Origin of the sequence: Pseudomonas sp. MCal1 (assembly GCF_026341415.1) — a bacterium.
Taxonomy (GTDB): domain Bacteria; phylum Pseudomonadota; class Gammaproteobacteria; order Pseudomonadales; family Pseudomonadaceae; genus Aquipseudomonas.
Genome location: NZ_JAKUMP010000012.1, coordinates 112,618 through 167,749 on the forward strand (window position 1 = coordinate 112,618; position 55,132 = coordinate 167,749).

Consider the following 55,132-nt stretch of genomic DNA (forward strand, 5'->3'; position numbering starts at 1 on the left):
TTTGTTACTTTCACGCAGGATGCGCGGTGATTTTGCGGCTAATGTTCTCATTCGTGACACAAAATAACGTTTTGATATCCGTTGTCGTTTGGTCATTGGTTGCCGCAACGGCATAATGCCCGCCGCCCACATCATTGCAGAGTCTAGGGAGTCAGCTTGACTACGCCTGTCGAACCCTTGCGTTTGCTGCTACTGGCCGAAGAGCCAGCGTGGACAGCGTTATTGCGCGAGTGTCTGGCTCCGTTGGGGAGTGCGGCGGTGCTGATCAGCGCGCCGAACTGGGAGTCGGTCAGCAGCCTGTTCGAAGACAACCGCCACGCGGTGTTGTTGACCGTTCCCGCGTTGCAGCCGGCGCCCGGCCGTTGCAGCCTGCCGACGGTATTGCTTTTGGAACAGGAGCCGGCGACCGCGCCCGATGGCGTCAGCGACTGGCTGGTGTTCGATGCCCTCGATGCCGGCATGCTCCGGCGTTGCCTGCGGCATGTGCGCGAACGCGGCGTGCTGGAAAACACCCTGCAACGCCTGGCCGAACAGGATCCGCTGACCGGCATCGCCAACCGCCAGGGCTTCCAGACCCTGCTCACGGCGCGCCTCGCCGAAAACGACGGTCGCGGCCTGGCCCTCGGCCACCTCGATCTCGACAACTTCCGCCACGCCAACGACGCCCTCGGCCATCAGGCCGGCGATCGCCTGATCCTGCAAGTCGTCGCACGGCTGAAAAGTCAGCTGGAAGTCGGCGATCAACTGGCACGCCTGGGCAGCGACGAATTCGCCCTGCTGATCGACACCCGCCGCGCCCCGCAACGGGCGGAATGGATGGCCGAACGCATCACCGAAGCCCTGGCCGAACCTTATTGGGTCGATGGCGAAAGCCTGTTGATCGGTTCCAGCCTCGGCATCGCTCATGCCCGGGCCCAGGCCGGTGCCGATCCGCTGATGTGGCACGCGCACATCGCCATGCAACAGGCCAAGAGCACCCAGGGCTGCACGTTTCACATCTTCAACGAACGGATCAACCGCAACGCGCGGAGCATGGCCGACCTCGAAAGCGAGCTGCGCCGGGCCTTGCGCCGCGATGAGCTGGAGCTGCATTACCAGCCGCGCCTGAATCTGCAGGATGGCCAGATCGTCGGCCTCGAAGCGCTGGTGCGCTGGCGTCACAGTGAGCGCGGCTTGCTTGCGCCGAGCGAATTTGTGCCGCTGGCCGAGCAGAGCGGCCTGATTGTGCCGCTGGGTTATTGGGTGATTTCCCGGGCCCTGCGTGACATGCAGGCGTTGCGCGAGCGCGGTCTGCCGGCGCTGCACATGGCGATCAACCTGTCGTTCCGCCAGTTTCAGGACAGCCAGTTGCTGCCGACGCTCAGCCGCTTGATCGCCGAGCGCGGTGTCGAGGCGCAATGGCTGGAATTCGAACTCACCGAAACCGCCGTGATGCGCCGCAGCGATCTGGTCAAGCAGACCATGGACGCGCTCGGTCGCCTCGGCGTGCGTTTTTCGCTGGATGACTTCGGCACCGGGTTCTCGTCGTTCGTGCACCTCAACAGCCTGCCGATCACCTTGCTGAAGATCGACAAGAGTTTCGTCGGCGGCATGGAGCAACGCGAAGAAAACCGCAAACTGGTGCACGCGATGATCAATCTCGCGCACAACCTGCACCTGGAAGTGGTGGCCGAAGGGGTGGAAACCCGCGAGCAACTGGATCTGTTGCGCGGTTTCGGTTGCGATCAGGTGCAGGGGTATCTGATCAGCAAGCCGCTGCCGTTGGCCGAGCTGGTTGAGTATCTGGTGGCTGATGCCAGTCAGCCGCCGCTGGGTATTGTGGTTTAGCCTCAAATACCTGAGGGAGCAAGCTTGCTCCCTCAGGGAAACTCACTCGGGCTGAGCGATCTTGAAGCCTTGAACTTGCGGCTCAAGGCGAATCATCCGCTTCATCTTCCATTCGAATGCCAGCGTCAGGCTCACTGCCGCGCAGGCCAGTCCCAGCGCCAGCCCCCACCAGACGCCGGTCGGCCCCCAGTGCAGATGGAACGCCATCAGCCATGCCGACGGCGCGCCGATCAGCCAGTAGCAGCCGAGCCCGACCAGAAACGTGGTCTTGGCATCCTTGAGCCCGCGAATGCAGCCCATGGCGATCGTCTGCGTACCGTCAAACAGCTCGAACCACGCCGCCACGGCCAGCAGGCTCACGGCCAGATGAATCACCTCGGCAAATGCCGGATCGTTATGGTCGAGGAACAAACCGACCAGCTGATTCGGCAGCAGCCAGAACACCATCGCAAACCCCAGCATCACCACTGCACCGAAGACGATACCGACCCGCCCGGACATCCGCGCATCGCTCAATTGCCCGGCGCCGTAATGCTGGCCGACGCGCATGGTGATCGCATACGACATCCCCGCCGGCACCATGAATGCCACCGAAACGATTTGTAGCGCAATCTGATGCGCCGCCAGTTGGGTGCTGCCCATGGTGCCCATGCACAGCGCCGCGAAGGCGAACAGCCCGACCTCTACCGCGTAGGTGCCGCCAATCGGCAGACCCAGGCGCCAGAGTTCTTTCAGGTACTGCCGGTTCGGCCGCGACAGGCCTTCACGCAGCGGGTAGGCGTTATAGGCCGGATGCCGGCGGATGTGCCAGGCCAGCGCCAGTGCCATGCAATTGGCAACAATTGCCGTGACCAGACCGATACCGGTCAGGCCCAGTTTCGGCAGGCCGAACATGCCAGTGATCAACGCGTAATTGAGCAGGAAGTTGGCCACGGTGCCGGCGAGGCTGATGACCATCACCGGTGTTGCCCGGCCGATGGCGCTGGTGAAACCGCGCAGGGCCATGAAGCTCAGGTAGCCGGGCAGGGCGAAGGGCAGGGCGATCAGGAACTGCCCGGCGGCGTTGACGTTGGTCTCGGTCTGGCCGAACAGCAACAGCACCGGTTTCAGATTCCATAACAGCAACCCGGCACCGAGTGCCATCAGCCACGCCAGCCATAGCCCGGCCTGAGTCAGGCGGGCGGCGCCGATGATGTCGCCGGCGCCCTGACGAATCGCCACCAGGGTACCGACCGCCGCGATTACGCCGATGCAGAAAATCGACACGAACGAATAGCTGGCTGCGCCCAGACCACCTCCGGCCAGCGCTTCGGGACTGAGGCGCGCCATCATCAGGGTGTCGGTCAGCACCATCAGCATGTGCGCCAACTGCGAAGCAATCAACGGCCCCGCCAGCCGCAGGATGGCCCAGAGTTCGGTACGCACAGGACGCTGCATGGTGTTCACATCCATATAAAAGAGGGAGCAGGAGACCGTCGATTCTCAGGGTTTGGTGCGGGTTGCACAAAGGGATAAAAAGGATGGGTGGCATGATTAAAACTCATCCTGCGACGATTCTGCTAAGTTGGCGCAATCCCGCCATTGGAGCGTTGTGCATGTCCCGTCGTCTTCCACCCTTGTATGCCCTGCGCGCATTCGAAGCGGCGGCCCGTCACAGTTCGTTCACGCGGGCCGCCGAAGAGTTGTCGATCACGCAAAGTGCGGTGAGCCGGCACATCCGCACGCTCGAAGAGCATTTCGCCTGCCGCTTGTTCCATCGCAGCGGTCGCAATCTGCAACTGACCGAGTCGGCGCGCCTGCTGCTGCCGGGCATCCGCGAGGGATTCGCCGCCCTGGAGCGAGCCTGCAATACCTTGCGCGCCGAGGATGACATCCTGCGCATGAAAGCCCCGTCGACCCTGACCATGCGCTGGTTGCTGGCGCGGCTCAGTCGCTTCCGCCATCTGCAGCCGGGCAACGAGGTACAACTGACCAGCGCCTGGATGGACGTGGATTCGGTGGACTTCAACAACGAGCCCTTCGATTGCGCGGTGTTGCTCAGTGACGGGCATTTCCCGCCGGACTGGGAAGCCAGCCTGCTGTTTCCAGAGGAACTGATTCCGGTCGGCGCGCCGAACCTGCTCAACGACCAGCCCTGGGACGTTGCACGGCTGGCCAGCGCCGAATTGCTGCACCCGACGCCAGATCGCCGGGACTGGCGCAGTTGGCTGGAACACATGGGGTTGTCGGATCAGGTGTCACTCAAGGGCGGGCAGGTGTTCGATACCCTGGAACTCGGGATGATTGCGGCGGCCCGGGGTTACGGTGTGTCCATGGGGGATTTGCTGATGGTGGCCGAGGATGTCGCGCAAGGACGCCTGAGTCTGCCGTGGCCGACGGCGGTCGCCAGCGGACTGAATTATTACCTGGTGTGGCCAAAAACCCGTCCGGGAGGTGAACGTTTGCGCCGCCTGAGCGACTTCCTGCAAGGCGAAGTCCGCGCCATGACGCTGCCGGCGGTCACACGCTTGAGCTGAAACGTTCGAGCCTGCACAATGCCGGCCTTTCGCCATAACCCTGCTATTCGCTCAAGTATTCGGTTTTACCGCCGAATACGTGCATGTGGAACCGTCGTGCCGGTATCCACGATTCACCCCCACTATTAGAAAAATTTCCGAGTCAGGATCAAGGAGGATCCCGTGGCTCGGCCAGGAGCTGTCCATGTCTCAACCTCGCGCTCGGATCGCCTCGCAGCTGGGCCTCGCGCTCGCCGTGATACTGGCGATTGTCATCAGCGGCAGTACGGTGTTCGCCCTGCGTTCGCTGGACACCGCCAACCTCGCCACTCGTGAAGAACACCTGGCCAGCGAGGCACGCCTGCTCGCCGATCAGTTGAGCACTTTCCACGGCACGCTGCGTGAAAGCACCCAGCGCCTGAGCGGATTGTTCGAGAAGCGCTTCAGCGCCGGCCTGAGCATTCATCCGGGCGAGCCGGTCAACGTCGCTGGCACCCAGACCCCAGGCCTGCATCTGGGCAGCGAAGTGCTGAACAACAACTTCAAGGAAGTCGACGAGTTCAAGCAGATGACGGCGGGTGTCGCCACGCTGTTCGTGCGCAGCGGCGAAGACTTCGTGCGGGTCAGCACCTCGCTGACCAAGCAGGATGGCAGTCGCGCCATCGGCACCTTGCTCGATCACGCTCACCCGGCCTACGCGAAGTTGATGGCGGGGCAGGGTTACGTTGGCCGCGCCTTGCTGTTCGATCGCTCCTACATGACTCAATACACCCCGGTGCGTGACAGCAGCGGCAAGGTGATTGCTGTGTTGTTCGTCGGCTTCGATTACACCGACGCGCAGAACGCCCAGTTCGAAAACCTCAAGCGCTTCCGCATCGGCCAGACCGGCTCGCTGGCACTGCTGGACGAAAAGAACCAATGGCTGGTGGCGCCGGCTGGCGTGCAGGCGCTGGATCAAGCGGTTCCTGTGATCAATGATCTGGCGAAAACGCCGGGTAAAGGTCGGTTCTGGAGCGACAAGTCCGAAGACTTCTACAGCATTGCCGTGCCGTTCGAAGGCGGCCCGTGGTCGGTGGTGGCGAGCATGCCGAAGGCCGAGATTCGCGCGGTGACCTGGAGCGTGGGTACCCAACTGGCCATCGGCAGTCTGCTGGCAATGTTGCTGGCGGTCGGCTCCGTGGTCTGGTTGCTGCGCAGCAAACTGGCGCCTTTGGGTGATCTGGTACGTCAGGCGGAAGCCCTGGGTGCCGGTGATCTGAGCGTGCGTCTGAGCGTGTCGAGCAATGACGAAATCGGCCAGTTGGCCCGCGCCTTCAACCAGATGAGCCAGGCACTGTCGACCATGGTCGAGCACATCCGCCGCGCCTCGGAAGAGGTCAACCGTCGGGCTCAAGCGCTGTCCGGCCTGTCTGGCGGCGCCTATGAAGGCATGGAGCAGCAGTCTGGCGAAATCACCAGCATGGCGGGTGCGGTTGAGGAATTCTCCGCCACGTCGCTGAACATTGCCGACAACATGGGCAACACCCAGCGTCTGGCCCAGGAAAACGCGCAGCAGACCCAGATCGGTCGCACGTCGATGGAAGAAGCGTCGTCCTCGCTGGAGCAGATTGCCGGCGCACTGAACACCACGGCGACCGTGATCAACACGCTGGGTCAGCGCTCCCAGGAAATCGGCGGCATCGTCAGCGTGATCACCTCGATTGCCGAACAAACCAACCTGCTGGCACTCAACGCCGCCATCGAAGCGGCCCGTGCCGGTGAACAGGGTCGGGGTTTTGCCGTGGTGGCCGACGAAGTGCGCAATCTGGCGTCGCGCACTCGTCAGGCGACCGATGAAATCTCCGGCATGATCCATAGCATCCAGCAGGAAACCGGCAACGCCATCAGCACCATGGAACAAGGCAACGTGCTGATGCAGGAAGGCCTGTCGCGCAACGCCAACGTCGCATCGGCGCTGGCGCGGATCGATGAGCAGAGCCGTTCGGCAGGCCAGCAATTTGCCGCGATCACCACCGCGACCCAGGAACAGAGCAGCACCGCGACGCTGTTGAGCAGCAACCTGCAGAGCATCGCGATGGCCAACAGCGAGCAGCGCGAGGTGGTGTCCAACCTGGCAATCACCGCCAAGGAACTGGAAGGCCTGGCAGCCGACCTGCGCCAGGAGGTCGACCGCTTCCGTTGAGGCCTCTTTGAAATAGCTATCGCGAGCAGGCTCGCTCCCCCAGGGTTCTTGTAGGACCTGTGAGAGCAAGCCTGCTCGCGTTTTGGCCCACCACCATCGCGGCACTTACTGAGTCGCCGGCCGGTATTGCAACGCTTCGGCCAGATGCTCGCGACTGATATCCGCGCACTTCTCCAGATCCGCCAATGTCCTCGCCACCTTGAGCAACCGGTGCGCCGAGCGCAACGACAAGATCAGTCTTTCGCACGCCGTCTCCAGCCAGGCTTCATCGGCTGTGGATAACTTGCAGTGCTTCTTCAGCCCCGGCAAATCGAGAAACGCATTGGCGCAGCCCTGGCGTTTTTGCTGACGCTCGCGGGCCTCGGCGACCAATGTGGCCGCGCTGGCGCTGTCTTCTCCCGGTTTCACGGCAGGGTTCAACGCTGTCGCCTCCCGCGCTACTGTCAGGTGCAAATCGATCCGGTCCAGCAACGGCCCCGACAGTTTGTTGCGATAGCGCTGCACCATGTCCGGTGTGCATGAGCATTTGCCGCTCGGTTCGCCGAGATATCCACAGGGGCAGGGATTCATCGCCGCCACCAGCTGGAATCTCGCGGGAAACCGCACCCGTTCCTTGGCACGGGCGATCACGATGCAGCCGGACTCCAGCGGTTCACGCAGAACCTCCAGCACCTTGCGATCAAACTCCGGCAGTTCATCGAGAAACAGTACACCGTGATGAGCGAGGGTGATTTCGCCGGGTTGCGGTTTTGAGCTGCCACCGACCAGTGCCGGCCCGGAGGCCGAGTGATGCGGCTGGCGAAACGGGCGCTGCGGCCAATGGGTCAGCGGCGCTCCACTGGCGACGGATTGAATCGCCGCCACCTCCAGCGCTTCACTCTCGGCCAGCGGTGGCAGCAACCCCGGCAATCGACTGGCCAGCAACGTCTTGCCCGTCCCGGGTGGCCCGCTGAACAGCAGGTTGTGTGCGCCAGCGGCGGCAATCAGCAGCGCCCGTTTGGCGGCCAGTTGGCCCTGTACTTCATTCAGGTCGGGATAGGGTTTGGCGGCATGGATCAGCCCGTCCGAGACATAGGGCTCGACCGGTGTATGCCCGTTGAAGTGCGCCACGGCCTCCAGCAGATGATCCACCGCAATCACCCTCAGTCCCGAAGCCAGACAAGCCTCCTCCGCATTCGCCCGTGGCACCACCAGCGTCCGCCCGGCCTTGCGCGCTGCCAGTGCCGCAGGCAACACCCCGCGCACCGCCCGCACAGCGCCGGATAACGCCAGCTCACCGAGGCATTCCACGTCATCGAGCGTCAACGTCGGCACCTGCACGCTCGCCGACAGAATCCCCAGCGCAATCGCCAGATCGAACCGCCCGCCATCCTTGGGCAGATCCGCCGGCGCCAGATTCAGCGTGATCCGCCGCGCCGGGAACTGCAGCCCGGAATTGATGATCGCACTGCGCACCCGGTCCTTGCTCTCTTTCACCGCCGCTTCGGGCAGGCCGACCATGGTCAGCGAGGGCAAGCCGTTGGCCAGGTGGACTTCGACGGTGACAGCGGGAGCATCCACGCCAATCTGGGCGCGACTGTGGACGATGGCGAGGGACATGGTCGTTCCTTGTGTTGAATCGGGGCCGCTTCCTGCGGGTTTTTTAAGGGTAGTTGAGCGGGGTTCTAGCGTTTGAGTAGAGGTTTACAAGACGTATCAGAAAGCGGTTGTGCGGGCCTATGCATTCATCTTCTGCCTGCTAACAGACCACTTGGCTCAAGCTCAGGTTCGCACGTAACGGCAACTTCAATAAACCTCCGTTGATTGGCTGACAAATTTCCAGCCAGTCGAAGTGCTTCGAGGTGTAGTTCAACAACCTGAAGTAGCTTTGTCTTCCTCTTTTTATCCTTCACTGAGACCTCCATCCTGATGGGTGCATTTTCGTTTGCCAATGTAATGACAGGTGTAAGGACTGCATAACCAGGCGTAGACGCCGATTTTTGTAGGGGCATGCCCTAATAGTTGTAGGACGCTAGTGAAAGCGACTCGACGGTCTTGTATTGCAAAGTCGGGTGCTCCAGTTTGGCCGCTCAATGCAGCCTCTGGAGGCGAAAAATGAACCGCAATGGTATGCGCTCGATTCACCCCGGCGAGGTTCTGAATAAGGAGTTCATGGAGCCGTTGGGCATGACAGTCATGGACTTGGCCATGCCCACGAACTGGCCTGAAACCGAGATCGAGAAGCTTGTGAAATGCCAGCTCAGGATCTGCGCCGATTTGGCAATCAGGCTGGCGATCCACCTCAATACCACACCTGAATTCTGGATGAATCTTCAGTCGACTTACGATTTACGCAGGGCCCAGCTCCGGCATGCGGGCCTATAGCGATTGCAGCATCCGCGAAGCCCTCTTCCACCAAGTGCCCGGTTCTGGGCGCTTTAGCATTTCCCGTTCTACCACCATCAACGGCACATCCTGCAACCGAATCCACGGCTGGTTATTCCAGTGCAGCAAACTCAACGACATCTCGGGCCAATTCAGCAGGCTTAGCTGTGGGCGTTCGCTTGTGGTGGGGTGCTGGGCGTCGCGCAGGGTGGGGATGACTTGATGGGTGAGCCATTCGCGCAGAGCACGGTATTCGGGGCAGTAGTGGTAGACGAGGAGGGCGTAGATGCCGGATTCGCTGATCAGGAGGGTGTTTTCGATCTGATTGTGGATCAGGGTTTTGCGGGTTTGGTATTGGTCGGGGTCGAGTTTTCGCAGGATGCGTTCGTTGAGGTAAATGTGCAGCAGGCGGCCCAGGTCGCGGGCGGAGAACCAGGGTTGGTTCTGGATGAGCAGGGCGTGGAGGGGGAGTTTGTAGCGGGTGAAAACCTGAGGAGTGAGATACGTCTCTTCGTTATTCATTGAACAGCTCCTTTTGCTTTAGGGCTGCCCTCAATTGTCGCCAAACAATTGGGTGGCAGTCGTACGCGGGTTGGCGAACCGGAGCAAAAGGAACCCGGCAGACCCGAAGGTCTCCCACGCACAACCGCCATGACTCGATGTGGCGGTAAACACAGCCGCCATCATGGTTGTCGTGCGCCTTAAGCTTTCCGGGTCGCCAAACCCAGTGCTGAACATTCAGCATTGGGTGAGCTTAGGAATCAGGGCTTCACGACGCAATCGGACGGCGGGGTTGCAAGCTGTAGGATTCTGCCGAGAGTCGATAGCGAATCCTGAATGGCGGGAAGGTCGTTCCGACCTTCATTCGCGGGCAAGCCCGCTCCCACAGGGGGCCGCATTCACAAAGACACGAGGTTTTACTCGGCCGGCGGCGTCAGCTTCGCTTCCAATTCAGCCACCTTCGCCTCAAGGCTTTCGAGCCGGGCGCGAGTGCGCGCCAGCACCACCATCTGACTGTCAAACTCTTCGCGGCTCACCAGGTCCAGTTTGCTGAAGGCACTTTGCAGCAGCATCTTGAACTGGCTTTCGATTTCGGCTTTTGGCAAGGGCGTATCGCCGCTGAACAGGCGGGAGGCGGTGCCGCTCAGGGCGTCGAGGAAGTCTTTGGGCGCGAGCATGGGATATGTCCTGGAAACAATGGCCGGCAGTGTATCACGCAGTGTCTATAGTCATTGACGCAGGCACGGATGCACGCTTTTCGCGCAACTGGATGCACGGCCGCGCACCGTTGTTGTGCGTATCCCGAGTGCCATTTGGGTGATGGCATCTGCGACAGCGGCCAAGGGATTGAAATCAGGGGTTTTTGGCGAGATGGCAAGCTTTCTGCTTAGTCACCTTCGACCCATGCACTGATGCAGTCGCTGTGACGAATGCAGTGCGGCAGACGGAGCGGGGAGTTTCGTCTGGAGCGGTTAGCTGGCGTCGACAACGAAGCGTTACAAAGCCAGGCACTGCGCTTAGACTTGAGTCGGGTTTGTTTTCCTGGGGCAAGTCCACCAATTCGGGAGAGAGTTTCATGAAGCTAGTCACTGCCATCATCAAGCCGTTCAAGTTGGACGACGTGCGCGAGTCGCTGTCCGAAATCGGCGTGCAGGGCATTACCGTTACTGAAGTCAAAGGCTTCGGTCGGCAGAAGGGTCACACCGAGCTGTATCGCGGCGCGGAGTATGTGGTCGATTTTCTGCCCAAGGTGAAAATCGACGTTGCCATCGACGACAAGGATCTGGATCGGGTTATCGAGGCGATAACCAAGGCTGCCAACACCGGCAAGATCGGTGACGGCAAGATCTTCGTGGTCAATCTGGAACAGGCGATCCGCATCCGTACCGGCGAAACCGATACCGACGCGATCTAAACGCCGCCACAAACCCAACGCCCCAGGAGAAAACAATATGACTCTGCGTAAATTCGCAGGGCTAGGAGCCCTGTTGTCTATCGTAATGCCCGGCCTGGCCATGGCGGCAGACGAAGTGGCAGCTCCAGTCCTGAACTCCGGCGATACCGCCTGGATGCTCACCTCCACAGCCCTCGTACTGTTCATGACCATTCCCGGCCTCGCGCTGTTCTACGGCGGTATGGTCCGGTCGAAAAACATTCTTTCCGTGATGATGCAGTGCTTCGCCATTACCGGCCTGATCAGCGTCCTGTGGGTCATTTATGGCTACAGCATCGCGTTCGACACCACCGGCATGGAGCAAGGCGTCGTCAACTTCAACTCGTTCGTGGGTGGATTCGGCAAGGCGTTCCTGGCCGGTGTCACGCCAGCGAGCCTGACCGGCCCGGCGGCGCTGTTCCCCGAGGCGGTCTTCATCACCTTCCAGATGACCTTCGCGATCATCACCCCGGCGCTGATCGTCGGTGCGTTCGCCGAGCGGATGAAGTTCTCCGCGATGCTGATCTTCATGGGCATCTGGTTCACCCTGGTCTATGCACCGATCGCGCACATGGTCTGGTCCGGCAACGGCGGCCTGATGTGGGACTGGGGCGTACTCGACTTTGCCGGTGGCACCGTGGTGCACATCAACGCCGGTGTGGCCGGTCTGATTGCCTGCCTGGTACTGGGTAAACGCAAAGGCTTCCCGACCACCCCGATGGCGCCACACAATCTGGGTTACACCCTGATGGGCGCGGCGATGCTGTGGGTTGGCTGGTTCGGCTTCAACGCCGGTTCCGCCGCAGCCGCCAACGGCACCGCCGGCATGGCGATGCTGGTGACTCAGATCGCGACCGCCGCTGCCGCACTGGGCTGGATGTTCGCCGAGTGGATCACCCACGGCAAACCAAGCGCACTGGGTATCGCATCCGGTGTGGTTGCAGGCCTGGTTGCGATCACTCCGGCCGCTGGCACCGTGGGCCCGATGGGCGCACTGGTGATCGGTCTGGCAGCGGGCGTGGTGTGCTTCTTCTGCGCCACCACCCTGAAACGCAAACTCGGTTATGACGACTCCCTGGATGCCTTCGGCGTGCACGGTATCGGCGGTATCCTCGGCGCGATCCTCACCGGTGTGTTCGCCGCACCGTCGCTGGGTGGCTTCGGCACCGTCACCGACATCGCCGCACAAGTCTGGATTCAGTGCAAAGGCGTCGGCTTCACCGTGATCTACACCGCGATCGTGACCTTCATCATCCTCAAGGTGCTGGATGCCGTGATGGGTCTGCGCGTGACCGAGGAAGAAGAATCGGTCGGCCTGGATCTGGCACAACACAACGAGCGCGGCTACAACCTGTAAGCACGCGCCGCAAAAAACTTGCCCGGCTTGCCGGGCATTTTTTTGTCTGGAATTTGTCTTCCCTGATATGGCTGAAAGGATTTTTCGTACGGCTTTGGTCGTGTTTACGACGTGTGTTTTTCTGCGGCCAAAGGCTTACATCATTGAAGGAACATCAGGGCCTTTGTTTTTTTCCAGAGCGCGCTAGAATGCGCCCCGAACGTGCGGAGAACTGTATGTGGCAACAGACTCTGATAACCCTGCGGGCGCGGCCCCGGGGCTTTCATCTGGTGACGGACGAGTTGCTCGCCGGCCTGCCCGAACTCAAGGCATGCCGGGTCGGTCTGTTGCATTTGTGGCTGCAGCATACCTCGGCGTCGTTGACCATCAACGAGAACGCCGATCCGGCGGTACGTCGCGACTTCGAACGATTTTTCAATCGTCTGATCCCACAAGGAGCAGACGGCTATGAGCATAACGACGAAGGCCTGGACGACCTCCCGGCGCACTTCAAGGCCAGCGTGCTGGGCTGTCAGATCAGTTTGCCGATAACGGCGGGCCGACTGGCACTGGGCACCTGGCAAGGCGTTTACCTGGGCGAGCACCGTGATCATGGCGGTGCCCGTAAAGTCCTCGCCACCTTGCACGGTGAAGAGGCATAAACCGTTGGTCACCAATGGTTACCGATTTTTTTCCGGCGACTTTCGACAGTCGCTAAAGCTGGTCTATAACTAATCTGCTTTTCGCAAGTCATGAGGTAGAACATGAGCGACGATGATCTGGAAAACGACGACCTCGAAGTAGGCGACGAAGACGAGGCCGAAGACGGTCTGGAAGCAGCAGCGGAAGACGTTGCTGAAGACGATGGCGGTGACGATACGCCGGCCCCGGCTGCCAAAGGCAAGGCCAAGGCTGCGGTATCGGTCGACGAGTTGCCGAGCATCGAAGCCAAGAACAAGGAGCGCGATGCCCTGGCCAAGGCCATGGAAGAGTTCCTTGCGCGCGGTGGCAAGGTTCAGGAAGTGGAGGCCAACGTGGTCGCCGATCCGCCCAAGAAGCCGGACAACAAGTACGGCAGCCGCCCTATCTGAGGCGTGCCGCTTGCTTGCTGAAAAAGCCCGCCGTCGCTGCGGGCTTTTTCATGGGCGAAAGAAATCTAGCGGCGGCTGTTCCAGCGGGCGAGCACCGCGGGCAGATCGGTCAGGCTGCGAATCTCGGCATCCGGCAGGCGTTCCGCTTCCCAGACCTTGCCGGCCGGGTTGAACCAGATCGCTCGCAGACCGGCCTGCTGCGCCCCGGCGATGTCATCCCCCGGATGATCGCCGATATGCACGGCGGCTTCGGCGCTCACGCCACCGCGTTGCAACGCTTCGTGGAACAGTCGCGCATCCGGCTTGGCGATGCCGATGTCTTCGGCGCACAACGCGAACTTGAAGTAGTCCGCCAGCCCGAGACGACGTACATCGGCGTTGCCGTTGGTGACCACGCCGAGGGCGTAGTGCCTGGCGAGGGTTTCCAGGATCGGCTCGACCTCCGGGAACACCTCGATCTGGTGCCGCGCATGCAGAAACACTTCAAAACTCTTGTCTGCCAGTTCCGACGCTTCGCCGTGGGCGTACCCGGCTTCCTCCAGCGCATGGAACAGCACTCGCCGGCGCAGCGCGCTGATGCGGTGCTTGAGTCCCGGTTCGTTGGCCAGCACCCGCTCGCGGATCGACCAAAGATGCTCCACCGGCACCGCGCCCAGATTCGGCGCATGTTCGCTCAGCCATTCGCGCAAAACCGCTTCGGCGCTGACGATCACCGGGGCGGTATCCCACAGGGTGTCGTCGAGGTCGAAGGTGATCAACTGGATACTCATGAATCGTCGCCTTTCATGCGTTTGGCCCGTGGATGGGCGCTGTCGTAGACCGCCGCCAGATGCTGGAAGTCCAGGTGGGTATAGATCTGGGTGGTCTTGATGTCCGAGTGGCCGAGCAGTTCCTGCACCGCGCGCAGGTCCTGGGAGGATTCGAGCAGGTGGCTGGCGAAGGAGTGCCGCAGCATGTGCGGGTGCAGGTTCTGTCCCAGTTCGCGCTCGCCCGCCAGTTTGACCCGCACCTGAATCGCGCGCGGGCCGAGACGTCGGCCTTGCTGGCTGACAAACACGGCATCGTCCGCCGGATTGGTCAGCGCCCGCAAAGGCAGCCATTGTTCCAGCGCTTCCCGGGCCTTTTTGCCGACCGGCAACAGGCGTGTCTTGCTGCCCTTGCCCAGCACCTGAACCATGCCGTCGGCCAGATCGAGCTGATCGAGATTGAGCCCGGTCAGCTCCGACAGGCGCAGGCCGGAGGAATAGAACAACTCCAGAATCGCCTGATCGCGCCGCGCGAGAAAATCGTCCTCCACAGCACCTTCAAGCAGTTGCAGGGCGCGGTCAGTGTCGAGGGTTTTCGGCAGGCGGCGCTCGCCTTTGGGCGGTGCCAGGCCGGTGGCCGGATCGTGATCGCAGAGGCCTTCGCGGTTCAGATAGTGATAGAGCCCGCGCACCGCCGAGAGCAGGCGCGCCAGGCTGCGCGAGGACTGGCCCTGGGCATGCAGGCGGGCGATCAGACTGCGCAAACGCTGGATATCCAGTGCCTGCCAGCTGCCGATGTTCTGTTTGTTGCACCAGTCGAGGACTTTATCGAGATCGCGGCGGTAGGCTGACAGCGTGTGCGGCGACACCTGCCGCTCACTGCGCAGGTGTTCGCAGTAAGCGTCCAGTTGTCGTTCCATGCTCAGCGTACCGAGCGCAGGGAGCTGTTGACCCGTGGCAGCACGCGACCCATGACTTCGGCGATGTAGCTGAGGAACAGCGTGCCGACCGAGCTCTTGTAGTGCTGCGGATCACGGCTGGCGATAGCCAGAATCCCGTGGATGCCTTGATGGCTGACGGCGACTACGGCGGTGGAGCCGATCTGCTTGCGTTGCTCTTCGCCGAACAGGAAGTCCAGCTCGTGTTCACGCAGGCTGCCGCTGACGCTCTTGCCTTCGGTGAGCAGGCCGCCGATGGCGGTTTGCGCATCGGCGTGGGTCACCCAGCGACCGACCGGGGCCGGGTTGTCGCCGAGCAGGATCAGGCTGACAAAGGGCACCTGGAAATCCTGGCGCAGGCTGTCTTCGACGCTGATCACCACGTCTTCCAGAGTGGCAGCGTCCATCAGGGCGAGGATCAGGCGACGGGTCTTGTCGAACAGGCGATCGTTGTCCCGGGCGACGTCCATCAGGTGCGAGAGGCGATGACGCATCTCGATGTTGCGGTCGCGCAGAATCGCCATCTGACGCTCCACCAGCGAGACGGTATCGCCGCGTTGATGGGGGATGCGAAGGGACGGCAGCAGTTCTTCATGCTCGACGAAGAAGTCCGGATGAGCCTCCAGGTACGCGGCAACCGCTGCCGCCTCCAGGCTCTCGGACGCTGATTCACCGGACTGTCGGGCGGGTACCTGAGGCTTATCGGTCATGGCTTCTGCTCACTCAAAGACGCACTTGTCCTTCGTATACGCGCACTGCCGGGCCGGTCATCAACACCGGTTGGCCGGGGCCTGCCCATTCAATGGACAGACGCCCGCCCGGCAGGTCGATCAGCAGTGGCGAATCCATCCACCCCTGACTGATCGCCGCTACAGCAGCAGCGCAGGCACCGGTGCCGCAGGCCTGGGTTTCCCCGGCGCCGCGTTCCCACACGCGCAGTTGCGCGCGATGGCGGTCGATGACCTGGAGAAAACCGACGTTGACCCGTGCCGGGAAGCGCGGATGGTGTTCGATTTTCGGCCCCAGTTCATGCACCGGTGCAGTGTTGATATCGCTGACCCGCAGCACCGCATGGGGGTTGCCCATGGACACCGCCGCCAGATCGACCGGCGTACCGTCGACATCGACCTGATAGCTCAGGGCCTGCTCCGGCGCCTGGAACGGAATGTCCGCCGGCACCAGACGCGGGGCGCCCATGTTCACGCCGATCTGGCCGTCGTTGCGCACGTCCAGTTCAATGATGCCGCCCTTGGTCTCGACGCGGATCTTCCGTTTGGCGGTCAGGCGCTTGTCGAGCACGAAGCGGGCGAAGCAGCGCGCACCGTTGCCGCACTGCTCCACTTCGGAGCCGTCGGAATTGAAGATCCGGTAACGGAAATCCACGTCCGGATTGCTCGGTGCCTCGACGATCAGCAACTGGTCGAAACCGATGCCGGTGTGCCGGTCGCCCCACATTTTTGCGTGCTTGGGCTGAATGTGCGCGTGCTGGCTGACCAGGTCGAGGACCATGAAATCGTTGCCCAGGCCGTGCATCTTGGTAAAACGCAGCAGCATGGGGTTACTCCGGCAGCAGGCTTTCGCCGGCAAACAGCTCGGCCACGGTCTCGCGGCGACGCACTTCAAAAGCCTGATCGCCATCCACCAGCACTTCGGCGGCACGGCCGCGAGTGTTGTAGTTGGAGCTCATCACGAAACCGTAGGCACCGGCCGAATGCACGGCCAGCAGATCGCCTTCTTCCAGCGCCAGTTCGCGTTCCTTGGCGAGGAAATCGCCGGTTTCGCAGATCGGGCCGACGACGTCGTAGGTACGCGCAGCGGTCTCGCGTGGCTTGACCGGGGTCACGTCCATCCAGGCCTGGTACAGCGCCGGACGGATCAGGTCGTTCATGGCCGCGTCAACGATGGCGAAGTCTTTGTGCTCGGTGTGCTTGAGGTACTCGACCTGGGTCAGCAGCACGCCGGCGTTGGCGACGATGAAGCGGCCCGGTTCGAACACCAGTGCCAGGTCGCGACCGACCAGACGCTCGCGCACGGCCTTGATGTAATCGGCGGCCAATGGCGGCTCTTCATCGCGATAACGCACACCCAGGCCGCCACCGAGATCGATGTGGCGCAGGTGGATGCCGCAATCGCCGAGGCGATCGACCAGATCCAGCAGGCGGTCGAGGGCATCGAGGAACGGTGGCAGGGAGGTCAGTTGCGAACCGATGTGGCAGTCAACGCCGACCACTTCCAGGTTCGGCAGGTGCGCGGCACGCACGTACACGTCTTCGGCGTCAGCGATGGCGATGCCGAACTTGTTCTCTTTGAGACCGGTGGAAATGTACGGGTGGGTGCCGGCATCGACGTCCGGGTTGACGCGCAGCGAGATCGGCGCGCGAACGCCCAGCTCGGCGGCGACCAGCTGCAGGCGCTCGAGCTCGTCGGTGGATTCGACGTTGAAGCAATGCACGCCGACTTCCAGCGCGCGGCGCATGTCGTCACGGGTCTTGCCGACGCCGGAGAACACGATCTTGTCCGGGCTGCCGCCGGCGGCCAGTACGCGTTCCAGTTCGCCACGGGAGACGATGTCGAAGCCGGCGCCAATGCGGGCCAGGACATTCAGGACACCGAGGTTGGAGTTGGCCTTGACCGCGAAGCAGACCAGGTGCGGCATGCCGGCCAGCGCATCGGCGTAGGCCAGGTACTGGGCCTCGATGTGGGCGCGGGAGTAGACGTAGGTCGGTGTGCCGAAGCGATCGGCGATGGCGGACAGCGCCACACCTTCCGCGAACAGTTCCCCGCCACGGTAGTTAAAAGCGTCCATGGCGATCCCTTAGTAAACGTCGTGCTTGTGTGCCTTGGAGACAGGCTGCTTTTGCGAAGACTGGGCTTGCTCGGCCGGGTCCTGATCTTCATCGGGCAGGTACAGCGGGCCTTTCTGACCGCAAGCCGAAACGAGGCAGGCAACCGCGACGATCGCAGCGATGGAAGAGATCAGGCGCTTCATGGCGAAATCCTTGAATATGCGTTAATTGCGCCGGAGTATACCGGCCACCCGGCAGCTTGCCTATGCGACGGAACTCCCGTCCGGCGGGGCTCGGGCTGCGGCGCGGAAACTTTTCCCGCGTGGCGGGTGGATATTTCGTCGCCGGGCAGGGCGCTTGGTCGTTATCCTTTGCAATCGGCCGGCAGCGTCCGTATCTTGCGGCGCTTGAGCCTGATCAGACATTTTTTGAGGTTGCCGCAATGAGTTTGTCCGAAGCCCGTTTCCACGATCTGGTCGATGAAACCCAGGAAAAACTGGAAGACATCTTCGACGACAGCGACATGGACATCGACATGGAGAACTCGGCCGGTGTGCTGACCGTCAAGTTCGAGAACGGCACCCAGCTGATCTTCAGTCGTCAGGAACCGCTGCGTCAGCTGTGGCTGGCCGCAGTGTCCGGTGGTTTCCACTTCGACTACGACGAAGAAAGCGAACGCTGGATGTGCGACAAGAGCGAAGAGCAGCTGGGCGAAATGCTGGAGCGCATCGTCAAGCAGCAGGCCGGCACCGAATTCGATTTCGAAGGCCTGTGATTTCGTGACTGATACCGCGCCCGTCCGTCCGCCGAAGCCGCTCTACAGCAACGTCAGCCCGGCCGTGCCTTCGCCGTGCACCGGCGTCTGTCGGCTGGATGAGCAGAAGGTCTGCCGCGGCTGCATGCGCCATGTCGAAGACATCCGCGAGTGGCGTTCGGCCGATGACGAGCGCCGTCGGGTGATTTGTGCGCAGGCGGCTCAGCGCCGGCAGCTCGCCGGAGCGTAGCTTGTATATTTTTTGAGCTGTGATAGTGTCCGGAAACGCCTCAACCCATCGAGGCCTGGTGAGAACCCCGTCTTTTTTGGCGGGGTTTTGCTTTTTTTGTGTGCAGAAGAAAGGAGTCTGCCCGGATCATGACCGCACCTTCCATCACCCTTACCCGTCTGGACGTGCAACGTCTGGAGCGCCTGATCGACAGCCTGGATGACTCGCTGCCGGGCGTGATCGCGCTGCAAACCGAACTGGACCGCGCCGATACCCTGGTCGGTCACGATGAAGTGCCTGCCGATGTCGTGACGATGAATTCCCGTGTGCACTGCCGTGAAGAAAGCAGTGGCAAGGACTACCACCTGACCCTGGTCTACCCGAAGCACGCCAACGCCGACGAAGGCAAAGTCTCGATCCTGGCCCCGGTCGGCAGTGCGCTGCTGGGCCTCAAAGTCGGTCAGCACATCGACTGGCCGGCACCGGGTGGCAAGACCTTGAAACTGACCTTGCTGGAAGTCGAGTCGCAGCCGACCAACGGCGGCGACTTCCCGGAATAACCCGCCTCAGACCTGCTCGAGCGCCTCGTTCAGAGAGCGTTCCAGGTCGGCCTTGTAACGCAGATACAGATTGCTTGAACTCTGCCCGTCACCGATCACACCCGACAGGTCGAGGTCGGTGATGTAGCAGCGGTAGCGCTCGGTTTCCCGGCGCTGCCCGACGATCTCCCGGGCGACCACGCTGAACAGCTGGTCGCCATGTTCCAGCTCGCTGAATTCCCGTTGATTGCAATACAGCGTGACCTGCACTTCGCCGGGTGCGGCTTTACCGACGATCGCCTGCACGTCGTAGAACGGTTTGTTGACCGGCGTCTGCGGCGCCGGGCGCATTTCGACCCGTCGCGCGCGTCCCGGCCCTGATGGCAATAACTGGTAATACAAGATTTCAAGGCTGACGGCGTGGCCCGAGTCCATCGGCAGCAGTGCTTCGCGGCGGAACTGGATCGATTGCAGGAATCGCTGCAACGGCACCAACAGGCTTTGCTCGTCGTGATAGGGCAAGTGCTGCTGCCACAGCGCGTTGAACTCGTCGAGTACGTACAGTTCGGCGGTTTGTTCGGTGAGCCGGTAGAACACCTGAATGCATTCGGGCTGGCCCATCGGAAGGATCAGCGCCAGGTCGTGGTCTTCCAGCGCCATCGGATCCAGGTGCAGCGGGCTGTAGCGCGGCTGTTCCTCACCAAGGTAATCAAGCAGCGCCGGCAGGGTGGCGAGGGCCACATGGCTGACCTGGCCCGGCACCAGTTCCAGCACGTGATAGTGCTGCTGCACCTGGATCAGGTAGCGGTGATTCAAATCGCTTAACAGCAGTGTCTGCGCGGTGTCGACGATTTCTTCCACCCGGCGGGCGATGAACTGCGCGCGGTTGTGACAGAAGCAACGCACTCGCAGCGATGGCTGTTGCGGCCCGCGCGGCAGGTTGTTGAGGTAATCGCGCAGGCAGTCCATCAAGGCATGCGGACCGTCAAAGCGGTTGACCAGTACCTCGTTCCAGCTGTTGAGCGTGACCTGATCCAGGGTCAGCACCAGGTTCTCGCGCACACCGGCGTAGCTCAGCGAATCGGTACGCTCGGTGGTCATCAGGATGTTCAGGTCGCGGTGATGCTTGAGCGGGTCGACCCCGACATTCACCAGCATCAGCACTTCGCTCGGCACGGCGGCGCGCAGCAGCGGTTCTTCGGCAACGGTCGACAAGGGCAGGGCGATGCTCTGTTGCAGGCTGCCGAGCAGGTTGAACAGTTCGAATTCGCTCAGGTCGCTGGTGCCGGGGTGCAGGGCCAGTCGGGTGCTGCTGTCGATCACGCCGTTGCGGTGGCACCAGGTCAGCAGTTCCAGCAACTCGCGGCTGCGCTTGATCGGCGCGAAATGTTCCCACTCCAGCGCCGTCAGGCTGCCGTTGTACAGGCCCCACTGGGTTTGGCCCGGTTCCTTTTTGTTCGGCGATTGCACCAGGGTCAGGGTGTCTTCGGCCAGATCCGGGGCGATGCCGGGATTGATGAACTCGACCTTGTCCGCCTTGCGCTCGAACGCGGCGTACAGGCGCCGGCCGAGAACGTTGAGGTCGCGCTTGTTGATCAGGCTGACGGTCTGTTCGGTGCGGGCGAACTGGGTCAGAAAGCGGTAGCTGTAATTCAGCTCGTTGACCAGGGCCCGGCGCTCGGCGCTGACCTGGCGGACTTTCCACTGGCTGCGGCTGTCGAGCAGTGCCAGTTGCCGCTGGTCCCAATGCCATTCGCTGGCCAGTCGTTCCAGCAGTGAACGCTGCCAGCTCTGGGTGCGGGTGTTGCCGGTGAGCTTGCGGTTGACCTTGAGGTACAGCGCCCGGCGCACCAGTTCCAGACGCTCCGGTTCGTTGCGCGCCGTGAGGTATTCCTCGATCCGCCGGTAAACCACCATGTACGGGTCCAGCTCGTCGAGGTCCAGCCGGTTGGCGAATACGGCCTGCTTGAAGCGCAGGCTCAGGCATTGCACCTGTGGATGCTCGCTGGCGTAAACCTCGGTCAGCAGCAGCTTGAGCACCGACTTGTAAGGCGACTCGATACCCTTGAACAGTTGCCACAGCCCGGCGCCGACAAACTCGCCCGGCGGAATGTGCGCCATCGGCCCCAGGTCGAGGGTTTCATCGTTGCGGATAAACCGCTTGGAAATCAGGGTGTGGGTGTACGCGTCATAGGCGCGTTCTTCGTAGACCGGCACCAGCCACCAGATCGGCGTGCGCCCGGCGAGCCAGATCGCGGTGCGATAGAACTCGTCCAGCAGCAGATAGTGCTGGGTGGTGCCGCAATCTTCAGAGCTGAGCTGGGTGTCGCGGTCGCCTTTGACGAAGCGCACCGGGTCGATCAGGAAGAAATGCGCTTCTGCCCCCTGGCTGGCAGCCCAGGTTTCGAGCAACTGGCATTTCTTGCGCAGCTCGGCCAGTTCACTGTCGCTCAGGTCGGGGGCATGGCAGACCCAAACGTCCATGTCGCTTTGATCGGCCTGGGCCAGCGTGCCGAGGCTGCCCATCAGGAACAGCCCATGAATCGGTCGAGGCGGGTTGCTGCCGTGACGCGGTTTGTAGGAGAACGAGCGGGTCAGGCGCTGGGCTTCGGCCAGCGCGTCGGCATCCGGTTCGTAATTCGACAGCCCGGCCGGCGTACCGCCCGAGACATAACCGGGCAACAGCGGATGATTGACGTGAAAAAACAGCGGCAGCAGCGTCAGCACACTTTGCTGGCGCGTCGACAGGCCTTCCAGTGCCCGGTTCAGGCGACCTTCATTGAGTTTCAGAAAACGTGCACGTAGCTGGCTGAGTACCTTGCGGTCGATGCCTTCGTCCAGGTCGGGGCGGATTTCATGGGTGCGGGTCATGTCGGCTCAAACCGGCGCGCAGGGCTCGGAGGCAAGGGGTCTCGGGTGTCCGGGAGTTTAGCGCCTGAGCAGCAGGAGTTTTAAGCTGAATTTGTTTTTTTGACGTCAGATTTCCAACGTTGGGCGATGGGCAACGTTCATGGCTGGCCCGCGGAAATCCCGTGGCAGGGGTTTCCGTGGGCAAAGTCGGGAGGATCAGGCGTTTTGCTGCTCTTTGAGAATCGTCAGTACGGTTTGCACGTTTTGTGCGGCATCGCGACCGAGGCTGGTCAGGTAACCGCCATCAGGCTGGTCTGTCAGTTCTTTTTCAAACAGGCGTTGTGCGGCGGCAATGTGCTTCGGGGCAGCGGTCTGATGAATTTTCAGACCTTCCTGGGAACTGTCCAGGTTGAAGAGTGCGAGGACTTCCAGTTCGGCAACCAACTCAGGGGTAAGCGACATAAGGACTCCAGACTTTCTAGGAATTGGACGACAGCGCCCCTAAGGTGAACCTGCCGGCGCGGCCTGTCCAGTGCGCGTGTCAGGGTTTTTGTCCCGGGGTGGATTCCAGTGTAGTCAGGGGTCAGCAGAAGGCCGTGGAGATGGATGACAAATTGTGTGGGAGCAGGCCTGCTCCCACAGGGCGAGACCGGTTACTGCTTTTCCGGTGGCAGTTCCGGCAATGCGCGCAGCGCGGTTTCGTACCATTCGGTATCGAACGCGCGGTCATCGTCGAGCATCGAATCGATTTCGTAGGCCAGCACATGGGCCATCAGGTTCAGGATGTCTTCGCGCTCGTAGCCGACCAGCGTCAGCTTGTTGAAGGTTGCCTTGGCCGCTGGCGGGTTGTCGCTTTCGATCTGGTTCTCGATCGCTTCGATCAGCGTCGATTCGGTGAACTCTTCTTCATCATTGTCGATGTCAGTCGGCTCGCTCATGGCAGGCTCCTCAAGGAAAGGCGCCAGTTTACCCGCATTCAGCGGCGTGATGCTGCTGGCGAGAATCCCCCGGGCGATCTATAAACAGGCACTGCCCACCCCGCACGGCCTGGAGGCCATGTAATGTTCAAGCTCTATGGATTCTCCGTCAGCAACTACTACAACATGGTCAAACTGGCGCTGCTGGAAAAAGGCCTGCCGTTCGAAGAGGTCACGTTCTACCCGACGCCGACGCCTGAATCTCTGGCCATCAGCCCGCGCGGCAAGGTACCGGTGCTGGGGGCCGAGGGCGGTTACATCAACGAAACGATGGTGATGCTCGAATACCTCGAAAGCAGTCAGCAGGGTGTCCCGTTGTTACCGACCGAGCCGTTCGCCCGTGCCCAGGTGCTGGCAGTGGCCAAGGAAATCGAGCTGTATATCGAGCTGCCGGCCCGTGCCTGTTATGGCGAAGCGTTTTTCGGTACGGCGCTGCCGGAGGCGATCAAAGAGAAAACCAAGGCTGAATTGCTGCTGGGTTTTGCGGCGCTGGGACGTCACGGCAAGTTCGACCCGTATGTGGCGGGCGACAGCCTGAGCATTGCGGATTTGTACTTCCTCTACAGCGTGCCGCTGGCGGCTGCGGTGGGGCACAAACTGTTCGGTCTGGATTTGCTGGCGGAAATGCCGAAGGCCAGGGCGCTGCTGGAGCGGCTTGAGCAGAATCCGCACGTGCAGAAGATCGAGGCGGACAAGGATGCGGAGATGCCGGCGTTTTTGGCGATGATCGCGGCCAAAAAGTAAGTTTACTGGTGCTTTCGAGATGGCTTTCGCGAGCAGGCCCGCTCTCGCATTCGATCTGCTGCGAACACCGGGCAGATGTCCAATCGAGATCAATTGTGGGAGCGGGCCTGCTCGCGAAGCTTTCAGCTTTTAGCGGCTGGCGATCAACGCCTGGCCGCGAATCACGGCAGCCTTGACCTGCGCCGGCGCTGTGCCGCCGATGTGGTCACGGGCATTCACCGAGCCTTCCAGGGTCAGCACGGCGAACACGTCCTGTTCGATCTGATCGCTGAACTGACGCAGTTCTTCCAGGCTCATCTCGGCCAGATCCTTGCCGGTGTCGACGCCGTACTTCACCGCGTGACCGACGATCTCGTGGCAATCACGGAACGGCAGGCCACGGCGCACCAGGTAGTCGGCCAGGTCAGTGGCAGTGGAGAAACCGCGCAGCGCCGCTTCACGCATGATGGCGTGTTTCGGTTTGATCGCCGGGATCATGTCGGCGAAGGCACGCAGCGAGTCGCGCAGGGTGTCGGCGGCGTCGAACAGCGGTTCCTTATCTTCCTGGTTGTCCTTGTTGTAGGCCAGTGGCTGGCCTTTCATCAGGGTCAGCAGGCCCATCAGGGCGCCGAACACACGGCCGGTCTTGCCGCGTACCAGTTCCGGCACGTCGGGGTTTTTCTTTTGCGGCATGATCGAGCTGCCGGTGCAGAAGCGGTCCGGCAGATCGATGAACTGGAACTGCGCGCTGGTCCACAGCACCAGCTCTTCGGAGAAGCGCGACAGGTGCATCATCGCGATGCTTGCGGCGGAGCAGAATTCAATGGCGAAGTCCCGGTCGGACACGTTGTCCAGCGAGTTGCCGCCGACGGCGTCGAAGCCCAACAGTTGCGCGGTGTATTCGCGGTCGATCGGGTAGGTGGTACCGGCCAGCGCGGCGCTGCCCAGCGGCATGCGGTTGGTGCGCTTGCGGCAGTCGACCAGACGCTCGTAGTCGCGGCTGAGCATTTCGAACCAGGCCAGCATGTGGTGCCCGAAGGTCACAGGCTGAGCGGTCTGCAGGTGGGTGAAACCCGGCATGATGCTCGCGGCTTCGCGCTCGGCCTGCTCCAGCAGGCCTTTTTGCAGGCGGGTGATTTCGCTCAGGATCAGGTCGATCTCGTCACGCAGCCACAGGCGGATGTCGGTGGCGACCTGGTCATTGCGGCTGCGGCCGGTGTGCAGCTTCTTGCCGGTGATGCCGATGCGGTCGGTCAGGCGTGCTTCGATGTTCATGTGCACGTCTTCGAGGTCGACGCGCCAGTCGAACTGGCCTTCCTCGATTTCGCCCTGGATGGTCTTCAGGCCATCGATGATGCTGTCGCGCTCGGCATCCGTCAGCACGCCGACCTTGGCCAGCATGGTGGCATGGGCGATCGAGCCCATGATGTCGTGGCGATACAGGCGCTGGTCGAAAGTGACGGAGGCGGTGAAGCGGGCGACGAAGGCGTCGACGGGTTCACTGAAGCGGCCGCCCCAGGACTGATTGGTCTTGTCAGTGCTCATGAATTCGCTCGTATCGGCTTGAAGAAAGAAGGCGTGAAACGCTGGCGCGGATAATAACAGGGTTGCCAATCCTGTCGCTGACACTGGTCGATACGTTTTTTTCTCATGTCCTCCTCCATAGTCGCCGGTGTCTGCGGGGGATTTGCGCAAGGATATTTTTCGATTGAGCAATATCGGCCTGACGAGCGTCTACAGTAGGACATAGGGGTCGACGTGGCGGCGGATCGCGCAAAGGTCCGGCCACCGACTATAAGAAGAGAGAGGGGTGGGTGTATTGGCCATTGGCATACCCTGCGTAAAACGCAGTCGGCGACGGGCGTCAGTCGGTACGTTGCTCGTGTCGGCAAATATTGCCGGCCGACGTACGGCACTTTTTGACGCTCGCGCTAGTCTTAGCGTGGATCGCGGTGACGGACGTCACTCCACTTGTCTACGCTATCCTTGTGCGAGACTCACGCAGGAATCCAGCGCAATATGAATGTCCTGATCGTTGATGACGAACCACTGGCCCGCGAGCGCCTCGCCCGAATGGTGAGCGAGCTCGAGGGCTACACAGTCCTGGAGCCTAGCGCCACCAATGGCGAAGAGGCGTTGGCGCTGATCGACAGCCACAAGCCGGATATCGTGCTGCTCGATATTCGCATGCCGGGCCTCGATGGCCTGCAGGTGGCTGCCCGTCTGTGCGAACGCGAGACCCCGCCAGCCGTGGTGTTTTGCGCAGGTCCCGATGAATTTGCCGTGGAAGCCCTTCAGGCCAGCGCCGTGGGCTATGTGGTGAAACCCGTGCGAACCGAACATCTGCATGACGCCCTGAAACGGGCTGAACGTCCCAACCGGGCCCAGCTCTCGGCCCTGACCCGTCCTGCCGCCGAAAGCGGTAACGGCCCGCGCAGCCACATCAGCGCCCGCACCCGTAAAGGCATCGAACTGATCCCGCTGGATCAGGTGGTGTATTTCATTGCCGACCACAAATACGTGACCTTGCGCCACGAAGCCGGCGAAGTTCTTCTGGATGAGCCGCTCAAGGCACTGGAAGACGAATTCGGCGAGCGCTTCGTGCGGATCCACCGCAACGCGCTGGTCGCCCGCGACCGCATCGAGCGACTGCAACGCACACCGCTGGGCCACTTCCAGTTGTTCCTCAAGGGTCTGAACGGTGACGCGCTGATCGTCAGCCGCCGGCATGTGGCGGGCGTGCGCAAAATGATGCAGGGGCTTTAGGCCGCAGGCTCCGGGCGGTTCTTCGTTCTTTTCACCAGGCATTGCAGGCCAGGGAGGCCACGCCGTTTCTGATTCAGGTCAAAGTGGATTTGGCTGAGCTGTTATTATCCGCCGTATCTATTCAGTACGGATTGATCCATGTCCTCTCGCGAAATCCGCATCGCCACCCGCAAAAGTGCTCTGGCCCTCTGGCAGGCCGAATACGTCAAAGCTCGTCTGGAAGCAGCCCACCCGGGCCTGCTGGTGACGCTGGTGCCCATGGTCAGTCGTGGCGACAAGCTGCTTGATTCGCCCCTGTCGAAAATCGGCGGCAAGGGCCTTTTCGTTAAAGAACTGGAAACCGCGCTGCTGGAAAACGAAGCCGACATCGCCGTGCACTCGATGAAAGACGTGCCGATGGATTTCCCCGAAGGCCTCGGTCTGTTCTGCATCTGCGAGCGCGAAGATCCGCGTGACGCGTTTGTCTCCAATGCATATTCCAGCCTCGATGTATTGCCTGCCGGCAGCATCGTCGGTACCTCCAGCCTGCGTCGTCAGGCGCAGTTGCTGACCCGTCGTCCGGATCTGGAAATCCGTTTCCTGCGCGGCAACGTCAACACCCGTCTGGCCAAGCTTGACGCCGGCGAGTACGACGCGATCATCCTCGCGGCAGCTGGTCTGATCCGTCTTGGTTTCGAAGACCGCATCACCTCGGCCATCAGCGTCGACGACAGCCTGCCGGCCGGTGGCCAGGGCGCCGTCGGTATCGAGTGCCGCAGTGCCGACACGGAAATCCATGCCCTGCTCGCACCCCTGCATCACGCCGACACCGCTGACCGTGTCACGGCCGAGCGTGCCCTCAACAAACATCTGAATGGCGGCTGCCAGGTGCCGATCGCCTGCTACGCCGTGCTCGAAGGCGATCAATTGTGGCTGCGCGGTCTGGTGGGGGAACCGAGCGGCGGCAAGCTGCTCAGCGCACAGGCCCGTGCGCCGCGTGCCGCAGCCCAGACGCTGGGCGTGCAGGTGGCCGAAGACCTGCTCAGCCAGGGCGCCGACGATATTCTCAAGGCAGTCTACGGCGAGGCAGGTCACGAGTGACCGCTTGGCGCCTGCTGCTGACGCGCCCGGCGGAGGACTGTTCGGCGCTCGCCGCCGTGCTGGCCGAACAAGGGTTTTTCAGCAGCTGTCTGCCGCTTTTGGAAATTGCGCCACTGCCGGTCTCTGACACAATGCGCCACACGATCACGCTACTGCCGCGTTATAGCGCCGTGATCGTGGTCAGTAAGCCGGCGGCGCGGATCGCGGTGGATCTGCTCGATTCTCTGGGTCTGTCGACTCCGACGATGCCATGGTTCAGCGTGGGTGCAGCGACCGCCGCGATCCTTCGGGATCGGGGGCTGGATGTGAGCTTCCCGGACGCGGGCGACGACAGCGAAGCCTTGCTGCAATTGCCGCGTCTTCTGGCGGCGGTGGCCGTACACGGTTCGCAGGTGTTGATCCTGCGCGGGGAGGGCGGACGCGAATTGCTGGCCGAGCGCCTGCGCGCGCTTGGTGCTAGTGTCGAATATCTGGAGTTGTACCGTCGCGACCTGCCGGACTATGCGCCGCAGGAGCTGCCTCGCAGGATTGCAGCGGAACGCCTGAACGGGCTGGTGGTCAGCAGTGGACAGGGTTTCGAGCACCTGCGCCAACTGGCCGGCGATACCTGGCCTGTGCTTGCGCAGTTGCCGTTGTTTGTTCCAAGCCCAAGGGTTGCCGAGCAGGCCAGTGCCGCCGGGGCCCGAACAGTTGTGGATTGTCGCGGCGCGAGTGCCGCGGCTTTGCTGACGGCGTTACGGGAGCATCCCGTGCCCGTTCTCTAATGCAAAGGATGGATACGTGAGCGAAACAACCTTGCCTAAAGATGACGTTCAACCTGTGATCGATGCACCGGTTGATGCACCGCCACCGGCCGCCGAACCGCGCCGAGGCAACGGATTGGCCATTCTCGCGCTGCTGCTCGGCGCCGCCGGTGTTGCGGTGGGTGGCTGGGGTGTCTGGCAGGTGCGACACCTGCAGGCCAACACTCAAAATCAATTGAGTCAGGTTCAAGCGTTGAACGATCAGGCACAGACCCTGAAGCTCAACGAGCAACGACTGACCGAGCGTCTCGGGCAATTGCCCGGCGCCGATGAACTTGCCGATCGCCAGCGTCTGGTGACCCAGCTTCAGGGCGATCAGCAGCGCCTCAATCAGCGTCTGGAAACCGTCCTCGGCGCCAGCCGCAAGGACTGGCGTCTGGCCGAGGCCGAACACTTGCTGCGTCTGGCCAGTCTGCGTCTTTCCGCCCTGCAGGACATCAGCAGCGCTCAGGCACTGGTGCAGGGTGCCGACGAAATCCTGCGTGAGCAGAATGATCCCGGTTCGTTCGCCGCCCGCGAGCAAGTGGCGAAAACCCTTGTGGCGCTGCGCAGTACCGAACAGCCGGATCGCACCGGGCTGTTTCTGCGCCTGGGCGCCTTGCGCGATCAGGTCGTCGGTCTCACCGAGCTGGCGCCGGAATACAAGGATCGCGGCGATTCGCTGCTGGGCCTGACTTCCGACGGCGACGGCGCCAGTCGCTGGGCGCAGTGGTGGGATCAGATCTCGCGTTACATCCGCATCGATTTCAACGCTGACAAAAACGTCCGGCCGCTGCTTGCTGGCCAGAGTCTGAGTCAGGTGCGTCTGGCCCTGAGCCTTTCGCTCGAGCAGGCGCAATGGGCTGCGCTCAACGGCCAGGCGCCGGTGTACACCCAGGCCCTGGCCGAAGCGCGTGACGTCCTCACCGGCAACTTCAATCCGGACAACCCGCAGAGCAAAATCATGCTCGAGCAGGTCGCGGAACTGAGCAAGCAACCGGTTACCGTCAACACGCCGGATCTGGCCGGAACGTTGAGCGCGGTGCAGGCGTATCTGGAGCGCCGTAACGTCAACGCCGAGGAATCAGTGAAACCCTTCGCCAAACCGGCCGCGAGCACCGCTCAGGAGGCGACACCATGAAGCGCCTGTATGTGATCGTGTTTCTGGTGATCGCGGCAACGGCGGCGCTGGGCCTGGCGATTGCCGAGCATTCCGGTTACGTGCTGGTCGCCTACAAAAGCTTTCGTTATGAGTCGAGCCTGTGGGCAACCCTGGCGGTGGTCGCGGTGCTGTGGCTGCTGGTCTGGGGCATAAAGGCGCTGGTCGAGTTGGTGCTGACCTCCGGCGGCGTGGTCAATCCATGGTCGCGACGCAACCGCAGTCGCCGTGTACAGGTGGCGATCGAGCATGGTCAGCTCGACCTGGCCGAAGGTCGCTGGGCCAGTGCCCAGCGCCACCTTTACCGGGCCGCTGAAGCCGAGCGTCAACCGTTGCTGTATTACCTGGGCGCCGCTCGCGCCGCCAACGAGCAAGGCCACTACGAGGAAAGCGATCGCCTGCTGGAGCGCGCCCTCGAGCGTCAGCCGCAGGCCGAGCTGGCGATCGCCCTCAGCCATGCGCAGTTGCAGACCGATCGTGGCGATACCGATGGCGCGCTGGTCACTTTGCAGGCGATGCACGAGCGCCATCCGCACAATGTCCAGACTTTGCGTCAGTTGCAGCGCCTGCATCAGCAGCGCGGTGACTGGTCGTCCGTGATCCGGCTGTTGCCGGAGCTGCGCAAGGACAAAGTCCTGCCACCGGCTGAGCTGACCGAGCTCGAGCGTCGCGCCTGGGGAGAAAATCTGTCCCTGGCGGCCCAGCGTGAAGAGGATGGCGCAGTCGGTTTGCAGTCGCTCAACCGAGCCTGGCAGCAGCTGACTTCTGCCCAGCGCCAGGAACCGGCGCTGGTGCTGGCCTACGCCGAGCAGTTGCGCCAACTGGGCGCCCAGGTCGAAGCGGAAGAAGTGCTGCGCACGGCGCTCAAGCGCAAGTACGACAGCCATCTGGCGCGCCTTTACGGTCTGGTGCGCGGCAGTGATCCGGCGCGTCAGTTGCAGGCGGCTGAAGGCTGGCTCAAGGATCATCCGGGCGACGCCAGCCTGCTGCTGACGTTGGGGCGTTTGTGCCTGCAAGCCAGTCTGTGGGGCAAGGCGCGGGATTATCTGGAAAGCAGCCTGCGAGTGCAGCGTAATCCGGAGGCCTGCGCCGAGTTGGCTCGCCTGCTGGCCCGGTTGGGTGACACCGAGCGCAGCAATCTGCTGTTCCAGGAAGGGCTCGGGATGCTGGATGAACGCCTGCTGGCTGCGCCATTACCCGTAGCTGTTCGAGCGTGATCAGAAAGGAGGAGCGATGCTCCTCCTTTTTCTTCCGGTGACTGAATAGTTACCCGTAAATCCCTTCCTGAGCAAAGTCCTACAGTGGACTGCACCGAATCCTTCTGTGCTTGTCGGGATTTCCCTACACTTCTGATGAAGTGTCGCCAGTGACCTGCCTTGAAAGCCCGAGGCGCTTTCCTCTACCGTAACTGCCTGTCTTTATTTTTACGGATAAGCCATGTCTTTGGCCTGCTCACGCTCCCTGTTCTTTATGGCTTTCACTGCGGGGATTCTGGCCCTGGGAGCTTCCTATTACCTCGAATACGCGGTCGGTCTGGTGCCTTGCAGCCTGTGTCTGGTCCAGCGTCTGTTCATGAGTGTCCTCACCCTTTGTTGTGGTATGGCTGCGATCCATGGGCCGCAACGTGTCGGTCTGTCGCTGTATTGGGTGATGGCATTGTTGACCAGTCTTGGCGGCATGACGGCGGCCTGGCGGCAAGTGCTGTTGCAAAGTGATTCCCTGCAAAGACTGGCGCATTGCGGGCCCGGGCCGGAAGAGATGTTCAGCAGCCTGCCGTGGTTGTGCGCACTGATGCGCATGTTCAACGACACCGCCGATTGCGCGGAATTGTCCTGGACGCTGTTCGATCTGAGCATTCCGGAGTGGAGTCTGCTGTTTTTTGTGGGGATGTCGATCCTGGCTTTTTATCAGTTGCTGCGACAGGTCTGGATGGCATTGCAGCGACCGCTGCGCGGCCAACCGTCGCACCCGGCGCTGGTCAGGGATTAAACACTTGTATGAACTTTCTCTCCTGCGTACCTTGAAGCCATAGTCGTGCGGGCATAATCTGGCCCGCACGTGTCATTGGAATTGTGTTGCTCGATGACGCTCTGCCTGGCCGCCTCTCAAAGCATTAGCCACAAGAAGGGGCGCGGGTGTAGAGCAGCATGACCCACAAGGGAAGAGAGATCGCCATGCTCGAAAGTTGTCAGAATGCTCAGGAACGCTGGGGTGGAGTTCATCTGCTGATCGACCGCTGGCTGCAGGAGCGTGAGGAGTTGATCGCTGCCTATGACAAGCTGGGCGCCAAGCCTCAGGCGCTGTCCGAGGATCGAAAGCCCTTGCAGGAGTTCTGCGGCGTGCTGGTCGATTACGTCTCGGCCGGCCACTTCGAGATCTACGAACAGCTGACGGGCGAGGCCAAGGCCTTCAACGACAAGCGCGGCCTGGAACTGGCCGAGACGATCTACCCACGGATCGATGTCATCACCGAAAAGCTGCTCGCATTCAACGACCTTTGCGATGAAGGCAAATGCGTTGCTGAGAAATTCAAGGAGCTGGGCGGCCTGCTCCACGAGCGCTTCGAACTGGAAGACTGCCTGATCGAAGTGCTGCATACCGCACATAAGGAAGAGGATTCGGTTCAGGCCTGAATCCGGCCTCGCAAGAACCAGAAACGGTGCGCCCCAGGCGCACCGTTTTTTATTGGGCGATCAACTGGTCGCGCCGCGCAATTCCACTTCGAACACCAACGGTGTAAACGGCGCGATCAGGTCGCCGGCACCGTCAGCGCCATAAGCCTGATCCGACGGAATCACCAGACGCCACTTCGCGCCCACGGGCATGTTCTGTAGCGCCGTGCGCCAGCCGGCGATCACGCTGTCGAGATTGAACCACTGTGGTTGTGTGTTTTGATCGAACACGGTGCCATCCGGCAGTCGGCCGATATACAGCACCTGCACTTTTCCATCCGGGCCGGCCTTCGTGCCGTTCCCCGGCGAAAGCTCGGTCAGCAGGATGCCGTCGGCCAGCTCCTTCACACCCGGTTTGGCTTTTTCGGCGGTGAGAAAACGTCGCTCGTTTTCCATCGCGGCTTCAGTCGAAGGCATCGCTGCCTGCTCGGCTGTCTGCGATTCGTGATCGGCGAGGATCTGCTCGATGCGTGCCTCGCTCAGTGCCAGCGGTTTGCCTTGATAGGCCTGTTGCAGACCTTCGATCAACGCCTGGATCTGTAGCTGCGGCACTTCCTGGCGCAGCCGTTCACCGAGGCTGGCACCCAGGCTGTAAGCCAGATCGTGGGCATCGTTTGCAGTGTTTTTTTCGTCGGCCTGCGCCAAGGAAAAAATCATGCAGAGGGATAAAAAAAGGTAGCGCGACATGGGCACTCTCCGTCCTGAATTGCGGTGGATTATGCCAGCGCGAACGTCTGCAACGGTGAACTGCTTTTGCCAATGCGCAGAAGTTTTTCGCAAGCCTGCAACCGAGTGCTTTCGATACTGTCAACATGCCCTAGCGGCGGTAGCAGCAGAGGTCTAGTATGAGCCGCACTCACGTCAGCCAGGAGGTAAACCATGTCGGCCACCAAGAAGCCTGTAAACACTCCGTTGCATTTACTCCAACAACTCTCGGGCAGCTTGCTCGAGCATCTGGAAAACGCTTGCTCCCAAGCCTTGGCTGATGCTGAAAAACTGCTCGCCAAACTGGAAAAGCAGCGCGGCAAGGCACAAGAAAAGCTGCACAAATCCCGCACCAAATTGCAGGACGCAGCAGCGGCCGGTAAAGCCAAGGCGCAGACCAAGGCCAAGGCTGCCGTGAAGGAACTCGAAGATCTGCTTGATGCCCTGAAGGAGCGTCAGTCCGATACCCGCAGCTACATTCTGCAACTCAAGCGCGATGCCCAGGAAAGCCTGAAACTGGCCCAGGGTGTCGGTCGTGTTCAAGAGGCCGTCGGCAAGGCGTTGTCCCTGCGTTCGGCCAAACCGGCAGCGGCGCCTGCGAAAAAAGCGGCTGCCAAACCTGCTGCAAAAGCACCGGTCAAAGCCCCGGCAAAAGCGCCAGTGAAAGCCGCTGCAAAACCAGCCGCGAAGAAACCTGCAGCCGCCAGCGCTGCTAAACCTGCGGCCAAAACCACAGCAGCCAAACCAGCGACTTCCAAACCAGCTGCTGCCAAGCCGGCTGCTGCAAAACCAGCTGCCAAACCTGCGGCGAAAACCGCTGCTGCGAAGGCCGCTCCGGCAAGCACTGCCGCTGCGAAACCTGCTGCCAAGCCAGCCACCAAAGTGGCTGCAAAGCCGGCAGCAAAACCAGCCGCTAAAGCCGCTGCCAAACCAGCCGCCAAAACTGCTGCTGCCAAGCCTGCGGCGAAAACCGCTGCCAAACCTGCGGCGAAACCTGCTGCCAAAGCGGCGGCGAAACCTGCGGCGAAACCTGCTGCCAAAGCGGCGGCGAAACCTGCGGCAAAAGCTGCTGCCAAACCAGCCGCCAAACCGGCTGCCGCCGCGAAGCCTGCAACCACCGCAGCCAAGCCAGCGACCGCTGCCAAACCGGCCGCCAAGCCAGCAGCGAAACCTGCTGCAAAACCTGCGGTGAAAAAACCTGCCGCTGCCAAGCCAGCTGCCGCCAAGCCAGCAGCAAAACCAGCTGCAGCAAAACCTGCCACTGCGCCTGCTGCCAAACCTGCCGCACCGACAACCCCGGCTCCGACTGCAGCACCGGCACCGGCCGCCACTACCTCGACCACCGCAACCACGCCATCCCCGGCGCCGGTGTCGAGCGTCACCAGCAATCCGTCCAGCGCTTCCTAAGCGCCGGTCGCCGCGACGCGCAGCACTTGCAGCGCGTCGCGGTTCAGGTTGGCCGCCGGGCCGGCCAGCACGTTCAGCCAGTCACTCGATTCCTTGGAGTCACGCTTCCAGCCTTGCGCGGCGCCTTCAAGTCGCGACAGCAGTGCACGCTCCGCCTCCAGCTCCAGTCCCTTGATCTGCTCGCGCATGCCCTTGAGCACCGGATCGGTGTCGGCCAGGGTTTTCCACTGCGTGCGCAATGCGCGTAACGGCTGGACCACTTCCCGGTCCCAGGGCTCTGTCAGTTCCACAAGCTGCCGGGCGCGCACCTCGTCACAGGTCACATCGCGTTGTTCCAGCCATAAGCCGCATAGCATCAGGCACACGTTGGCTCCCGCCGATTGCAGGCGCAGGCAGGCATCCTCCACGCCAGGACGGGCGTAGACGGCAAGGGCAAAGCTCCACAGGTCAGAGGACATCGTGCTACTCGCGCCAGTTGCGGGGGAAGCTGGTAGACTCCGCCGCCATTATGATCCGACTTCAGAACCTGACTTTACAGCGTGGCCCGCAACGTCTGCTAGAAGACGCCGAGCTGACCCTGCACGCCGGCCAGAAAGCCGGCCTCATCGGTGCCAACGGCGCCGGCAAATCCAGCCTGTTCGCCTTGCTCCGCGGTGAGTTGCACCCGGACTCGGGCGACTGTCTGCTGCCGGCCGACTGGCGTATCGCCCACATGCGCCAGGAGGTCGATACGCTCGAACGCCTGGCGGTCGACTATGTGCTCGACGGTGACCTGCGTCTGCGCCAAGTGCAGCGCGAGCTCGCGGCAGCCGAAGAGGCCCACGACGGCACCGCGCTGGCGCGCCTGCACGCCGAACTCGACAGCGCCAATGGTTACACCGCCGATGCGCGAGCGCGCAAGTTGCTCGCCGGGCTCGGTTTCACCAACGAGCAGATGGATCGTCAGGTAGGAGATTTCTCCGGTGGCTGGCGGATGCGTCTGAACCTTGCGCAGGCTTTGATGTGCCCATCAGACCTGCTGCTGCTCGACGAACCGACCAACCACTTGGATCTCGACGCCATCATCTGGCTCGAAGAGTGGCTGAAAAGTTACCCCGGCACCTTGCTGCTGATTTCCCACGACCGGGATTTCCTCGATGAAGTGGTCGATCATGTGGCCCACGTCGATCAGCGCAAGCTGACGCTCTACCGTGGCGGCTACACCGCGTTCGAGCGCGCCCGTGCCGAACGTCTGGCCCAGCAACAACAGGCCTACGAGAAGCAGCAGGCGCAACGTGCGCACATGGAAAGCTACATCGCCCGCTTCAAGGCCCAGGCCACCAAGGCCCGTCAGGCTCAGAGCCGGATCAAGGCGCTGGAACGCATGGAAGAGCTGTCGGCGGCCCACGTCGATTCGCCGTTCGACTTCGTGTTTCGCGAGTCGACCAAGATCTCCAGCCCGCTGATCGACCTGTCTGATGCGCGCCTGGGTTATGGCGAGAAAACCGTGCTGGAGAAGGTCAAGCTGCAACTGACCCCCGGCGCGCGAATCGGCTTGCTCGGCCCCAACGGTGCAGGCAAGTCCACGCTGATCAAAAACCTCGCCGGTGAACTCGAACCACTGGCCGGGCGCCTGACTCGCGGTGAGAACACTGTGGTCGGCTACTTCGCCCAGCATCAGCTCGACTCTCTGGATGCCAAGGCCAGCCCGTTGCTGCACTTGCAGCGTCTGGCGCCAACCGAGCGCGAGCAGACCCTGCGCGACTTCCTCGGTGGTTTCGACTTCCGCGGTGCGCGGATCGACGAGCCGGTGCTGAATTTCTCCGGTGGCGAAAAGGCCCGTTTGGCCCTGGCGCTGATCGCCTGGGAGCGGCCGAACCTGTTGCTGCTCGACGAACCGACCAACCACCTGGATCTGGAAATGCGCCTGGCGCTGACCATGGCGTTGCAGGAGTTCAGTGGTGCGGTGCTGGTGGTTTCCCACGATCGGCATCTGCTCAAGAGCACCACCGACAACTTCTTCCTGGTCGCGGACGGCGAGGTCGAAGAGTTCGACGGCGATCTTGAGGATTACGCTCGTTGGCTGGTCGAATACCGCCAGCGCAACGCCCCGGTCAGCAACACGCCGGTCAATCCGGACAAGACTGACAAGAAGGCCCAGCGGCAGGCCGCCGCTGCGTTGCGTCAGCAACTGGCGCCGCACAAGCGCGAGGCTGACAAACTCGAAGCCGAGCTCGGCAAGCTGCACGAGAAGCTGGCGAAGGTCGATGCCAGCCTTGGCGACAGCGACATCTACGAGCCGGCGCGCAAGAGCGAATTGCGTGATCTGCTGGCCGAGCAGGCCAAGCTGAAAGTCCGCGAAGGCGAACTTGAAGAAGCGTGGATGCAAGCCCTGGAAACGCTGGAAAGCATGCAGGCGGAGCTGGAGGCGTTGTCCTGATGGAAGCCTTCAAACTTCCATTGCCGGCCATGTGGGTCGAGCCGATCTGGCTCGGCGTGCAGATTCTGCTGATCCTGCTGGCCGGCTACTTCGCCCAGCGTGTCGTCGCCCGATTCCTGACCCGCCTGGGCGAGAAGTATCCGTTCCCGCCGCAGCTGCTGATGCCGCTGCGCGGCGGTCTGCGCTGGCTGATCATGGGCAGTGCGCTGATCTTCGTGCTGGAACGCCTTGGAGTCTCGGCCACGGTGCTCTGGACTGCGTTGTCGGGCTTCGTCGCGGTGGCGGCGGTGGCCTTTTTCGCGATGTGGAGCGTGCTGTCGAACCTGCTCTGCGCAATTCTGATCTTCACCGTCGGTCCGTTTCGTCTCGGCGACGTTGTCGAACTGGTGGACACCACCGACAAGCCCGGCGTCAAAGGTCGGGTGGTAGCGATCAATCTGCTCTACACCACCTTGATCGAAGCCGAAGAACTCGGCACCGGCAGCGCCATGGTGCAAGTGCCCAACAGCCTGTTCTTCCAGCGTTCGGTGCGACGCTGGCGCGGCACGGATGTGTTCCCTTCCAGCGGTTTCGAAAAGTGATCGCGCGCCGGCCGCGTTGGTCGGCGGCCGCAACATCCTGCAAAAAATCGGTAGTCATCCAGCCAAATCCGCATTAGCTTTGAGGATTGTCACGAGTCCGAAGTCGAGGTGTGCGATGGAGCTTCAAACATGGCTGGCGTTTTTTGCCGCCTGCTGGGTGATCAGCCTTTCTCCGGGTGCCGGCGCCATTGCGTCGATGTCCAGCGGCCTGCAATACGGTTTCTGGCGCGGCTACTGGAATGCCCTGGGCCTGCAGATCGGCCTGGCTGTGCAGATCGCCATCGTCGGCGCCGGTGTCGGCGCGATTCTCACCGCTTCGGCCACCGCATTCCACGCGATCAAATGGTTCGGTGTCGCCTACCTGGTTTATCTCGCGATCAAGCAGTGGCGCGCACTGCCGATGGACATGAGTGACGACGCGGCGGTCCGGCCGATCGGCAAACCGCTGGCCCTGGTGTTCCGTGGCTTTCTGGTGAACATCAGCAACCCCAAGGCCCTGGTGTTCATGCTGGCGGTGCTGCCGCAGTTCATCAATCCGCATGCGCCGCTGTTGATCCAGTACGTGGTGATCGGCGTGACCATGATTGCGGTCGACCTGATCGTCATGGCCGGCTACACCGGTCTGGCTTCGAAGGTGCTGCGCCTGTTGCGCACACCGACTCAGCAGAGACGCATGAACCGCACGTTTGCCGGGCTGTTCATTGGCGCCGCGGCGTTCATGGCGACGTTGCGCAAAGCTGCTGCGTAAAGCGTACAGGCACAAAAAAGGCGACCTTTGCAGGTCGCCTTTTTCGTTTCCGACTGTTAATCAGCGCAGAATCACTGGCGCCGTATCACGCGGCAGATTGTTACGTTGCTGCGGCTCACGCGGCTGCTCGTAACCGCCACCGCCGAGCTGCATGCTCAGTTGCCCGGCCACGTCTTCGCCCAGCGCCTTCGACACGTCACGCACCACCCGCGGGCGGTTGAGCGAGATCTTGATGTCGCGGTGGTTCACCAGTTTGGTGTCCTGCGCTTCACCCATCGCCGTGAAGGCCGAGGTGATTTCGTAGGTCTTGGTGTTGATCAGGCTGAAGTCAGCCACCAGCGTCAGGCCCAGCACGGCGGAGTAGCTGTCGGTGTTCGCCAGCTCGTTCACGTCCTGGGTGAAGTCGATGTCCGATACAGTGCCGAACAGCACGTAATCGGCACCCTTGAAGTTGCCGGCCTTGATCCGCTTGATCACGTCGTAGACGTCACCTTTGGAGGACGCGGTGTACGGCGTGCCCTGCACCAGCTGGAACATGCCGGTACGCAGGATTTCACCCTTGATGTCACCGGTGAATTTACGCAGTTCGGTCTGTTCGATGTAGCTGGTGGTGGCTTCGAGCTCGTTGTAGCTCGAAGACCCACTGGCGCTGTAATAACCTTCGCGGTAATTGTTCTGTGCCGAAACGATGTGGATGTATTGCTCCACACGTTCCTGGTACGCCAGATCCGTCACCGCGACTTTCGGGGCCGCCTGCACGCTGAACGCGCAAGCCAGGGCCATCATGCCAATCCATGCGCGCATCGATTAACGCTCCGTGGTTTTGCGGATCTCTTTTTCGTCCATCCACTCGGCCAGACCGCTTTCAACGTCGATCAGTTGCAGGCTGAATTTGTAGAAGACGTCTTTGTAGTCGCTGCTGCGCTTGACGATCGAACTGATCGAACCTTCAAGACGGTATTTGGCGGCGATCATGTTGCCAGTCTTGGCCACGGTGCTCTTCTTGTACAGGCCGCTCTGATTTTGCAGCTTGAGCTGGTCGACCTGGCTCTGCATCGCATTGTTGTCGCTGGCGAAGCGGGCGGTGCCGGACTTCATCAGCTGGGTCTTGATGCTGGTGGTGATTTCGCGGGTGTCGATGTATTCGCTGGTCTTGTTCTTCACGTCGTAGACCTGCACCACAGGGCGACCCTGCAGGATGCCTGACTGGGCCAGCGAACGGGTCATCGATTCGGCGATCATCTGCAGGTCGGTGGAGCCGAACTCGTTGGTCACGGTTTCAACGGCCTTGGTGTCGCCGTAGCTGATGTTCTTGCTGCCCAGGGTCGGCGAAGTGTTGGCGCAACCGGAGGCCAGCAGGGCGAGGACGGCGATGAAGGAAAAGCGTGCAAACATGGGAATGATCTCTGAATCGGAAATAGGGTGTCGGGCTTAAGGCGTCTTGAGTTCCAGACGGAAGTCCACGGCTTTCGGCGTCGGGGCAATGCCCTGGATGAAGCTGGTCTGGGCGCCGTACATCATCTGGCTCTTCCAGACTTCTTCTTCGGCGATCGGGAACCCTTCCGGCCCGAGCCAGGCGAAGCGGTAGTAGAACGTCTTGTTGCTGTTGAGGGTGTTGCTCAACTGCACGTTGACGGTCATGAAACCGTTTTCGCGGGCCACGCGCATCGCGCCGACCACGATGTGTTTCTGCGGGCCCATGGCCACGACCTTGCTCGCGGCGCTGCCCGGCTCCGGCGGTGGCGGGGTGGCGCAGCCGCTCGCCAGAAGGGCGAAGGCGGCGACGGCGATGAGTTTGAGGCGCATGCAAAGACTCCGTTCTTAAGGTTGTTTGAGGCTGGCCACGGCGGTGGCGCCAGCGCTCGGGGTGACGTGGGCGGCGAGGCCGGCGGCGAACACCTGATTGCCGACGGCGCGCAGGGTGATCACCTGGTAACGCTGATCGACGGTCACCTTGACCTGAGAGCCCCCGACGGCGCTCGGCAGAGTAACCTGGTGCTCACCCTTTTTCAGGCGCAGACGGACCACTTGTGTGGTGTCCGGCAGGGTGCGCCACGTACGGGTATCGGCACCTTCGAGCACAGCTGAAGAAATACCGACCGCCAGACCGGCCAGCGGGTTGGTTTCGTTGATCTTCTTCTGCGCCACACCTTTGGTGATCGCGCGCACGGTGGTGCGCAGGATGATCCCCGGCATGTCATCGCGCAGCGCGCGGCGGGACATGGCGGTGGTGCTGTTCAGTGCGGTCAGGTCGACCTGCTGGCCATCGACGCCGATCTGCGCGAAGGTCGCGGTGGAGGTGTCAGGTTTGATGATCGGGAACGACAGCGGGGTGATCACTACGTTGTTGGAGATTGGCAGCGGCAACGGCACGCGGATCGAATCGCGGGCCGGCGCCAGACCGCTTTGCACCACGATCAGGATGTCGCTGTCGTCGCTCTTGACCGGCTTGTCGAGGTTGACCAGCGCCTGCTCCAGCAGCGGGGTGTTCGGGCGCAGCTCGGCAGCCTTGCGATAGCCCGGCGCAGCCAGGTCTTTCTCGCCCAGGGCTTCATAGACGAAACCGGCCAGGTAGTGGCTGAACGCACTCTGGTAGCTGTTTTTCAGGCCGACCACTTCCGGCGCGTCGAGGCTGGCGACCGGATAGCCCTGCAAGTCCTTGTATTCGGTCTTGATGCCTTCTTTTTCGGCTTCCTCTTCGCTCTTGAGGTATTCCTTGTCGCGCAGGTCGGCGATCACCGCTTCACGTTCGTGCGTCTTCTTGATTGCGGTACGGGCGCCGTCGAAATCATTGACCGCCAGCAGGTTCAGGGCCATCTGCGTGGTCAGCATGACTTTTTCGTAGTCGTAGCCTTCGTAGCGGCGCACCTTGTCGTTGACCAGGAAGCTGCCGAACTGGGCCAGGTACTTGTCGGTGTCGAGCTTGACCGAGTCTTCCCACTTGCCCACCACCTGGTCGGCGCTGGTCCAGGCATTCTGGCTGCCGGACAGATCGCCCTTGGCGCGCAGCAGTTCACCCTTTTCGAAGTAATAGAGCAGGTCCTTGTCCGGGCCGGTGTTGTTCTTTTCCAGCAGGGTCAGGGCGGCGTCGACGTTGCCGGTAGCCAGTTGCTGGTTGGTCTGGGCCAGTTCGGAATCGTAGTTGCGAAACGCCGAACAGCCGGACAGCAGGGTGACGGCGCTGAGCGCGATCAGAGTGGGAGCGCGGAATGCCATGGGGTACTTCTTCCATGAGTAGCGACAGCCTCGGGTGCGGGTCGGGCTGCTGGGACCGATCGACAGTGGCATTGGCCTCCTGCCAATTCCTCATAAAAAGAGGAGCTTTAATGCCGCATCGCGATAGCGGGGGCGCGGCATTATAAGCGGGCGATGCTGGCTATGTAATAGCTTTTTAATTGCACCGGTTAGTTAGGTGCCATTACTTGTCCGGCAATCTGGCATTGCCGATTACGTTGGCGACATCTCTCAGAACTCGCAGGTTGACCAACTGGTGATCGCGGTCGATGCGCAGGATGACCGATGACGCTCCGGGCGCATTGGGCGCATTGAATCGATGATCGCCTTTCTTCAGTCGAATGCGTGCCACCAGTGTCTTGTCGGGGAGCGTGCGCCACGTTCGGGTATCGGCCTCCTCAAAGGGATCGTGCTCGGTGACGACCAGCGAGGCCTTGGCCGGATTGCGCTCGTTTTCCTGCGCCTGGGAAATGGCGGCCATGTTGGCGCGAAACATCGCCCGGGAAATGATCGCCGGCATGTCGTCGCGCAACGTACGGAATGCCATGTCGGTAACGCTGTTGATCATGGTCAGCCGCCGCTTGCGGCCATCCACCAGGATGTGGTCGAACGCCGGTGTGACGGTGTCCGGCACCAGAATGGGAAACGAGATCGGCGCGGTAATGACCAGATTTTCATTGAGCCGCACCGGGATCGGCACTGTTACCGAGCTGCGGGCCGGCGCCAGACCGCTCTGGACGACGATCAGAACATCGCTTTCATCATCCTTGGCCGGCGGTTTGTCGAGATTGCGCAGCGCCTGTTCGAGGAAGGGCGTGTTCGGGCGCAACTCGATCGCTTGGCGATAACCCGGTGCGGCCAGATCCCGTTCACCCAGCGCTTCATAGGTGAACCCGGCCAGGTAATGGCTGAAAGCACTCTGGTAGCCGTTCTTCAGTTCAATCACCGCCGGCGCATCCAGGGTGGTGACGGGATAGCCCTGCAGATCCTTGTATTGCACGACGATGCCTTGAGCTTTGGCCTGTTCCTCGAGCTCTTCATACTGGCGCTCCCGCTGGCGGGCGATCAGTGCTTCACGTTCGTGGGTCTTCTTGATATCTGCCCGGGCGCCGTCGAAATCACTTTCACCCAATTGGTTGAGGGCCATCTGTGTGGTCAGCATGACTTTTTCGTAGTCATAGCCTTCGTAGCGACTGAGCTTGTCGTTGACCAGCATGGTGCCCATTTCATAGGCAAACCGGTTGAGCAGCTTCATGGGGGCGGAAGGCACGGCTTCTTCGCGCTGGAACACCATCCGGTCGGCGCTGCGCCAGGCTTTCTGGCTCTGCGGGCGTGCGTTGGCGAAGCTGAGAATCGAACCCTTCTCGAAGTAGTAGAGCAGGTCCTTGTCTTCCCAGGGGTTGTGCCACTCCAGCACATCCAGTGCGCCCTGATAGTCGCCGAGCATCAGCCGGTCGTTGGTTTGCTGCATTTCCAGGTCGTAATTGCGGTAAGCGGCGCATCCGCTAAGTAGCAGGAGCGTGCCGATTAACATCGGGAACAGCAGGCATTGGCGCATGGAGTGCAGCTCTTCCTTGAACAGTAAGGCGGGAGGTGTCGGATTATATGGGCGGGCGATGGCCAAGTGCCGGCGATTGGAGAGAAAGCTTGAGTCAGGCTCCCTCGACGTGAACAATATGTAACTTCGCATTTCCACTTGAGACTCATTCATGACTGCCGCGTCCCGATTCCTGGCCTGGCTGGTGTTCCCGTTGTGCGCGCTGAGCAGCTTCAATCTGCTGGCCGACACCGTGGAAGGCGCACCGCAAGCGCTGCACCTGCTCGATTACATCAGCGCCGATTACCCGCCGACGGTGCAGGCTGGCAAGGTCATCGACGACGGTGAATACCGCGAGCAGCTGGAATTCACCCAAGTGCTGCAAGGGCTGATCGCCGGCCTGCCGGCCAAACCTGAGAAGGCGGCGCTGGAACAGGGTGTCACTGCCTTGCACGCCGCCATCACGGCGAAACAGGACGGCGCGGACGTGGCCCGTCAGGCCCGGCAACTGGGGGCGAAACTGGCGGTGGCTTATGAAGTCAGCCAGGCCCCGATCATCACGCCTGATCCGATCCGTGGCGCGCCGCTCTACGCGCAAAACTGCTCGGTGTGCCACGGCGACACGGGTGCCGGTGACGGCCCGGCGGGCCTTGGCATGACGCCGGCGCCGGCCAATCTGCGCGACGCCGCGCGGATGGATCACCTGAGTCTGTATGCGATCTACAGCACCCTCGGTCAGGGCGTCGAAGGCACTGACATGCCAGCCTTCGCCGATCAACTGGATGATCGTCAGCGCTGGGACCTGGCGACCTATATCGCACAGTTCAGCGCCGATCCGGCCACGGCCAAATCCGACAAGACCTACAACATCGCCGACCTTGCCCGTCAGACTCCGGCCGAAGTGCAGGCTGCCGAGGGCGCTGAAGCCGCTGCGATCTTCCGCGTGCAACGGGCGCAGCCGCCACAAGTCAAGCGCGGCCCGGCGCAGTTGCTCGACTACACCGCCGCGACGCTGGACAACAGCCTGGCGGCGTACCGTGCCGGTGAGCACGATCAAGCCTATGACCTGTCGGTGGCGGCGTATCTGGAAGGCTTCGAACTGGTCGAAAGCTCGCTGGACAACGTCGATGCCAACGTGCGTAAAGACACCGAAAAATCCCTGATGGCCTATCGGCAATCGCTGCAGGACGGTTTGCCGGTGGCGCAGGCCGAGCAGCGTCTGGACGCGGCCAAGGCCAAACTCAAGGAATCTGCCGGTCTGCTGGGCAGCGACGGTCTGAGCTGGTCGCTGAGCTACATTTCCGGCCTGCTGATTCTGCTGCGCGAAGGTCTGGAAGCGATTCTGGTGCTGGCGGCGATCCTCGCGTTCCTGCGCAACACCGGCCAGCAATCGGCGGTGCGCAGCGTCAACATCGGCTGGGGTCTGGCGCTGCTGGCGGGCCTTGGCACCTGGGCGCTGGCGGCGTACGTGATCGATGTCAGCGGCTCCCAGCGTGAACTGCTCGAAGGCGCCACGGCGCTGTTCGCCAGTGTCATGGTGTTGTGGCTTGGCGTGTGGATGCACGACCGTCGCCACGCGGCGGCCTGGCAGGATTACATCAAACAGAGCCTGGTCGGTGGCGGCGGGCGTTTCGGCTTCGCGATCCTGGCGTTCTTCTCGGTGTACCGCGAGCTGTTCGAAGTGATCCTGTTCTACGAAACCCTGTGGTTGCAGGCCGGTCCCGCCGGGCATAACGCGGTACTCGCCGGCGGCGCGACGGCGCTGGTGCTGCTGTTCGGTCTGGCATGGGTGATCCTGCGCGGTTCGGCAAAACTGCCACTGACGCTGTTCTTCAGCATCAACGCGGCGCTGCTCTGCGCGTTGTCGGTGGTATTCGCCGGCCACGGCGTGAAGGCGTTGCAGGAAGCCGGGATCTTCGGCACCCGGCCGGTGGCGTTCTTCGATTTCGACTGGCTGGGGATTCACGCCGATGCCTATTCGCTGACGGCGCAGGCCGTGGCGATTGCGGCGATCATCGTGCTCTACGGTCGCAGCCGGGTGGCGGAAAAGCGCCGGGTGGCGGCCTGAGATGATGCGCGTATGGATCGATGCCGACGCCTGCCCGAAGATGGCTAAAGAGCTGGTGGTGAAGTTTGCCCTCAAGCGCCGCTTCGAGGTGGTGCTGGTGGCGGGGCAGCCGCAGAGCAAACCGGCGCTGGCGATCGTCAAGCTGATCGTGGTGCCGAGTGGCCCGGATGCGGCGGATGATTATCTGGTGGAACACGCGGTGCCGGGCGAACTGGTGATCTGCAGCGACATCCCGCTGGCCGACCGGCTGGTGAAGAAGGGTGTGGCGGCGCTGGACCCGCGAGGCAAGGAGTTCGACGCGCAGAACATGGCTGAGCGGCTGGCGACGCGCAACCTGTTCACCGACTTGCGTGAACAGGGCCAGGTCAGCGGCGGCCCGGCACCGTTCGGTGACCGGGAGAAGCAGGCGTTTGCCAACGCGCTGGATCGGATCCTCACCAGGCTCACCCGCAAAACCTGAACATTGATCGTTCCCACGCTCTGCGTGGTAATGCCTCTCGGGACGCTCCGCGTCCCAGCCTCACCGCCGATGCAATGCAGACGCGGAGCGTCCAAGGCTGCATTCCCACGCGGAGCGTGGGAACGATCGCTATCGCCGGTCAGGCGTCGTTTTCGTGGGTCAGCTCAAGCACCCGATCCACCAGCTTGTTGATCCCCGAAGCCGCCTCGCTGATCGTCTGCGCCAGCATGTACGCCGGGGTCGTCACCAGTTTGCGCGCCTTGTCTTCGATGATGTCGGTCACCGCGCAGTCTTCGTGGGTGGCGCCCATCTTGTTCATGGCGGCGGCCGTGTCGGCATCGTTGCCGATGGTGCAGGTCACGCCCGGGCCATAGATTTTCGCGGCCAGCGCGGGCGAGATGCAGATCAGGCCGACAGGCTTGCCCGCTTCGGCAAAGGCTTCGGCCAGCGCCAGCACTTCCGGCTGTACGGTGCAGCCGGCGCCTTCGCTGGCGAAGTTCGACAGGTTCTTCGCTGCACCAAAACCGCCGGGCACGATCAGCGCATCGAAGTCCTCGACATCGGCCTCGCCCAGGTCCTTGACGTTGCCCCGGGCGATGCGTGCCGATTCCACCAGCACGTTGCGCGACTCGGGCATTTCTTCACCGGTCAGGTGGTTGATCACATGCAATTGCGCGATGTTCGGGGCGAAGCACTGCACCTGAGCGCCGCGCTGGTCGAGGCGCAGCAGGGTGATGACGCTCTCTTGGATCTCGGCGCCGTCGTACACGCCGCAACCGGACAAGATCACTGCAACTTTTTTGCTCATGGGTTTCTCTCCAGATTCATGGCGTTAAATGTCCACTAATTTGTCGCTCGTTGCCATAGGGTGCAGCCGCGGCTACACCTAGGATCTGTGCTACAGATTTCGACCAGGGCACGTCATGAACTTCATTCTGTATGCGGTGCCGTTTTTCTTCGTATTGATGGCGGCCGAACTCATCGCCGACCGCTGGCGCGGGGTGAGCAACTATCGCCTGGCCGATGCGGTGAACAGCATCAGCACCGGCGTGTTGTCGACCACCACCGGCCTGCTGACCAAGGGTGTTGGCCTGGTGACCTATGCGTTTGCCCTTGAGCATCTGGCGCTGGTCAGGTTGCCTGCGGACAGCGTCTGGGTGTGGGTGTTGGCCTTTGTTCTCTATGACTTCTGCTATTACTGGCTGCATCGCATGGGCCATGAACGCAACATCCTCTGGGCCGCGCATTCGGTGCATCACCAGAGCGAGGACTACAACCTTTCTACCGCCTTGCGCCAGACCAGCACCGGGTTTCTGCTGAGCTGGATTTTCTACCTGCCGATGGCGGTACTCGGTGTGCCGCTGCTGGTGTTCGTCAGTGTTGCGGCGCTGAATCTGCTGTATCAGTTCTGGGTCCACACCCGGCATATTCCCAAGCTCGGCTGGTTCGAGTGGTGCTTCGTCACGCCGTCCAATCATCGGGCCCACCATGCACAGAACGCTCTCTACATGGATCGCAACTACGGCGGGGTGTTCATTATTTGGGACCGTCTGTTCGGCTCGTTCCAGGAAGAGGACGACAATGAACCGGTGATTTTTGGCGTGACCACGCCGTTGGCGAGCTGGAATCCGTTGTGGGCCAACCTGCAGTTCTACGCGCAGCTGTGGGAGGACGCGCGTCGGGCCGAGCGCACGTGGGACAAAATTAGGATCTGGTTCATGCGCACCGGCTGGCGTCCGGCGGACGTCGCGGCGAAGTACCCGATGAGCAAGCCGGACCTGCGTCAGTTCCGCAAATTCGAGGTGGCGCTGGACAGCCGTCGGCAGTGGTACGTGGGGTTGCAGTTCGGCGTGTACGTGGCGCTGGGCAGTTACCTGATGAATCTGGAACACAGTCTGTCCACCGCTGCATTGCTGCTTGGCTGGAGCGCGGTGGCGTTCGGTCTGTTCGTGTTGGGCGTGGCCCTGGAGAATCGCCCGTGGGCGGGAAGGCTGGAAGCGCTGCGGCTGGCATCGAACCTGCCGCTGGTGTGGCTGGCGCCGCTGGTCGGGCTGTGGCCGGCCAGCCCGGGGATATGGGTCGGCCTGCTCAGTTACAGCCTGCTCAGCGGCATCGGGCTGTATTGCTGCCGCCAGCGACTTACTCGGCTGGCGTCTTAGGGTCGGCAGCCTTGGCCATGTCGGCTTTGTGCTGTTCGGCCTTGGCCAGTTGCTCGGCCTGTTCTTCCTCGTAGACCTTTTTCGCCAGCCGGGCATTCTTGAACCGGCGGCGCAGCCACAGGCCCAGGCCGAGCACCAGCAGTGCGCCCAGTACCCACAACTCATACTTCTTGATGCTGCCGAGCATGCCTTCGAGCACAGCGCCGAAGTGGTAGGCGGCAGCGGCCAGGGCGGTTGCCCAGATCGCGGCGCCGATACCGTTGAGCAGCAGATAACGTCCCGGCGGATAGCCCGACAGGCCGATCGCTACTGGCATCACCGTGCGCAGGCCGTATACGAAGCGAAAGCTCAGGACCCAGATGTCCGGGTGCTTGCGGATGTGTTCCAGCGCGCGGTCGCCCATCATCTGCCAGCGCGGTTTGCGCGCCAGCAATTTGCGTCCGTGTTTGCGGCCCAGGAAGTACCACAGCTGATCCCCGGCATAGCTGCCGAAGAACGCCACGACCACCACCAGTTTGATGTCCATGTATTCACGGAACGCGAGGAAGCCCGCGAGCACCAGGATGGTTTCGCCTTCGAAAAACGTCCCGAGAAACAGGGCAAAGTAGCCGAAGTCATGCAGAAATTGTTGGAGCATTGTCTGGGTGCTGGCGAAATGAACGCGCAGCCTAACCCTTCGGACACATTCAGGAAAGTGTCGAAATGTGTCTCGACGTGAACATTTCCTACACGGACAATGGAAAGCGACTACCTGTCGCAGGGGTGCACATAACTGTCATACGACCGTCATAATGGCCATCTATAACTGTCACGCTCGCCGGTTTGCGCGGGCTCAGGAGTCTGCCGTGAGCTTTACCCCAGCCAACCGTCTGTTCCCTGCCACCCGTCTGCGTCGCAATCGCCGTGACGATTTTTCCCGGCGACTGGTGCGTGAGAACGTGTTGACGGTCGATGACCTGATCCTGCCGGTGTTCGTGCTCGACGGTGAAAACCGCCGCGAAGCCGTGGCCTCGATGCCCGGTGTCGAGCGCCTGACCATCGACCTGCTGCTGGAAGAGGCCGCCAAATGGGTCGAACTGGGGATTCCGGCGCTGGCGCTGTTCCCGGTCACCCCGCCGGAGCTCAAATCCCTCGACGCCGCCGAAGCCTGGAATCCGCAAGGTATCGCCCAGCGCGCTACCCGCGCCCTGCGTGACCGATTCCCCGAGCTGGGCGTGATTACCGACGTTGCCCTCGACCCGTTCACCACTCACGGTCAGGACGGCATTCTCGATGAAGAAGGCTATGTGCAGAACGACATCACTGTCGATGCGCTGGTCAAGCAAGCCTTGTCTCATGCCGCTGCAGGCGCCCAGGTGGTTGCCCCGTCGGACATGATGGACGGCCGCATCCAGGCAATCCGCGAAGCGCTGGAGCTGGCCGGTCACGTCAATGTGCGGATCATGGCCTACTCGGCCAAGTACGCCAGCGCCTATTACGGCCCGTTCCGCGATGCGGTAGGTTCGGCCGCGAACCTGGGCAAGGCGAACAAGGCCTCCTATCAGATGGACCCGGCCAACAGCGACGAAGCGCTGCACGAAGTGGGCGCGGATTTGTCTGAAGGCGCGGACATGGTCATGGTCAAGCCCGGCATGCCGTACCTGGACATTTTGTTCCGGGTAAAAGATGCCTTCAAAGTGCCGACCTTCGTCTATCAGGTCAGCGGTGAATACGCCATGCACATGGCGGCGATCCAGAATGGCTGGTTGAGTGAAGGCGTGATCCTCGAATCCCTGACCGCCTTTAAACGTGCCGGCGCTGATGGCATCCTCACTTACTTTGCTGTCCGTGCCGCTCAATTGTTACGAGAGCAGAAATAGCCCTCCCAGGAACATTCGATGAATACCGAAGGACTCACTGAAGTTGCCGTAAAAGAAGCTCAACCCGTGGTCGAGCAGATTACCGAAACCCCGCCGGAACTGGAGCCTGCGCCACCCGCGCCGGCAACCGAGCCTGCCGCGGCGGCACCGGCGATCGCGATTCCCGGCCTGGATGACAGCAGCCTGTACATCCACCGTGAATTGTCGCAACTGCAGTTCAACATCCGCGTGCTGGAACAGGCGCTGGACGAGTCCTACCCGTTGCTGGAGCGGCTGAAGTTCCTGCTGATCTTCTCCAGCAACCTCGACGAATTCTTCGAGATCCGCGTCGCCGGCCTCAAGAAACAGATTACCTTCGCCCGTGAACAGGCCGGCGCTGACGGCCTGCAACCGCATCAGGCCCTGGCCCGCATCAGCGAGCTGGTGCACGGTCACGTGGACCGCCAGTACGCGATTCTCAACGACATTCTGTTGCCCGAGCTGGAAAAGCATCAGGTGCGCTTCATCCGTCGGCGCAACTGGACAACCAAGCTCAAGACCTGGGTCCGCCGCTATTTCCGCGACGAGATCGCGCCGATCATCACCCCGATCGGTCTCGACCCGACGCACCCGTTCCCGTTGCTGGTGAACAAGAGCCTGAACTTTATCGTCGAGCTCGAAGGTATCGACGCCTTCGGGCGCGATTCCGGTCTGGCGATCATCCCGGCGCCGCGCCTGCTGCCGCGGATCATCAAGGTGCCGGAAGAAGTCGGCGGCCCTGGTGACAACTATGTGTTCCTGTCGTCGATGATCCACGCTCACGCCGATGACCTGTTCCAGGGCATGAAGGTAAAAGGCTGCTACCAGTTCCGTCTGACTCGAAACGCCGACCTTGCGCTCGATTCCGAAGACGTCGAAGACCTGGCCCGCGCCCTGCGTGGCGAGTTGTTCTCCCGTCGTTACGGTGACGCCGTGCGCCTGGAGGTCGCCGACACTTGCCCGAAACACCTGTCGGACTACCTGCTCAAGCAGTTCAACCTGAGCGAGACCGAGCTGTACCAGGTCAACGGTCCGGTGAACCTGACGCGTCTGTTCAGCATCACCGGGCTGGACAGCCATCCGGAACTGCAATACACGCCGTTCACGCCGCAGATCCCGAAACTGCTGCAAAACAGCGAGAACATTTTCAGCGTGATCAGCAAGCAGGACATCCTGCTGCTGCACCCGTTCGAATCGTTCACCCCGGTGGTCGACCTGCTGCGCCAGGCTGCCAAGGATCCGCATGTTCTGGCGGTGCGCCAGACCCTGTACCGTTCCGGCGCCAACTCGGAAATCGTCGATGCGCTGGTGGACGCCGCGCGTAACGGCAAGGAAGTGACGGCGGTCATCGAGCTGCGGGCGCGTTTCGACGAAGAATCCAACCTGCAACTGGCCAGCCGTCTGCAAGCGGCCGGTGCGGTGGTGATCTACGGCGTGGTCGGCTTCAAGACCCACGCCAAGATGATGCTGATCCTGCGTCGCGAGGCCGGCGAGATCGTGCGTTACGCGCACCTCGGCACCGGTAACTATCACGCCGGCAACGCCCGTCTGTACACCGACTACAGCCTGCTGACCTCGGACGATGCCTTGTGCGAAGACGTCGGCAAGCTGTTCAGCCAGTTGATCGGCATGGGCAAGACGCTGCGCATGAAGAAGCTGCTGCATGCGCCGTTCACCCTGAAGAAGGGCATGCTCGACATGATTACCCGCGAGACGCAATTTGCGCTCGACGGCAAACCGGCGCACATCATCGCCAAGTTCAACTCGCTGACCGATCCGAAGATCATCCGCGCGCTGTACAAGGCCAGCCAGTCCGGCGTGCGCATCGATCTGGTGGTGCGCGGCATGTGCTGCCTGCGTCCGGGCATCGCCGGGGTATCGCACAACATTCACGTGCGCTCGATCATCGGCCGCTTCCTGGAGCACACCCGGGTGTTCTACTTCCTCAACGGTGGCGAGGAGCAGATGTTCCTCTCCAGCGCCGACTGGATGGAGCGCAACCTCGACAAGCGCGTCGAGACTTGCTTCCCGGTTGAGGGCAAGAAGCTGCTGACCCGGGTCAAGAAAGAGCTGGAGCTGTACCTGACCGACAACACCCACAGCTGGAGTCTGCAATCGGACGGCCGCTACATCCGCAACACGCCGACCGGCAACCAGAACCCGCGCAGTGCGCAGGCGACGTTGCTGGAGCGGTTGGGCAGCCCGATTCTGCCGGTGAGCAGCTGACCGCAGGTTTCAAAGAAATAAAAAAGGCGATCCATCCGGATCGCCTTTTTTGCGCCTGACTTGCCACTCAGTGAACGGTCAGAACAATCCCCACCCGCGTCAGCCATTCGGCTTCAAGCCCGAAATCGGCCTGGGTCAGCTGGTTTTCATCCAGCCAGTTTTCCGGGAATTCCACGTCGAGGTGGTTGCCGTTGGCATGCAGCGCAACCTGCGGCATCGCCTGGGTGCCACGAATGTGGTGGAACAGGATGGCGAAACGCAATAGCACGCACAGACGGATCAGCTTGTCGCCGTCGTCGCCGAACTCGGCGAACTTGTCCTTGGGGATGTTGCGGCGGTGGCCGCGCACCAGCAGGGCGAGCATTTGCTGGTCTTCGCGGGAGAAGCCGGCGAGGTCCGAGTGCTCGATCAGGTAGGCACCGTGCTTGTGGTAGTGATAGTGAGCGATGTCGAGCCCGACTTCGTGCACTTTCGCCGCCCAGCCCAGCAGTTCGCGCCAGATGCCGTCGTCCAGCTCCCAATCCACGGCCACTTGATCGAAGGCGTGCAGGGCTTTGCGCTCGACCCGCGCGGCCTGTTCCAGGTCGACGTGGTAGCGCTCCATCAGCGAGGTCAGGGTGCGTTCGCGCACGTCTTCGTGGTGATGGCGGCCCAGCAGGTCGTACAGCACGCCTTCACGCAGTGCGCCTTCGCAGTGATCCATGCGTTGCAGTTCAAGAGCATCGAAGATCGCCTCAAGAATCGCCAGGCCCGCCGGGAAGATCGCGCGGCGGTCAGGCTTGATGCCTTCGAAATCGATCTTGTCGACATCGCCAAGCTTGAACAGGCGACGCTTGAGCCACGCCAGGCCTTCGGCGTTCACTTCGCCGGTGCCATGGCCGCCGGCCTTCAGCGCCAGGCCGATGGCGCGGATGGTGCCCGAGGAGCCGATGGCCTCATCCCAGGTCAGGCGGTGCAGGGCGTGTTCGATGCTCATGATTTCCAGGCGCGCCGCCGTGTACGCCTGGGCGTAGCGGGCCGGGGTGATCTTGCCGTCCTTGAAATAGCGCTGGGTGAAGCTCACGCAGCCCATTTGCAGGCTTTCGCGCAGCAGCGGTTCGAAACGCTGGCCAATGATGAATTCGGTGCTGCCGCCGCCGATGTCGGCGACCAGACGCTTGCCCGGTGTGTCGGCGAGGGTGTGGGACACGCCCAGGTAGATCAGGCGCGCCTCTTCACGACCGGAGATGACTTCCACCGGATGGCCGAGGATTTCTTCGGCGCGGCGGATGAATTCGCCACGGTTGCGCGCCTCACGCAGGGCGTTGGTGCCAACGATCCGCACGGCGCCCAGGGGCATGCCGTTGATCAGTTGGGCAAAGCGCTTGAGGCAGTCGAGCCCGCGCTGCATGGACTCTTCGTTGAGCTGACGCTCATCGTTGATGCCGGCGGCCAGTTGAACCTTTTCTCCGAGCCGCTCGAGAATGCGGATTTCACCGTTCTGGGCCTTGGCCACGACCATATGGAAGCTGTTGGAGCCCAGGTCGATCGCGGCGATCAGGGACAGATTCTTGGCTTGGGATTGGGGCATGGTCAGGGGGTCTCGGTCGATAACCCCGCCATCGTGCCACGATCAAACGCTGCCGCCAACGCGCAGGGTTCAAACCCTTGATTCAGCGCATAAAGTCAGTGACCGCTGCGCGGTCAATGACGCTGATCGTTCCCACGCTCTGCGTGGGAATGCCTCAATGGACGCTCTGCGTCCGCTTTTGGGACGCGGAGCGTCCCGGGCTGCATTCCCACGCAAAGCGTGGGAATGATCGGGTAGCAGGCCGTTTCAGGCAGTTGCTTCCACAGTGCCAATGAAATTCGCCAGTTCCGGCGTCTGCGGATCGGCAAACAGCACTTTCGGATCGCCCACCTCGTGCACCTTGCCCTGATGCATGAACACCAGTTTGTCCCCGACCTCCCGGGCGAAGCGCATTTCGTGGGTGACCATGATCAGCGTCATGCCTTCCTTGGCGAGCTGGCGGACCACGTTGAGCACTTCGTTGACCAGCTCCGGGTCCAGCGCCGAGGTGATCTCGTCGCACAGCAGCACCTTCGGCGACATCGCCAGCGCCCGGGCAATCGCCACGCGCTGTTGCTGGCCGCCGGAGAGACGCTCCGGGAAGGCATCGAACTTCTCGCCCAGACCCACACGTTCCAGCATCCGCCGCGCGAGTTCTTGCGCCTTGGCCTTGGGCACTTTCTGCACCACTTGCGGCGCGAGCATCACGTTTTCGCCCACCGTCAGGTGCGGGAACAGGTTGAACTGCTGAAACACCATGCCGACTTTCTGCCGCAGACTGCGCAGGTCGGCGCGGGCAGCGTCGAGGTATTCGCCGTCGACTTCGATCACGCCGTCGTTGATCGATTCCAGGCCATTGAGGGTGCGCAGCAGGGTGGATTTGCCCGAGCCGCTGCGACCGATGATCGCCACCACCTGGCCTTCCTCGACGCTCAGGTCGATGCCTTTGAGCACATGGTGATCGCCGTAGTATTTATGCAGAGCGGAAATTCTAAGCAGGGGCATGCAGTCTCCTTTCCAGGTAGCGCGCACTGAGGGACAAGGGGTAGCAGAGCAGGAAGTAGCCCAGGGCGACGAGGCCGTAGACCATGAACGGTTCGAAGGTGGCGTTGGCGAGCATGCCGCCGGTCTTGGTCAGTTCGGTGAAGCCGATGATTGAGGTCACGGCGGTGCCCTTGACCACTTGCACCGAGAAGCCCACGGTCGGCGCCACGGCGATGCGCAGCGCCTGCGGCAGGATCACGTAGCGCAGTTGCTCCAGCGGATTGAGCGCCAGGCTCGACGACGCTTCCCACTGACCGTTGGGAATCGCCTCGACGCAGCCGCGCCAGATCTCCGCCAGATAGGCGCTGGTGAACAGCGTCAGGGCAATCGCCGCCGCCATCCACGGCGAAATCTCGACCCCGGCCAGTGCCACGCCGAAGAACACCAGAAACAGCTGCATCAACAGCGGCGTGCCCTGGAACAGTTCGATCCAGGTGCGGGCGATGCTGCTGGGCAGCGGGTTTTTCGAGATGCGCATGATCAGGATCAGCAACCCGACGACCCCGCCGCCGATGAACGCCACCAGCGACAACGCCAGCGTCCATTGCAGGCCGGTGAGCAGGTTGCGCAGGATGTCCCAGAACGTGAAGTCGCTCATTGGCTGCTCCTTGCGCTACTTTTGGACAGGTAGCGCCGGCCGAGCCAATTCAGTAACTGACGGATCAACAGCGCCATGCACAGATAAATGAGGGTGGTGAGGGCGTAGGTTTCAAAGGCGCGGAAGTTGCGCGACTGAATGAAGTTGGCGGCGAAGCTCAACTCCTCGGTGGCAATCTGCGAACACACCGCCGAACCGAGCATGACGATAATGATCTGGCTGCTCAGCGCCGGCCAGACCTTGCCCAGCGCCGGCAGCAGCACCACGTGACGGAACGCTTCGAAGCGGCTC

The 55,132-nt window shown here is 61.9% G+C and carries 55 protein-coding genes (1 of these 55 cut by a window edge); 28 read left to right on the forward strand and 27 right to left on the reverse strand.

Translation table 11 applies throughout. The annotated features are described in order from the left end of the window. The first annotated feature begins 156 nt into the window (after positions 1-156). Complete coding sequence (locus MKZ87_RS20425; RefSeq protein WP_227233893.1) at positions 157-1,827, forward strand: putative bifunctional diguanylate cyclase/phosphodiesterase; 1,671 nt, start codon at positions 157-159, stop codon at positions 1,825-1,827. Positions 1,828-1,869: 42 nt separating this feature from the next. On the opposite strand, the gene MKZ87_RS20430 is transcribed toward MKZ87_RS20425, so the two are convergent. Then, a complete protein-coding gene (locus MKZ87_RS20430) occupies positions 1,870-3,264 on the reverse strand; it encodes a NorM family multidrug efflux MATE transporter (protein WP_227233892.1) in 1,395 nt (464 codons plus the stop codon). Positions 3,265-3,422: 158 nt separating this feature from the next. Here MKZ87_RS20430 and MKZ87_RS20435 point away from each other — a divergent pair, with 158 nt between their 5' ends. Then, positions 3,423-4,343 carry a LysR substrate-binding domain-containing protein gene (locus MKZ87_RS20435; protein WP_085685856.1) on the forward strand — a complete coding sequence of 307 codons (921 nt, stop codon included), beginning with the start codon at positions 3,423-3,425 and terminating at the stop codon, positions 4,341-4,343. A gap of 184 nt (positions 4,344-4,527) precedes the next feature. Then, the gene (locus tag MKZ87_RS20440; RefSeq protein ID WP_085696849.1) at positions 4,528-6,504 is read left to right on the forward strand and encodes a methyl-accepting chemotaxis protein; all 1,977 of its coding nucleotides are present in this window, start codon (positions 4,528-4,530) and stop codon (positions 6,502-6,504) included. A 105-nt stretch (positions 6,505-6,609) separates the two neighbouring features. On the opposite strand, the gene MKZ87_RS20445 is transcribed toward MKZ87_RS20440, so the two are convergent. After that, positions 6,610-8,103: a YifB family Mg chelatase-like AAA ATPase gene (locus MKZ87_RS20445; RefSeq protein WP_234206145.1), complete on the reverse strand. Its 1,494-nt coding sequence runs from the start codon at positions 8,101-8,103 to the stop codon at positions 6,610-6,612. Between the two features lie 495 nt (positions 8,104-8,598). Between MKZ87_RS20445 and MKZ87_RS20450 the strand changes: the two genes are divergently transcribed. After that, entirely contained in the window at positions 8,599-8,868 is a 270-nt protein-coding gene (locus MKZ87_RS20450) for a HigA family addiction module antitoxin (protein ID WP_227233887.1), read from the forward strand. Here the strand turns inward: MKZ87_RS20450 and MKZ87_RS20455 are convergent. Both MKZ87_RS20455 and MKZ87_RS20460 read right to left on the reverse strand, forming a co-directional pair. Then, the gene (locus MKZ87_RS20455; RefSeq protein WP_266201904.1) at positions 8,863-9,390 is read right to left on the reverse strand and encodes a Bro-N domain-containing protein; all 528 of its coding nucleotides are present in this window, start codon (positions 9,388-9,390) and stop codon (positions 8,863-8,865) included. The two genes, MKZ87_RS20450 and MKZ87_RS20455, sit on opposite strands and share 6 nt — an antisense overlap. 395 nt (positions 9,391-9,785) lie before the next feature. Beyond that, positions 9,786-10,046: an accessory factor UbiK family protein gene (locus tag MKZ87_RS20460; RefSeq protein ID WP_011336527.1), complete on the reverse strand. Its 261-nt coding sequence runs from the start codon at positions 10,044-10,046 to the stop codon at positions 9,786-9,788. A 398-nt stretch (positions 10,047-10,444) separates the two neighbouring features. On the opposite strand from MKZ87_RS20460, the gene glnK reads away from it, so the two are divergent. The 4 genes from glnK (at position 10,445) to sutA (ending at position 13,228) form a co-directional block, all read left to right on the forward strand. Further along, complete coding sequence (glnK, locus tag MKZ87_RS20465; protein ID WP_002555808.1) at positions 10,445-10,783, forward strand: P-II family nitrogen regulator; 339 nt, start codon at positions 10,445-10,447, stop codon at positions 10,781-10,783. 37 nt (positions 10,784-10,820) lie between these two features. Further along, positions 10,821-12,158, forward strand: a complete 1,338-nt coding sequence (locus tag MKZ87_RS20470) for an ammonium transporter (protein ID WP_007951904.1) — start codon at positions 10,821-10,823, stop codon at positions 12,156-12,158. 215 nt (positions 12,159-12,373) lie between these two features. Next, positions 12,374-12,799 (forward strand): secondary thiamine-phosphate synthase enzyme YjbQ, encoded by a 426-nt coding sequence (locus tag MKZ87_RS20475; RefSeq protein WP_085696853.1) that lies wholly within the window; start codon positions 12,374-12,376, stop codon positions 12,797-12,799. Between the two features lie 102 nt (positions 12,800-12,901). Continuing rightward, positions 12,902-13,228, forward strand: coding sequence for a transcriptional regulator SutA (sutA, locus tag MKZ87_RS20480; protein ID WP_007951900.1), 327 nt, complete (start codon positions 12,902-12,904; stop codon positions 13,226-13,228). 65 nt (positions 13,229-13,293) lie between these two features. Here the strand turns inward: sutA and MKZ87_RS20485 are convergent, their stop codons facing one another. From MKZ87_RS20485 to lptM, 6 genes are read right to left on the reverse strand one after another with little or no spacing between them, the layout of a single operon-like run. After that, positions 13,294-13,998 (reverse strand): HAD family hydrolase, encoded by a 705-nt coding sequence (locus tag MKZ87_RS20485; protein ID WP_266201905.1) that lies wholly within the window; start codon positions 13,996-13,998, stop codon positions 13,294-13,296. Then, on the reverse strand, positions 13,995-14,894 hold the full coding sequence (gene xerC, locus MKZ87_RS20490) for a tyrosine recombinase XerC (RefSeq protein WP_085702334.1): 900 nt from the start codon (positions 14,892-14,894) through the stop codon (positions 13,995-13,997). Before xerC ends, MKZ87_RS20485 begins: the two co-directional genes overlap by 4 nt. Positions 14,895-14,896: 2 nt before the next feature. After that, positions 14,897-15,622: a DUF484 family protein gene (locus MKZ87_RS20495; protein ID WP_007951894.1), complete on the reverse strand. Its 726-nt coding sequence runs from the start codon at positions 15,620-15,622 to the stop codon at positions 14,897-14,899. Between the two features lie 13 nt (positions 15,623-15,635). After that, positions 15,636-16,466, reverse strand: a complete 831-nt coding sequence (dapF, locus tag MKZ87_RS20500; RefSeq protein ID WP_085696856.1) for a diaminopimelate epimerase — start codon at positions 16,464-16,466, stop codon at positions 15,636-15,638. Positions 16,467-16,470: 4 nt separating this feature from the next. Then, positions 16,471-17,718: a diaminopimelate decarboxylase gene (gene lysA, locus MKZ87_RS20505; RefSeq protein WP_085702335.1), complete on the reverse strand. Its 1,248-nt coding sequence runs from the start codon at positions 17,716-17,718 to the stop codon at positions 16,471-16,473. A gap of 9 nt (positions 17,719-17,727) precedes the next feature. Then, complete coding sequence (gene lptM, locus MKZ87_RS20510; RefSeq protein WP_085696945.1) at positions 17,728-17,901, reverse strand: LPS translocon maturation chaperone LptM; 174 nt, start codon at positions 17,899-17,901, stop codon at positions 17,728-17,730. 239 nt (positions 17,902-18,140) lie between these two features. On the opposite strand from lptM, the gene cyaY reads away from it, so the two are divergent. The 3 genes from cyaY to rnk all read left to right on the forward strand — a co-directional run bounded on the left by cyaY (position 18,141) and on the right by rnk (position 19,241). Further along, on the forward strand, positions 18,141-18,473 hold the full coding sequence (cyaY, locus tag MKZ87_RS20515; protein WP_085696944.1) for an iron donor protein CyaY: 333 nt from the start codon (positions 18,141-18,143) through the stop codon (positions 18,471-18,473). A 4-nt stretch (positions 18,474-18,477) separates the two neighbouring features. Continuing rightward, positions 18,478-18,702, forward strand: a complete 225-nt coding sequence (locus MKZ87_RS20520) for a DUF1289 domain-containing protein (protein WP_085696858.1) — start codon at positions 18,478-18,480, stop codon at positions 18,700-18,702. 128 nt (positions 18,703-18,830) lie between these two features. Then, complete coding sequence (gene rnk / locus MKZ87_RS20525) at positions 18,831-19,241, forward strand: nucleoside diphosphate kinase regulator (protein WP_266201906.1); 411 nt, start codon at positions 18,831-18,833, stop codon at positions 19,239-19,241. A gap of 6 nt (positions 19,242-19,247) precedes the next feature. Here rnk and MKZ87_RS20530 read toward each other — a convergent pair whose 3' ends face one another. From MKZ87_RS20530 to MKZ87_RS20540, 3 genes are all read right to left on the reverse strand, one after another. Continuing rightward, on the reverse strand, positions 19,248-22,091 hold the full coding sequence (locus MKZ87_RS20530) for a class I adenylate cyclase (protein ID WP_234206136.1): 2,844 nt from the start codon (positions 22,089-22,091) through the stop codon (positions 19,248-19,250). A gap of 195 nt (positions 22,092-22,286) precedes the next feature. Further along, entirely contained in the window at positions 22,287-22,532 is a 246-nt protein-coding gene (locus tag MKZ87_RS20535; protein WP_085696861.1) for a TIGR02647 family protein, read from the reverse strand. 191 nt (positions 22,533-22,723) lie between these two features. Next, entirely contained in the window at positions 22,724-23,008 is a 285-nt protein-coding gene (locus tag MKZ87_RS20540) for a hypothetical protein (protein ID WP_085702337.1), read from the reverse strand. A gap of 123 nt (positions 23,009-23,131) precedes the next feature. On the opposite strand from MKZ87_RS20540, the gene MKZ87_RS20545 reads away from it, so the two are divergent. Further along, entirely contained in the window at positions 23,132-23,791 is a 660-nt protein-coding gene (locus tag MKZ87_RS20545; protein ID WP_085702338.1) for a glutathione S-transferase family protein, read from the forward strand. Positions 23,792-23,920: 129 nt separating this feature from the next. Here the strand turns inward: MKZ87_RS20545 and argH are convergent, their stop codons facing one another. Continuing rightward, a complete protein-coding gene (gene argH / locus MKZ87_RS20550; protein ID WP_266201907.1) occupies positions 23,921-25,315 on the reverse strand; it encodes an argininosuccinate lyase in 1,395 nt (464 codons plus the stop codon). Positions 25,316-25,789: 474 nt separating this feature from the next. On the opposite strand from argH, the gene MKZ87_RS20560 reads away from it, so the two are divergent. The 7 genes from MKZ87_RS20560 (at position 25,790) to MKZ87_RS20590 (ending at position 32,190) form a co-directional block, all read left to right on the forward strand. Beyond that, positions 25,790-26,536 carry a LytR/AlgR family response regulator transcription factor gene (locus MKZ87_RS20560; RefSeq protein WP_085696865.1) on the forward strand — a complete coding sequence of 249 codons (747 nt, stop codon included), beginning with the start codon at positions 25,790-25,792 and terminating at the stop codon, positions 26,534-26,536. 138 nt (positions 26,537-26,674) lie between these two features. Next, positions 26,675-27,616, forward strand: coding sequence for a hydroxymethylbilane synthase (gene hemC / locus MKZ87_RS20565; protein ID WP_227233879.1), 942 nt, complete (start codon positions 26,675-26,677; stop codon positions 27,614-27,616). After that, positions 27,613-28,380 (forward strand): uroporphyrinogen-III synthase, encoded by a 768-nt coding sequence (locus MKZ87_RS20570; RefSeq protein ID WP_266201908.1) that lies wholly within the window; start codon positions 27,613-27,615, stop codon positions 28,378-28,380. Before hemC ends, MKZ87_RS20570 begins: the two co-directional genes overlap by 4 nt. A 16-nt stretch (positions 28,381-28,396) precedes the next feature. Next, the gene (locus tag MKZ87_RS20575; protein WP_085696868.1) at positions 28,397-29,539 is read left to right on the forward strand and encodes a uroporphyrinogen-III C-methyltransferase; all 1,143 of its coding nucleotides are present in this window, start codon (positions 28,397-28,399) and stop codon (positions 29,537-29,539) included. Next, a complete protein-coding gene (locus tag MKZ87_RS20580) occupies positions 29,536-30,774 on the forward strand; it encodes a heme biosynthesis protein HemY (RefSeq protein ID WP_085696869.1) in 1,239 nt (412 codons plus the stop codon). Before MKZ87_RS20575 ends, MKZ87_RS20580 begins: the two co-directional genes overlap by 4 nt. A 220-nt stretch (positions 30,775-30,994) precedes the next feature. Next, entirely contained in the window at positions 30,995-31,546 is a 552-nt protein-coding gene (locus tag MKZ87_RS20585; RefSeq protein WP_085696870.1) for a disulfide bond formation protein B, read from the forward strand. 185 nt (positions 31,547-31,731) lie between these two features. Then, a complete protein-coding gene (locus MKZ87_RS20590) occupies positions 31,732-32,190 on the forward strand; it encodes an Rsd/AlgQ family anti-sigma factor (protein ID WP_007951863.1) in 459 nt (152 codons plus the stop codon). A 60-nt stretch (positions 32,191-32,250) separates the two neighbouring features. Here MKZ87_RS20590 and MKZ87_RS20595 read toward each other — a convergent pair whose 3' ends face one another. Further along, complete coding sequence (locus MKZ87_RS20595; RefSeq protein ID WP_085696871.1) at positions 32,251-32,916, reverse strand: FKBP-type peptidyl-prolyl cis-trans isomerase; 666 nt, start codon at positions 32,914-32,916, stop codon at positions 32,251-32,253. Positions 32,917-33,108: 192 nt separating this feature from the next. Between MKZ87_RS20595 and MKZ87_RS20600 the strand changes: the two genes are divergently transcribed. Next, positions 33,109-34,341, forward strand: coding sequence for an AlgP family protein (locus MKZ87_RS20600; RefSeq protein ID WP_266201909.1), 1,233 nt, complete (start codon positions 33,109-33,111; stop codon positions 34,339-34,341). On the opposite strand, the gene MKZ87_RS20605 is transcribed toward MKZ87_RS20600, so the two are convergent. After that, positions 34,338-34,799 (reverse strand): TIGR02444 family protein, encoded by a 462-nt coding sequence (locus MKZ87_RS20605; RefSeq protein ID WP_085696873.1) that lies wholly within the window; start codon positions 34,797-34,799, stop codon positions 34,338-34,340. The genes MKZ87_RS20600 and MKZ87_RS20605 overlap by 4 nt on opposite strands. 50 nt (positions 34,800-34,849) lie before the next feature. Here MKZ87_RS20605 and MKZ87_RS20610 point away from each other — a divergent pair, with 50 nt between their 5' ends. From MKZ87_RS20610 to MKZ87_RS20620, 3 genes are all read left to right on the forward strand, one after another. Continuing rightward, the gene (locus tag MKZ87_RS20610; protein WP_266201910.1) at positions 34,850-36,760 is read left to right on the forward strand and encodes an ATP-binding cassette domain-containing protein; all 1,911 of its coding nucleotides are present in this window, start codon (positions 34,850-34,852) and stop codon (positions 36,758-36,760) included. Then, on the forward strand, positions 36,760-37,341 hold the full coding sequence (locus MKZ87_RS20615) for a mechanosensitive ion channel family protein (protein WP_011336505.1): 582 nt from the start codon (positions 36,760-36,762) through the stop codon (positions 37,339-37,341). The genes MKZ87_RS20610 and MKZ87_RS20615 overlap by 1 nt, the downstream gene beginning before the upstream one ends. A 115-nt stretch (positions 37,342-37,456) precedes the next feature. After that, positions 37,457-38,089 carry a LysE family transporter gene (locus MKZ87_RS20620; RefSeq protein ID WP_064600316.1) on the forward strand — a complete coding sequence of 211 codons (633 nt, stop codon included), beginning with the start codon at positions 37,457-37,459 and terminating at the stop codon, positions 38,087-38,089. Positions 38,090-38,149: 60 nt separating this feature from the next. On the opposite strand, the gene MKZ87_RS20625 is transcribed toward MKZ87_RS20620, so the two are convergent. The 5 genes from MKZ87_RS20625 to MKZ87_RS20645 all read right to left on the reverse strand — a co-directional run bounded on the left by MKZ87_RS20625 (position 38,150) and on the right by MKZ87_RS20645 (position 42,881). Beyond that, positions 38,150-38,893 carry a penicillin-binding protein activator LpoB gene (locus MKZ87_RS20625; RefSeq protein WP_085696875.1) on the reverse strand — a complete coding sequence of 248 codons (744 nt, stop codon included), beginning with the start codon at positions 38,891-38,893 and terminating at the stop codon, positions 38,150-38,152. A 3-nt stretch (positions 38,894-38,896) separates the two neighbouring features. Continuing rightward, the gene (gene lpoB / locus MKZ87_RS20630) at positions 38,897-39,484 is read right to left on the reverse strand and encodes a penicillin-binding protein activator LpoB (protein WP_085696876.1); all 588 of its coding nucleotides are present in this window, start codon (positions 39,482-39,484) and stop codon (positions 38,897-38,899) included. A gap of 36 nt (positions 39,485-39,520) precedes the next feature. After that, complete coding sequence (locus MKZ87_RS20635) at positions 39,521-39,895, reverse strand: YcfL family protein (protein ID WP_085696877.1); 375 nt, start codon at positions 39,893-39,895, stop codon at positions 39,521-39,523. A 15-nt stretch (positions 39,896-39,910) separates the two neighbouring features. Further along, positions 39,911-41,305, reverse strand: a complete 1,395-nt coding sequence (locus MKZ87_RS20640) for a COG3014 family protein (protein ID WP_085606055.1) — start codon at positions 41,303-41,305, stop codon at positions 39,911-39,913. 202 nt (positions 41,306-41,507) lie between these two features. Then, the gene (locus MKZ87_RS20645) at positions 41,508-42,881 is read right to left on the reverse strand and encodes a COG3014 family protein (protein ID WP_085696878.1); all 1,374 of its coding nucleotides are present in this window, start codon (positions 42,879-42,881) and stop codon (positions 41,508-41,510) included. Positions 42,882-43,032: 151 nt separating this feature from the next. Here MKZ87_RS20645 and MKZ87_RS20650 point away from each other — a divergent pair, with 151 nt between their 5' ends. After that, positions 43,033-44,928, forward strand: a complete 1,896-nt coding sequence (locus tag MKZ87_RS20650; RefSeq protein ID WP_085702343.1) for an FTR1 family protein — start codon at positions 43,033-43,035, stop codon at positions 44,926-44,928. Between the two features lie 4 nt (positions 44,929-44,932). Next, positions 44,933-45,388 (forward strand): YaiI/YqxD family protein, encoded by a 456-nt coding sequence (locus tag MKZ87_RS20655; RefSeq protein ID WP_085696946.1) that lies wholly within the window; start codon positions 44,933-44,935, stop codon positions 45,386-45,388. Positions 45,389-45,527: 139 nt separating this feature from the next. On the opposite strand, the gene elbB is transcribed toward MKZ87_RS20655, so the two are convergent. Continuing rightward, positions 45,528-46,196 carry an isoprenoid biosynthesis glyoxalase ElbB gene (gene elbB, locus MKZ87_RS20660; RefSeq protein ID WP_085702344.1) on the reverse strand — a complete coding sequence of 223 codons (669 nt, stop codon included), beginning with the start codon at positions 46,194-46,196 and terminating at the stop codon, positions 45,528-45,530. A gap of 115 nt (positions 46,197-46,311) precedes the next feature. On the opposite strand from elbB, the gene MKZ87_RS20665 reads away from it, so the two are divergent. After that, on the forward strand, positions 46,312-47,547 hold the full coding sequence (locus MKZ87_RS20665) for a sterol desaturase family protein (protein ID WP_085696881.1): 1,236 nt from the start codon (positions 46,312-46,314) through the stop codon (positions 47,545-47,547). Here the strand turns inward: MKZ87_RS20665 and MKZ87_RS20670 are convergent. After that, positions 47,528-48,184, reverse strand: coding sequence for a DedA family protein (locus tag MKZ87_RS20670; RefSeq protein WP_085702345.1), 657 nt, complete (start codon positions 48,182-48,184; stop codon positions 47,528-47,530). The genes MKZ87_RS20665 and MKZ87_RS20670 overlap by 20 nt on opposite strands. Positions 48,185-48,392: 208 nt before the next feature. On the opposite strand from MKZ87_RS20670, the gene hemB reads away from it, so the two are divergent. Then, the gene (gene hemB / locus MKZ87_RS20675; protein ID WP_085696883.1) at positions 48,393-49,406 is read left to right on the forward strand and encodes a porphobilinogen synthase; all 1,014 of its coding nucleotides are present in this window, start codon (positions 48,393-48,395) and stop codon (positions 49,404-49,406) included. 18 nt (positions 49,407-49,424) lie between these two features. Further along, positions 49,425-51,650: a polyphosphate kinase 1 gene (gene ppk1 / locus MKZ87_RS20680; protein ID WP_085696884.1), complete on the forward strand. Its 2,226-nt coding sequence runs from the start codon at positions 49,425-49,427 to the stop codon at positions 51,648-51,650. A 67-nt stretch (positions 51,651-51,717) separates the two neighbouring features. Here the strand turns inward: ppk1 and ppx are convergent, their stop codons facing one another. The 4 genes from ppx to MKZ87_RS20700 form a co-directional block, all read right to left on the reverse strand. Continuing rightward, positions 51,718-53,220, reverse strand: a complete 1,503-nt coding sequence (gene ppx / locus MKZ87_RS20685; RefSeq protein ID WP_085696885.1) for an exopolyphosphatase — start codon at positions 53,218-53,220, stop codon at positions 51,718-51,720. 246 nt (positions 53,221-53,466) lie between these two features. Continuing rightward, positions 53,467-54,204 (reverse strand): amino acid ABC transporter ATP-binding protein, encoded by a 738-nt coding sequence (locus tag MKZ87_RS20690; protein WP_085702346.1) that lies wholly within the window; start codon positions 54,202-54,204, stop codon positions 53,467-53,469. Then, a complete protein-coding gene (locus MKZ87_RS20695) occupies positions 54,191-54,841 on the reverse strand; it encodes an amino acid ABC transporter permease (protein ID WP_266201911.1) in 651 nt (216 codons plus the stop codon). Before MKZ87_RS20695 ends, MKZ87_RS20690 begins: the two co-directional genes overlap by 14 nt. Continuing rightward, positions 54,838-55,132 carry the 3' end of an amino acid ABC transporter permease gene (locus tag MKZ87_RS20700; protein ID WP_085702347.1) on the reverse strand. It continues 386 nt past the right edge of the window, so 295 of the gene's 681 nt are visible here — the last part of the coding sequence; the start codon falls outside the window, past its right edge; its stop codon occupies positions 54,838-54,840. The genes MKZ87_RS20695 and MKZ87_RS20700 overlap by 4 nt, the downstream gene beginning before the upstream one ends.

Excerpts from the sequence above, each read along its gene's own strand:
- MKZ87_RS20430 (WP_227233892.1), bottom strand. The coding sequence starts at position 3,264 with ATGCAGCGTCCTGTGCGTACCGAACTCTGGGCCATCCTGCGGCTGGCG.
- MKZ87_RS20435 (WP_085685856.1), top strand. The coding sequence starts at position 3,423 with ATGTCCCGTCGTCTTCCACCCTTGTATGCCCTGCGCGCATTCGAAGCG.
- MKZ87_RS20440 (WP_085696849.1), top strand. The coding sequence starts at position 4,528 with ATGTCTCAACCTCGCGCTCGGATCGCCTCGCAGCTGGGCCTCGCGCTC.
- MKZ87_RS20445 (WP_234206145.1), bottom strand. The coding sequence starts at position 8,103 with ATGTCCCTCGCCATCGTCCACAGTCGCGCCCAGATTGGCGTGGATGCT.
- MKZ87_RS20450 (WP_227233887.1), top strand. The coding sequence starts at position 8,599 with ATGAACCGCAATGGTATGCGCTCGATTCACCCCGGCGAGGTTCTGAAT.
- MKZ87_RS20455 (WP_266201904.1), bottom strand. The coding sequence starts at position 9,390 with ATGAATAACGAAGAGACGTATCTCACTCCTCAGGTTTTCACCCGCTAC.
- MKZ87_RS20460 (WP_011336527.1), bottom strand. The coding sequence starts at position 10,046 with ATGCTCGCGCCCAAAGACTTCCTCGACGCCCTGAGCGGCACCGCCTCC.
- glnK (WP_002555808.1), top strand. The coding sequence starts at position 10,445 with ATGAAGCTAGTCACTGCCATCATCAAGCCGTTCAAGTTGGACGACGTG.
- MKZ87_RS20470 (WP_007951904.1), top strand. The coding sequence starts at position 10,821 with ATGACTCTGCGTAAATTCGCAGGGCTAGGAGCCCTGTTGTCTATCGTA.
- MKZ87_RS20475 (WP_085696853.1), top strand. The coding sequence starts at position 12,374 with ATGTGGCAACAGACTCTGATAACCCTGCGGGCGCGGCCCCGGGGCTTT.
- sutA (WP_007951900.1), top strand. The coding sequence starts at position 12,902 with ATGAGCGACGATGATCTGGAAAACGACGACCTCGAAGTAGGCGACGAA.
- MKZ87_RS20485 (WP_266201905.1), bottom strand. The coding sequence starts at position 13,998 with ATGAGTATCCAGTTGATCACCTTCGACCTCGACGACACCCTGTGGGAT.
- xerC (WP_085702334.1), bottom strand. The coding sequence starts at position 14,894 with ATGGAACGACAACTGGACGCTTACTGCGAACACCTGCGCAGTGAGCGG.
- MKZ87_RS20495 (WP_007951894.1), bottom strand. The coding sequence starts at position 15,622 with ATGACCGATAAGCCTCAGGTACCCGCCCGACAGTCCGGTGAATCAGCG.
- dapF (WP_085696856.1), bottom strand. The coding sequence starts at position 16,466 with ATGCTGCTGCGTTTTACCAAGATGCACGGCCTGGGCAACGATTTCATG.
- lysA (WP_085702335.1), bottom strand. The coding sequence starts at position 17,718 with ATGGACGCTTTTAACTACCGTGGCGGGGAACTGTTCGCGGAAGGTGTG.
- lptM (WP_085696945.1), bottom strand. The coding sequence starts at position 17,901 with ATGAAGCGCCTGATCTCTTCCATCGCTGCGATCGTCGCGGTTGCCTGC.
- cyaY (WP_085696944.1), top strand. The coding sequence starts at position 18,141 with ATGAGTTTGTCCGAAGCCCGTTTCCACGATCTGGTCGATGAAACCCAG.
- rnk (WP_266201906.1), top strand. The coding sequence starts at position 18,831 with ATGACCGCACCTTCCATCACCCTTACCCGTCTGGACGTGCAACGTCTG.
- MKZ87_RS20530 (WP_234206136.1), bottom strand. The coding sequence starts at position 22,091 with ATGACCCGCACCCATGAAATCCGCCCCGACCTGGACGAAGGCATCGAC.
- MKZ87_RS20535 (WP_085696861.1), bottom strand. The coding sequence starts at position 22,532 with ATGTCGCTTACCCCTGAGTTGGTTGCCGAACTGGAAGTCCTCGCACTC.
- MKZ87_RS20540 (WP_085702337.1), bottom strand. The coding sequence starts at position 23,008 with ATGAGCGAGCCGACTGACATCGACAATGATGAAGAAGAGTTCACCGAA.
- MKZ87_RS20545 (WP_085702338.1), top strand. The coding sequence starts at position 23,132 with ATGTTCAAGCTCTATGGATTCTCCGTCAGCAACTACTACAACATGGTC.
- argH (WP_266201907.1), bottom strand. The coding sequence starts at position 25,315 with ATGAGCACTGACAAGACCAATCAGTCCTGGGGCGGCCGCTTCAGTGAA.
- MKZ87_RS20560 (WP_085696865.1), top strand. The coding sequence starts at position 25,790 with ATGAATGTCCTGATCGTTGATGACGAACCACTGGCCCGCGAGCGCCTC.
- hemC (WP_227233879.1), top strand. The coding sequence starts at position 26,675 with ATGTCCTCTCGCGAAATCCGCATCGCCACCCGCAAAAGTGCTCTGGCC.
- MKZ87_RS20580 (WP_085696869.1), top strand. The coding sequence starts at position 29,536 with ATGAAGCGCCTGTATGTGATCGTGTTTCTGGTGATCGCGGCAACGGCG.
- MKZ87_RS20585 (WP_085696870.1), top strand. The coding sequence starts at position 30,995 with ATGTCTTTGGCCTGCTCACGCTCCCTGTTCTTTATGGCTTTCACTGCG.
- MKZ87_RS20590 (WP_007951863.1), top strand. The coding sequence starts at position 31,732 with ATGCTCGAAAGTTGTCAGAATGCTCAGGAACGCTGGGGTGGAGTTCAT.
- MKZ87_RS20595 (WP_085696871.1), bottom strand. The coding sequence starts at position 32,916 with ATGTCGCGCTACCTTTTTTTATCCCTCTGCATGATTTTTTCCTTGGCG.
- MKZ87_RS20600 (WP_266201909.1), top strand. The coding sequence starts at position 33,109 with ATGTCGGCCACCAAGAAGCCTGTAAACACTCCGTTGCATTTACTCCAA.
- MKZ87_RS20605 (WP_085696873.1), bottom strand. The coding sequence starts at position 34,799 with ATGTCCTCTGACCTGTGGAGCTTTGCCCTTGCCGTCTACGCCCGTCCT.
- MKZ87_RS20610 (WP_266201910.1), top strand. The coding sequence starts at position 34,850 with ATGATCCGACTTCAGAACCTGACTTTACAGCGTGGCCCGCAACGTCTG.
- MKZ87_RS20615 (WP_011336505.1), top strand. The coding sequence starts at position 36,760 with ATGGAAGCCTTCAAACTTCCATTGCCGGCCATGTGGGTCGAGCCGATC.
- MKZ87_RS20620 (WP_064600316.1), top strand. The coding sequence starts at position 37,457 with ATGGAGCTTCAAACATGGCTGGCGTTTTTTGCCGCCTGCTGGGTGATC.
- MKZ87_RS20625 (WP_085696875.1), bottom strand. The coding sequence starts at position 38,893 with ATGCGCGCATGGATTGGCATGATGGCCCTGGCTTGCGCGTTCAGCGTG.
- lpoB (WP_085696876.1), bottom strand. The coding sequence starts at position 39,484 with ATGTTTGCACGCTTTTCCTTCATCGCCGTCCTCGCCCTGCTGGCCTCC.
- MKZ87_RS20635 (WP_085696877.1), bottom strand. The coding sequence starts at position 39,895 with ATGCGCCTCAAACTCATCGCCGTCGCCGCCTTCGCCCTTCTGGCGAGC.
- MKZ87_RS20640 (WP_085606055.1), bottom strand. The coding sequence starts at position 41,305 with ATGGCATTCCGCGCTCCCACTCTGATCGCGCTCAGCGCCGTCACCCTG.
- MKZ87_RS20645 (WP_085696878.1), bottom strand. The coding sequence starts at position 42,881 with ATGCGCCAATGCCTGCTGTTCCCGATGTTAATCGGCACGCTCCTGCTA.
- MKZ87_RS20650 (WP_085702343.1), top strand. The coding sequence starts at position 43,033 with ATGACTGCCGCGTCCCGATTCCTGGCCTGGCTGGTGTTCCCGTTGTGC.
- MKZ87_RS20655 (WP_085696946.1), top strand. The coding sequence starts at position 44,933 with ATGCGCGTATGGATCGATGCCGACGCCTGCCCGAAGATGGCTAAAGAG.
- elbB (WP_085702344.1), bottom strand. The coding sequence starts at position 46,196 with ATGAGCAAAAAAGTTGCAGTGATCTTGTCCGGTTGCGGCGTGTACGAC.
- MKZ87_RS20665 (WP_085696881.1), top strand. The coding sequence starts at position 46,312 with ATGAACTTCATTCTGTATGCGGTGCCGTTTTTCTTCGTATTGATGGCG.
- MKZ87_RS20670 (WP_085702345.1), bottom strand. The coding sequence starts at position 48,184 with ATGCTCCAACAATTTCTGCATGACTTCGGCTACTTTGCCCTGTTTCTC.
- ppk1 (WP_085696884.1), top strand. The coding sequence starts at position 49,425 with ATGAATACCGAAGGACTCACTGAAGTTGCCGTAAAAGAAGCTCAACCC.
- ppx (WP_085696885.1), bottom strand. The coding sequence starts at position 53,220 with ATGCCCCAATCCCAAGCCAAGAATCTGTCCCTGATCGCCGCGATCGAC.
- MKZ87_RS20690 (WP_085702346.1), bottom strand. The coding sequence starts at position 54,204 with ATGCCCCTGCTTAGAATTTCCGCTCTGCATAAATACTACGGCGATCAC.
- MKZ87_RS20695 (WP_266201911.1), bottom strand. The coding sequence starts at position 54,841 with ATGAGCGACTTCACGTTCTGGGACATCCTGCGCAACCTGCTCACCGGC.